The sequence below is a fragment of the Psychrobacter fozii genome (genome assembly GCF_003217155.1).
GTDB classification, from domain to species: domain Bacteria; phylum Pseudomonadota; class Gammaproteobacteria; order Pseudomonadales; family Moraxellaceae; genus Psychrobacter; species Psychrobacter fozii.
This window is the reverse complement of record NZ_QJSU01000006.1, coordinates 173015-230685: the sequence shown is the minus strand read 5'-3', so window position 1 is coordinate 230685 and position 57671 is coordinate 173015. Positions and strand designations below refer to the sequence as shown.

Genomic DNA, 57671 nt, shown 5'->3' with positions numbered 1-57671 from the left:
AGCCGATTTAGTGATAGTGTTGAAAAGCTAACGAAACCAGGTGGTTTCATTGAGCAACAATTTGCAGCGTACTTGCAAGAAGATACGACCAGCCTGATGCAGGAAGACCTGTCTAATAGCGATGCTGCGTTGTTTGCTATGCTACCTTATCATGTGGATGCACTCGATGCTGCGCTGTTGGCAGAGCTGTACGAGCGTCCTGTTGATGAGATTGCAACGCTATACTTCGAAGCCTATCATGTCTTGCAGTTAGACTGGATGATGGACAACATCGCCACTTTACCACAGCAAGATTACTGGGATCGTCGTGCACGCCATGCATTGATGAATGAGCTGTCACGTAGCTTGCGTCTGTTGATGGATGCCATATTATCTAAACCGGATGCGAAACAAGCGTTTGGCGAGTGGCGCTCACGTCACTTAGATCATCTGGAATCTGTCACATCAGAGATGAGCAAGCTAGATCAGCTTCATGCTAATGATGCAGACAGTCAAATCAGCCTGTCTACACTATCCGTGTTGATGAGTGAGCTGAGTGGTTTAGTCACTAAGTGATTAACTAAGTAACTAAATGAGCGATTAAATAAGTCGCTGACTGAATAAAATACTGTTTCAAAAAAACCACCGTTATTAATTAACGGTGGTTTTTTATTGTCTGATTAAATAAAAACCAGAGTACTTACATCTTGATTACTGAAACTCTATTATTGAAAAATGGATTAACTTACGAGGCTTTTTCACCGACAATTCTCTGACAGCCTTGACCGCTAATTTGGCTAAAGCCGCCAGAGATTTTTTCAACCTTAATTTGGGTTAAGATACGGTCTTTTAGTGCCTGCACGTGGGAGATAATACCAATTAACTTACCTTCCTGTTGTAAGCTCGTTAATGTATCGAGGGCAATATCAAGTGACTCTTCATCCAGTGTGCCGAAGCCTTCATCCAAAAATAGCGAATCTACGCGAATATTGTGACTGGCCATTTGCGATAGCCCCAATGCGAGTGCCAAACTAATAATAAAGCCTTCGCCACCAGAAAGATTTTTAGTACTACGAACATCGCCACCCTGATAGTTATCAATCACATTAAGCTCAAGCGGATTGTGGTCGTCATGGATGAGTAGGTAACGGTCACTCATCTGTTGCAATTGCGTATTGGCATGACTAATCATAACTTCAAACGTCAACCCTTGAGCAAAGGTACGATATTTTTTACCATCAGCTGACCCAATTAGCGTATGTAGCTGCTGCCAAACTTGTAGCTTCTGTTTTTGCTCATCGATAGCCACGAGTTGTGCTACTTGTTCGCCTTTTTGATTGTCGTTATCTTTGAGTTTTTGGTCAATTGCACCTATCTGCTGACTGAGTTGATCAATATCTGTCTGTATTTGATGATACTCGCCAGCAAGCGTTTCTCTATCCTTATCTGTCATAGGAGCAGCAAGTTTTTTTGCTAATAATTGCTGAGTACTATCTAGCTGTGACTGCATCTGTTGCAAGGCATTGTCGATAGTCGATTTACGTATGTGTAGTGCTTCGCGCGCTTCTTTAGGTAGGCGTGCACTGACAAAAGCAGCTTCGTCGGCGAACTGTGATTCTGATAGTAAATCAGAAAACTCACTTTGTTGCGTATTGAGCGTACCAGTTGCAGATTGTAGCTCTGTTGCTAGCTGTTGCTGTCTAACCTTTAATTGTTCTAATGTCTGCTGAATGGTATCTAGCTGCCTTTGTGCCGTTACCTTACTGGTTTGAGCTTTATCGACCGCACTTCGTAATTGAGTCTCCTCAGCATCTACCTCTTTATCTGCAAAAATCTCTTTTCTGTCTTTCTTTAATTGCTCGATAGTATTGGTTTTATTAGTAGTTAAGCGCTCTAATTCTTCGAGCGATTTTTCGTCATTGGTAAGCTGTGCTTGTTTGGCTTCAATCTGTGCTGTTAAGCCGCTTATCGTATTGGTTAGCTGCTGTTGTTTATTTTTTTGCTCATGGTAATGTTGCTTTAACTGACTTAGGGCGCCACGCTGTTGACGGAGTCTTTCGATATGAAGGTCATAGTCTGAGTTGTCTATTATGGTCTGCTCAGTAACCCCAACATTCAGTTGTTTGAGTGCACCATTGATGTCTGCTGCATTAACAGCTATTGATAAATACTCTTTATGGTTCTCTATAGGGTATTTATGCGCTAGAGATGTAACAGTGGTCATAATAGGTGCTAATTCAGAGAAGTTGGCAGCGATACTTTCTTCAATACTCTCAATTTTCTGTGCATTAAGCTTAATATCAGTTGCCAAATTACTGATGTCGCGAATAAGTACTTGTTGATGCTTTTCATCGGTTTCGATTGTGGTACTCATATGTGCCATACGTTGTGTCAGCACATCGTATTGGCCCATCATGGTTTGTAGAGACTGCTTATAATCAATCAGATTGTGTTTGGCGGCATCCAATAAAGATAGAGAGTTGTCTACGTCAATCGAACCATTGACGTTATCCGTAATTTGAGTAAGCGGATGAATGAGTGCCACAATGGATTCAGAGTAACTATTTTTATCATCAAATAATGAGGCCAGATAAACCTGAATATCAGTAGATAAGGTATCTGTCTCTTGCTGTAACGGCGCTAATTGCTGCTGTTGGTTATTAAGCGTTTCTTTCTTTGTGGCATGCTCAAGACGGTGTTTTGATAATGTCTGCTCAAGATTGTCTATAACAGTTTCTAGTGCCGAAATTTCCTGCTGAATCTTTTGTGTTTTAGACAGTTGGCTTTGGTCGGCATTGTCGTCGATATGATTGTCTAATAACGGATGGTGTTTATGTTTACCATAAGGATGTTCGTGAGCACCACAAAGTGGGCAGGGCGATCCGTCTTGTAGTTCTGTTATATAGTCTTCAAGCTTAGCGACTTTCTGTAATAGATTTAGATGTTCTTGTTTATCTTGTCGTTTGAGCTTAACATTTTGAATGTCTGATTGATGACTGGTAATCAGTTCTTCTAAATTCGTTAACGCTTGGCTAAGTGTTGGTAGCGAAAGCGTGGTTGTTTTTATTTGGCTAGTAAGTTCAGACAGTCGTTGTAACTTGAAGCGAGCCTGCTCAGTTTGGTTATTAATTTGATCAACATGTTCTTGATCACGACGCATACTAGCCAGCGATTGTTTTTGGATGAGTGCTGCTTGCTGCTGTCGTACGCTGGCAAGTTGCTCACGCTGTTGTGTTATTAATGACGTATCAGCGTTTTGCTGCTTAGACAGTTGATCGAAACTTGCTTGTAGTTGGCTGGCTTGATGGTCATGTGTTCGTTTATTGGCAGCTAAGCGCACATTGTCTTCTAGCAATGCCTTTAATCGGCTACAGCTGCTATCAAAGGTTGCCGTATCTGTATCGAGATCGTTTACCTCTGGATAGTCATTAAAATATTTTTCGATACTGTCAAATTGAGTCTTAGTATCCTGCTTTGTTTGTTTATGGCTAGCTATTTCTTGACGTAATTGTTGAGTATTATTAACCAGTACGCCTTTACGTTGATTGTCATGTGATAAAACATGAGCTTGCTGTTGTATATCAGCATCTAATTCACGCACCTTCTTAATAATGGGTAAAGCGGTTTGTAAGTTATCTATGGCGTTTTTTTCAAAAGTATTCGCCTCATTTAGATGAATAGAAGCTTGCCCGAGCGCTTCTTGCTGTGCCGGAATCTTATTAAGCAATTCCTGTTGTTCAGCATCCAATCTACTGACCATCTCTCGGCTATAGCACAGCGCACGAAACTGGCTGTCAATCTCTAAGGCTTTAGTCGCAATATTTAAGCGTTGTGCTTCTGGGATAAAGTCTTTCTGTGCCTGTTGCGCTGTTGCGAACTCAGTCTGATAAACCGAGAGGTTTTGTTGTAGTTGATAGACGCTATCCAGCCACTGTAGTTGTTCACTCAGGGTTTTGAATGTTTGTCGTTGTTTGATTTGCTGTTGATTCAGAGTGTCTAACTCTGTAGCCAGTCGTTTTTCATCTTCAATATTTAATAGGGATAAGCTATTAACGCCTGCTTGTAAATTGCCAAGCACTTCTTCCTCGGAGCGTTTTTTCTCGTGCACGTTTAACGATATTTTGGCATAGATGGCCGTACCCGTTATTTTTTCTAAAATAGCGGCTCTATCACCAATATCAGACTTCAAAAATGCGGCAAAACTGCCTTGTGCCAACATAATGGAACGGGTAAATTGATTAAAATCCATGCCGATTAGGTCTTGGATATAAGCGGATGTTTTAGATTTCTTTTCTTCTAAAATAGCGCCTGTTTCAACATCAGTAATCTCATGCTTAATGGGTAATAAGTTACCCTTAGCTTTTTTGTGGGCACGATGTTGATACCAATAGCATAGATAGCGTTTGGAATTTATCTCGATGATAACTTCTGCTGAGCATTCGCCCGTACCTTGGGTCATTATCTCATTCGTTGAACCCGTAATATCACCCAATCTTGGCGTTTGACTGTATAGCGCTAAGCAAACGGCATCTAATATGGTGGTCTTGCCAGCACCTGTTTGCCCAGTAATAGCAAAAATCCCTTCATTGAGAAAAGCGGGATCGCTAAAATCAATGTGCCATTCGCCTTTCAATGAATTTAAATTTTTGAGTCGCAGTTCAATCAGTCGCATGGGCAGGTCTTATTTTGATATAGGGCAATGTTAAAAGGTGAAAAAGCTAAAGGCATCAGTTATTAGTAATTAAAAGTTAGAAGCTATGTATGTTGAATAACTTATATTATTCGGCATGGCTATCTGCATGACGCAGGTTGTAGACGATTTGATCGTAGGCATCACGCAAGGTTAACTTTTGCTCATCAGGAATACTATGTGCAGTTAAGCAACGCTCAAATACTTCTTCTTCATTTAAGTCTTGTAACGTCTCAGAGGTTTTCTGTTGGTTAAGGACTTTATTATAAGTTTGAGTATTCTTAATTTTTAATACCTCACATGGCAAGCCTTCTACCATGGCCTGAATATGCTCACGTAATTCACTAACAATATCATCACCGGTATAAATAATTTCTAGCCAAACGGACTCTTTTGAACCAAGTGATTGAATGGCTTTATCAATAGCCTGATGAATAGACACTAAGTCACCTGAAACTTGTGCCAATTTTTGAAATTTTGGAATGGGTAAAGAGACTACTTGCATTTGATTCAAATTATCGCGATGCAGTATTTTATCGGTAGTGGCAGCATAAGTAGGCACTGATTGATTATCTAGGTCTTGCTGAGCAGGAGGGTTCTCTGTAACAGTAGTTTTTACAATCTCATCATCATCATTCTCATTGGCCGATGGCTCATCAAAACCAAACAAGTCATCCATAAAAGGCGTTGCCTGAATAGCCACTTTTTTAACGGTTTTTTCTACTGACTTTTCAATCTTGGTCGTTTTAACATTAGAGGTTGTATTGATAAGCTGAGAGGTATTACTATCAGGCGTAACGTTTACCCCTAAGACTTCATTATCGAAGTTATCTGTGGTACCAAACTTTACTAGCAATACTTGTTTTTGTTGCTTGGCCTCTCCAAAACCCATGGCAATAGGGGAGCCTGAATAGCGAATATGCTCACGACCACCGACCCGCTGCGGCACGTGCAAATGACCAAGCGCAACATAATCAAAGCTTTCATCGAACATCTCGGCAGAGATTTTACCCAATGAGCCGACATAAAGCTCGCGTACGCCGTCATCATCAGTTGTGGTGCCGCCAGCTGCAAATAGATGCCCTGTCGCAATGATAGGAATATGCCGCTGATACATTTCAACAAGCTCAGATTGCTTGGATTTTACAATGCTAGCCACTTCATCATAGTGTGCACGAATACCTTTTATGACATTGGCATCTTTGCTATCCGCGGACTCGCCAGCGCTACTACTACGCACATCGCGGTCACGCAAGTAAGGAACGGCTGCGATAATACAATGCGGCGTACCATCTACATTGTCCAAAACCAATACTTCGTTGGTCAAATCGTCACAAGCAGTGCCAATCACATGAACGTTTAAGAACTTAAGCACCTGACTGGGGGCATCTAAAAAAGTAGGGGAGTCGTGATTGCCTGCGACTATCACCACGTGCTGACAGCATGATTTTGACACTCTACCTAAAAACTCAAAATACAACGCTTGAGCTCTGTTACTTGGCGTCATGGTATCAAATATATCACCAGCAACGATTAATACATCGACTTTTTGCGTGCTAATTGTCTCTTCAAGCCAGCTCAAAAACGCCTCGAATTCCTCATAGCGCATGCGACCATAGAGCCTACGACCCAAATGCCAATCTGAGGTGTGTAGGATGGTTAATGGTCGAGCGGGCATTGAATTGGAAGTGGCAGGTGTAGACATAATTGCACTTAAGGACAGTTAATGGGAAGCTGTCATTCTAGCAAGATTTGTTGTGGTTTGCGCTGTTGGAATGCGTTAAAAAAAGAGCCCTACCAATATATTATTATCGATAGAGCTCTTTATTGTTGAAAGTTAATACTAAAAATTAATCAATAATCAGTTGCTCTAAACCTTCCTCTTGCTGCGTAGCCAAACTGGATATCATAGAGAGCGCATGTGCTTGTTGGTCTATTGGTTGTTTTTCTACTTTACCTCTTGACCCTTCGCGCAACCAGTTCTTCGCTAGATCGTCACTACTTTGACTGTGCTGCTGATTTTGTAAGTTGTACCAAGCCAAATTATCATGCAGGGCGACGACATCTCCCATGATAAGTAGCGCAGGCGTTGGTAGTTGGTGTTGCTCTTGCAACTCAACGATATTGGCAAGTGTGCCGGTTAATACTTGCTGATTGGGCATACTGGCATTGGATACGATGGCAATAGGAGTACTATCAGCTCGTCCAGCATCAATTAAGCCTTCGGTCAAACGAGGCAAAGAGTGCAGACCCATATAGAAAACAACCGTCTCATCAGTATTCAAAAAGCTCTTAAAGTTACTGTTTGGTGCACCAGCCTTTAAAAATCCAGTGACGAAGCGTACCGATTGCGAGTGATCACGGTGGGTAAGCGGAATACCTGCGTAGCTAGCAGCTGCGTTGGCAGCAGTAATGCCTGGTACAACTTGATAAGGGATATCATGTGCCCGTAAGCTTTCAATCTCTTCACCACCGCGCCCAAAGATAAACGGATCACCACCTTTTAAACGAACCACACGGCGACCTTCTTTGGCGCTATTCACCAACAGCTCATTGATACCAAGCTGAGCAACTGCATGATTGCTGCGTTTTTTACCTACAAACACTTTGTCCGCATCACGGCGGCACAAATCTAGGACTTGTGGCGAGACCAAGGCATCATAATAGACAATGTCTGCTTGCTGCATTAGGCGTAGCGCTTTGAATGTTAACAATTCTGGATCACCAGGGCCTGCACCGACTATATATACCTCGCCAACTGGCGTGTTCGCTTCAACAGAATTTTCATTGTCGACTATAGGCTCGGCTACCACAGTTGTATGGGTTGGTGATTCATTGGCACTGGCAATATTCGCAGCAGTGCTATCTAAGTCGGCTTGTAGCTGCTCAGTGGCTTGAACTTCATTACCAGCAAACATGAGCTCACTGACTTTGCCTTCAAAAGCTCGCTCCCAAAACTGGCGACGCCCCGTTAAGGTAGGAATTTTGGCTTTTACTTCAGTACGGAACTCGCCTGCTAATTTGGCCAGTTTGCCATAACCTTGTGGAATCAATGTCTCAAGGCGGGCACGTAGCAAACGTGCTAGCACTGGTGCCTTACCGTTAGATGAGATACCAATCACAATAGGGTTGCGATCAACAATGGCTGGGAATATAAAGTCGCATAAATGCGGCGTATCAACCACATTGACTGGAATGTTTAGGGCAGTAGCGTCAGCATGAATCTGATGATTCAGCGTTTCGTCATCAGTAGCCGCAATAATGACGCGTGCGCCTGACATATAGGTGTTATTGTAATTTTCATAGATGAGCTGATGCTTACTATCATTGAGCAAGGCTTGTATTTCATCACTAATGACGGGTGCAAGAATGGTAATTGCCGCGCCAGCACGACTCAGCAGATCCGCTTTGCGTAGCGCCACGTCTCCGCCACCAACGATAAGCACTTTGCGGTCTTCTAATTTAAAAAATAATGGAAAAGTGTTCATAGCATTACCAGCAATTCATTCAATGTAAAATATACCACTATTATGAGGTATCGTGCGCGACGTCTCACGCAGTGAATTGGCATTAGTATATTCGTTTTTGATATGAGCGGTGTGATTTTTGATAGGAAAAGGAATAGGTGTCTCAAAAGTAGATATATAGCAAAATACTTACTCTACAAGACTATGAAGCCGTTATAGGCGATAACTTTAAAAAATCTAGTCCCAAAGTATGGTAGAAACAAGTAATTTTTACTGTATTGAAACTTCTACCGATATCATCAAAAGGATTTGAGATGCTTATAGATAATCTAAAGATTTATTTTAACCATCTATTGAAGCCATTTGTATTTTGTCTTGTGCTAACTACTGGTTTAGCATTGATAATTAGCACCTCTGGCTGCCATAAAAATCCTCATCATTCTTCTGCAATAGAAGGCGATATTGAAATATCAACCAATGATGAGGGTGATTTGTGTTTTGAACCCTTGTTTGCAACAACGGCTCTAAATGATCAACCTATACAAATAGAATATATAAAAATGAGCAACTTAGAGATATTTAATTTGTATGTTCCTAAGGACGAAAGTCGTACAATATTAACAATAGATCCTGTAGATAATGAATATTCTATTATAGAAAAAGGAGAAAAAATCTGTTTAGATACTGACGATCCAAAATTAAAGCAAAATATCTATAAACCTCTAGAGCAAAAATTTTCAATAGTTTCAATTAGTGGTATAGACGATAAAGAAGAGGAATACGTATATTTTTCTCATGATTTCAACTACCCTTATATTGCTGAATAATCAAACATATCTAGAATAAATTGAGAGATTGCCCCTAATTCTGTATAACTGATATATATTAGCTCTCTTGCAAAAGTAGCAGTTTATTGGCTCCCACTAACGGAGTCACAAAGGCTAGCGACAACTTACTTATGCAAGAGGTCTATTAACTGTTTTTAGCTGTATTCTAAAACCTACTCAAACTCACTGAGCATTTTAGTCATACGTGCATCTTTTTGTTGCCAGATATCTTCTAACCAATCAAACATCATCTTTTTCGTGGCTTCATCACGGTCGTAACCACCATCCATAATCGCGGCAAACAGCTCGTCAGGTATCTTTATGCGAGTCACATCGACGCCCAGACGACGGATATTACCTTTCCATAAATCATCATAGTCAGGGGTGCCATCTGGATACACGATAGTGACATCTAAAATCGAATCTAACTGATCGCCTAACGCATTGATTGCCAATGACAGACCACCAGCCCGTGGTTTTAATAGATGCTGGTAAGGTGAGTCTTGCTTGTCATGTTTTTCTTTGGTAAAGCGCGTACCTTCTAGATAATTAAGTAACGCAAAAGGCTTATCTTTTAATTGACGACATGCACGCTTGGCTTCTATTAAGTTTTGTTTTTTAAGTTCTGGATTTTTTGCCATCGCTTTAGAAGAAAAGCGCTTCATCATTGGAAAGTCTAAGAAGTAAAAAGCTTGACCGATAACAGGAATATAGATCAAATTAAACTTGGTAAAGAACCGCGTCAAAGGTAATCTATCTTGGCTGATGTATTGCACGATACTGGTATCAACCCAAGACTGATGGTTGCTCACGAGTAGGTATTGTTTATCCTCGCTCAGATCATCAGGCATATTAATACGCCAGTCTTTATGAGGCAACGCATGATTGATCACAGCGTTATTACTATTAATCCAGTACTTAGTAATCGCAATGAGTGCATCGTCAGCGTATTTTGATTTTGTTAATACTTTCGCAGCACCCAAAGTCCAAATAGGTAAACCAACGAAGATGCTATTGGCGGTGAGGACGCTGGCACCAGTCAGAAAAGATGCGGCTTTACCGACAGGAGGCAATTTATCGTGGAGCTTTTCGTAGAGTGAGTCATTTTTTTGTATAGAGGGCATAACAAATATCCATATTGATGAGTGCGGTAAAACTATTACCAATCTTGAGTGACACGATGCGCGTGATTATCTACAAAGATGGCAATTTCGTTCGTAATTGGGTTTAAAAGGGTTGGCTTAGTGAAGTGATGGCGCACAGCCCTCAAAGGTAAGCCATAGAATAACGTAATGTTATACCATAAGACGTTAAAAAAACGTTATTTATTCAATTGAATGCATTGTAGAGTTGCATTTTCTTATTAGCTTGCATACTAGAAACAGAAGAAGCTATGATACTAAAAAATCCAAGAAGAGTAATACTCCTAGATAAATATAAAACAACAGAAAATTAATTTTCTAGCGTTTGTTTAAAACTTAAGTAATTCGTAATATAGCAATGAATTTTTCACGCGAATTGGTAGTCGACATGATTGTAGTGCTAATTTAAGGTGTTGAATATTATTTTACGTAGCGGTGCGCTGAGTTTGGCGTCTGCGGTATTTGGCATTCTTTTATTATTGGCTTTTGTGCTGACTCATCAAATGAGCTGGTCAATTTCTGGTATCTATCGCTACGATGTGTTGTTGGCATATGCTTTGGTTATTCAGGTTTTCTTAGTTTATTTTAAATTAGAAACGCCACGTGAAGTATGGGTTATTGCCATTTTCCATATTATGGCCATGGCCCTAGAGCTTTTTTTAACCCATCCCAAAATTGGCTCTTGGTATTATCCCGAACAAGCAATTTTTAGAATTGCCAATGTCCCGCTTTTCGCTGGTTTTATGTATTCGGCAGTGGGTAGTTTTTTGGCACGTGGCCTAAGACTGTTTAATGCATCCTTTGCTCATTTGCCAAATTTAATATGGGTGAGTTTATTGGTTGTTTCTTCTTATGTTAACTTCTTTACCAAATTTTTTGTACCCGATATTCGCAATGTGCTGTTCATAGCTTCAATAATTTTGTTCTGGAAAACTAGAGTATTCTTTCAAATTAATCACGAAACCAATTTGCAATTACGAGATGCCAAACAATATCAATTATTTTTTTTACCATTACTATTGTTTCTAGCTTTTTTGGTTTGGTTAGCAGAAAATATTGCTACTTTTGCAAATATTTGGCGCTATCCGTCACAAGAAAATCTATGGCATATGGTAGGTTGGGGGAAGCTAGGCTCTTGGTACCTGTTGCTGATATTGAGTCTGGTGTTGGTTTTGGCAGTAATGGGAAAAAGAGATGCTAGAGGGAGTTGGCAGTTAATTTGATACTAGGGTGTGTCCTCAGTTTGAACAAGAACGACTAAACGAGCAAAAAGTGGCTAGATAATAATTGAATCGGCTATAAAAATTAAAAAGCCCTCTCTTAAATTTAAGAGAGGGCTTTTGACATTCAGAAAACGCTACAATTACAACTGAGTATGCAAACCACACTCACGGCTTTCTTCTACTTTCGTTGGATCAAAGTAGTCAAACTCATTTGGCAGGTTATGCTCTTCAAGATACACGTCTAGATCAGCATCCGTTTTTTCAAATAATGGCGCTACTTTTAACACGCCATCTTTTGATAGGCTAAGCACATCAAGACCTTGACGGAATTCTGTTTGATCTTTACGGATAGCATTGAACCAAACATCAGGCTTCAATTCATCTAATGCACGGCGGAATGGCTCAAGTTTTACTTGGTCAGTAAACTCATCATGCTGTGGATTATCAATACCAGGGATGCCATTCATAGTTGCGTCACGATGCGCAGCAGTTTGCTTAGGGATATAAGTAACGACATTTAGATTGAGGTCACGAATGACTTTATTAGCGAATTGATACGTCGCATCCGTGTTATAGCCTGAATCTACCCACAATACAGTGATGTCTGGACGCTGCTTGGCAACTAGATGTAAAATCGCTGATTCATAAGGACGAAAGTTAGTAGTAATGATTGGGTTTTTAGCTTGGCCTAGTGCCCATGAAACGATCTCTTCTGGCGACTTACCGTTTAGCTCTTGATTGGCTTGATCGATATCTAGGTTTGGGTGTAATTGACTCATGATACATTCCTTACAATGGGATTGGTTTAACAATAAATTTGGTAAAAGTTCAATAAATAACGGGTGGTAAATTAAGCGTTAGCAAACATCGGTAATGCAGCAGCGTTTCGACCATCGTAGCTACTGGCAAGCGCGTTGAATGCTTGACCAATATCAGAAATTGATTGCATGTCGTGCTCACTGAGCACAAAGCTATCTGCACCAGAACGTAATAGATAAGCGATTTGGTCACGGCCAAACTTGCCAGCCATACGAATCTCGCCTTCGTAACCCATTTGGCGTAATGTCTGTACAAAACTAAAGCCGCGACCATCGACAAATAACGGCACATGAATGACAATCAAGTCTTGCTGTAATAAAAACTCTGATAAGCCAACTAATACATCCGTGTCACTGTCCGATGTCACCCAAACGCCTATACGGCTAGTGTGTTGGGACAGCAACTCACGTACTTGCTGTAATAGTCCGCCAGCAATCTTGCCTGTAGCGTCTAACAAATCATCAAGCGGCAACAGCACATCTGTTTTTTCTGACTTATGCAATAGCTCAAGTAGTGATGTGTGGGTTAGGGCAATACCTTCTGGTAGCTCATTAGTGGTGAGCGCTAACCAAGTGTCGGTCTGACTAATATCGATACCATCGCTATTTAATACATGATGATTACCCATAGACCTTCTCCTTAAAAGGTGCCACGCCAACGCGATTGACCAAGTCACTAAAGGCTTCTACGTCGTTCTCATTGCTCACGCGCTGCTCTAAATAGACGTCCAGTATTTTTTGTAGGGTAATCGCCACATCTTCGGCTGGTACTGCTTTACCCAATATTTTACCGACTTTGGCATCGTTGCTAGAGTTGCCGCCTAGGCTGATTTGATACCAATGCTCACCCTTTTTATCAACACCCAAGATACCGATATCACCTGTATGGTGATGAGCACAGGCGTTCATGCAGCCAGACATATTTAGGCGGATTTCACCCAAGTCATAAAGGTAGTCGAGATCATCAAATTGCTTTTCGATTTGCTCAGCGATATTGTGAGTCGTGGCATTGGCGAGTGAGCAATAATCCCAACCTGGGCAAACAATCATATCGGTTAGCGTGTTTATGTTGGCACGTGCTAAATGCAGTTCAGACAGCTGTTCCCATAGCTCATATAGCTGATTGGTTTGCACATCAGAGAATACGAGATTTTGCTGATAAGTACCGCGCAATTCACCAAAGCTATATTTGTCTGACAGATCAGCGAGAGCATCCATTTGTGACTCGCTAACATCACCAGATGGTACGTAGGTTCCGTCGACCAAGCCTGCTTTTAGAGAAATAACGACGGCGCGATAGCCTGCTATTTTATGCGCGACTGTATTTTGGTTATACCAATCGGCAAAATCTTTATTCGCATTGAGTTGCTGTTGCAAGTCAGACTGTACTTGTAGCGCATCAAAACCAACATAATCAGGCTCACTAAAGAAGCCAATAGCCGTGTCAAAGTTTGCATCGCTCAAGGTCAGTGGACCATCTTTGGTATGGGCTTCCCACTCAGCGTCGACCAATTTAGCAAAGGCAGGACCGCCCATGCTCTCGACCAATATCTTGATGCGGGCTTTGTATTTATTGTCACGGCGACCATGTAGGTTATAAACGCGCAAAATAGCGTCTAGATAGCTAAGTAGATGCTGACGTGGCAAGAATTCGTTAATTACCTTACCAATCACTGGCGTACGGCCAAGACCGCCACCCACCAATACTTCAAAACCAATCTCGCCTTCGTCATTGGTTTTTACATGTAATCCAACATCATGTACTTGCGTCGCCGCGCGGTCATTGGCAGTACCAACGACAGCAATCTTAAATTTACGCGGTAAAAAAGCAAATTCAGGATGAAAGGTAGACCACTGACGGATAATCTCGCAATAAGGGCGTGGATCCGCAATCTCTTCTTGATGAATACCCGCATAAGGATCGGTAGTCGTGTTACGAATACAGTTGCCCGAGGTTTGAATGGCATGCATCTGTACTGATGCCAGCTCCGCCAATATGTCTGGCACTTCTTCAAGTTTTGGCCAATTCAACTGGATATTGGTACGGGTCGTGAAGTGCCCGTAACCCTTATCGTACTTACGGGTAATCTCTGCCAATTTACGCAGTTGATAGCTGGCTAGTAGACCGTAAGGAATAGCAATACGTAACATCGGCGCATAACGCTGAATATAAAGGCCATTCTGCAAACGCAGTGGCAAAAACTGTTCTTCTGGCAGCTCACCCGCCAAAAACCGTTCAGTTTGGTCGCGAAACTGGGCGACTCGTTCCTCTACTAAGTTTTGGTCAGCGTAGTTATATTGATACATGACGTAATCTCAAATTTGTTTTTAGACTTAAAAGCAGCGACGAAAATGATTTGCGTGTGTAATATATTTTGTTGTCGATCGCAATGTGTACCGTTCAGCTTTACATCATATAAGCTTGTGCTTCAAAACATAAATTCCTTTAAGACATATACATATCCAAACACAGCATAAATTTTCATAACGAAAGTTAGGTAGCCTATGCTTATCAAATTTAACCCCTAAAATTTAATATCTGGTAATGCATGATTTTGACTGACGATCGTTAGCGTCTTATTCGTAAAGTTACCTTTTAAGCCATTCACTTGCTGTTATTCAACTCTTTTTTCTATACATTGAGGTTTTAAAATTACTATGACATCTACTATCTCTAATCAAAAGCCATCACAACTCGTTCCTCCACATGGCAGCGATGTACTCAAACCACTATTATTAAATGGTGACGCTCGCAGCGAAGCGCTGACACTTGCCAGCACATTACCGACGATTACCTTGAGCTCTCGTGAGCGTGGTGATTTGATTATGTTTGGTATTGGTGGCTTTACACCTTTGAACGGCTTTATGAATCAAGCGGATTGGCAAGGTGTGGTTGACAACATGCGCTTGCAAAGTGGTGATAACGCAGGCTTGTTTTGGCCGATTCCTATTACCTTGTCAGCACCTAAAGCCACTGCCGATAGTTTAAGTCAAGGTGACAAAGTTGCATTGGTCGCACAAGATGGTGAAGTCATGGGCATCTTAACGGTAGAAGAAACCTATACCATCGATAAAAACCATGAGTGCCAGCAAGTCTTTACAACGACTGATAGCGAGCATCCAGGCGTACAGCAAGTATTGAGCCAAGATGACGTCAATATCGCAGGTAGTGTAGAAGTATTGAGCGAAGGCGAGTTCCCAGCGCTGTATCCTGAGATTTATAAAACGCCCGCTGAAACGCGTGAAATATTGGATGCCAAAGGCTGGAAAACTGTTGCGGCATTCCAAACGCGCAACCCAATGCATCGCTCACACGAATATCTTGCCAAGATTGCCATCGAGATTTGTGATGGCGTATTGATTCACTCATTATTGGGCGCATTGAAGCCCGGTGATATCCCAGCAGACGTCCGTCAAGAAGCCATCAAAACTTTGATTGATAATTACTTTAGACAAGACACTGTGATCCAAGCCGGTTATCCGCTAGATATGCGCTATGCAGGCCCACGTGAAGCGTTGTTGCATGCGCTATTCCGTCAAAACTATGGCTGTAGCCATCTGATTGTGGGACGTGACCATGCAGGTGTTGGTGATTATTATGGTGCTTTTGATGCGCAGACCATCTTTGATCACGTGGGTAAAGATGACCTCATTACTCAACCATTGAAAATTGGCTGGACGTTCTGGTGTAACGCTTGTAATGCGATGGCATCAGACAAAACTTGCCCGCATGACGCTTCTGAGCATGTCAAAGTATCTGGAACAAAACTACGCAAAGCACTATCAGAAGACGAAGTGGTGCCAGAAAACTTCAGTCGCCCAGAAGTGCTACAAATATTGCGTGATTACTATGCAGGTATCGCAAAAGAGGAGCGTGCTGAAGTTAAGTTAACTGGTGCTTCTGCGGTATAGTCAATCCTCTATAAATTGGATACGGTGTCAGGCTCGCTTAGTCTACGACTTGTAGTACTTTCACTCGCCTTCCTTGTATCCAAATTATATTGAACCGACTATATAACAGCATCTGACTGACCACGATATTTAACGATATCCAAAAGGCTGTGTTTAAAGTAAGGGATCAAGCGATTATCGTTTGATCCCTTTTCTATGAAGTCTTAGCCTAAAAACTCAAACCCTTATAATATTTAATAAAATCAAGTAAAAACAGATAGTTAAAGGCAATCAGAAAATTAGTCAAAAAAATTGCTTATGCCAAGTTCACCACTCGATAAGCGAATTCGTCACTAAGAGTCCGGTACACAAACTGCTAGCATATCTTTTATTATCCATAGGGTGATTTTCGAAATACGTTGGGCTGCAATATTAATAATAAAGTGCCCACTGTTTTGCCAACGCCCAATCATCTATTAAGAAGAAAATCATGCAATCAGCCATACAATCAAAACTGTCTAATATCACCTTAAAAGTGGGTAGCGTACTGGCCGTTACGGTGCTCATAGCAGGTTGTAACTCTAATGAATCTACATCGCAAGACACATCGACAGCGGGAGACTCGCAAGATATTAGCTTATTGAATGTCTCTTATGATGTATCACGCGATTTTTATAAAGACTACAACACTCTATTCAGTGCAAGTTATCAAAAAGAGCATCCAGGTAGCAAGATCAAGGTAAATCAATCACATGGCGGATCAAGTAAGCAAGCACTGTCTATTGCCAATGGTTTGCAAGCAGATGTGGCAACCTTAAATCAAGAAAGCGATATGAACTTGTTGGTAGAAAAAGGGCTAGTAGCTACTGATTGGAAGCAGGCGTTCCCGAATAATGCGGTGCCTTATACCAGCACAATGGTGCTATTGGTACGTAGCGGTAACCCAAAAAATATCAAGGATTGGTCAGACTTGGCACGCAATGATATCGATGTGGTCATACCAAACCCAAAAACCAGTGGCACAGCGCGTTATGCCTTTTTGGGTGCTTATGGCTACGGTCTGCATCAATTCAAAGAAAACGTGGAAACGCCTACCAAAACAGATGACTTTATCAAGAAGTTATTGGCAAACGTGGTCACTTATGACAATGGTGCGCGTGCGGCGACGACCAGCTTTACCCAGCGCGGGTTAGGGGATGTGCTCATTACGACTGAAAATGAAGCACATTTGGCTGCCAAGGAATTTGCCAAAGGCAAAGTCGATATCGTTTATCCAAGCTACTCTATTGTGATTGCTAATCCAGTGGCGGTCGTCACAGCCGTTACGGATAAGAGCGGTAAGACAGATGCCGCAAGTGCTTACCTACAAGGTCTGTGGGATGTACCTGCTCAGGAGCTCATGGCAGAGATGTATATGCGCCCTAGTAATGCAGAAGTGCTTGCTGCTCATAGAGACACATTGCCTGAGATTACGACTTTTGAGCCAGTGGCTGTCTTTGGTGCTTGGACGCAGATTATGGATACGTTCTTTGTCGATGGTGGACGATTCGATCAGCTGGCAAGTGTAAAAAAATAACCTGTAAAGCAATCTATAAAATCATGCATAACTTGCCAGCTATCAGATAAAAGATACCGTCAATCGTATCCGCTTTTGAGTCTCTATAAATGAGGCTCTTCTAGTAGGATTTTGCCAACTGATTGATAAGTTTAACGTTACGCTCTTGTTATTCCGTTTTGGCAATAACATACGCATATTCATCATTAAACATAATAAGATGGCGCTGTTAGCATACTTGCATTACTTAACAGATATCTTTGAGGGATTTATGACATACGCTGTGCGCTATCAACAAAAAAGTAAAACACTGAAGGTCTTAAGTATTGCCGGTGTGGCATTAACTTTAGGTCTGGTCGGCTGTAGCAACAGCGAGCAGACAGATGCAAGTGGTAGCGCAGCAACAGAAACTCAAGATATCGAGTTGTTAAATGTCTCTTATGATGTGGCACGTGACTTTTATAAAGACTACAACCCATTATTCGTTGAGCATTACAAAGCTGAAAACCCAAACAGTAATATTTTAATCAAACAGTCACATGGTGGCTCAAGCAAACAGGCACTGTCTGTTGCTAACGGTCTACAAGCAGACGTTGCCACCATGAACCAAGGGTCTGATATTGAGCTGCTTGAGAAAAAAGGCTTGGTTGAATCAGATTGGGAAAGCAAGTTCCCAGACAACGCCGTGCCTTTTACCAGCACCATCGTATTTTTGGTACGTAAAGGCAATCCAAAAGGTATTAATGATTGGGAAGATTTGACCAAAGACGGTCTTGAGATTGTGATGGCAAATCCGAAAGTCACGGGTAATGGTCGTTATGCATTCTTAGGTGCTTATGGCTATGGTCTGCATGCTTTTAACCAAGATGAAACCAAGGCTAAAGGCTACGTCAAAGACATGCTCAAAAACGTCAAAGTTTATGAGAATGGTGGACGTGCTGCAACGATGACATTCGTTCAGCGTGGTATTGGTGACGTTTTGGTTACTTTTGAAAACGAAGCCAATCTTGCAGCAACTGATTTCGGCGCTGGTCAAGTCGATATCGTTTATCCAAAATACTCGATTAAATCAGAAAGCCCAGTGGCGATTGTCAAATCAGTAACGGATAAAAAAGGCACAACGGACGCAGCAAAAGCTTATTTGGATTACTTATGGAGTGAGCCGGCTCAACAGTTAGCCGCCGATCTTTATCTACGTCCTAGCGTGCAAAGCGTGCTTGATAAAAATGGTGATAAATTACCACCAGTTGAAACGTTCCGTCCGAATGATGCCTTTGGTTCATGGGATGACATCATGGGTACATACTTCAGCGATGGTGGCGTGTTTGACCAACTGGCCATCAATGCACCGCAGTAGCAAATGACTAAGACAAGAATGATCACTGAGTAGCCATTTAGTAAAGGTGATTACTTTGCTATAAATCAGGTGATGTAGTCATTCATAAGAAATTCCATAAAGGACATGGTCGTACGCACTATGTCCTTTATACCGTAAGCATACTAATAATAAGTTCGATATAACATGGTCTTACGATAAGTACCATCAGTTGGGCAACAGGATATCACTATGAGTGCACCCACATCTTCTACCAGCAAACCCCTTCCTAAGAAAGGTTGGCTGACACGCTTGCGTCAACGCAATGTGCTGCCAGGGTTTGGTCTAAGCATGGGCATTACTGTTTTTAGCTTATCGCTATTGGTGGTGCTGCCGTTTGCCATGATGGCCTATACGACCACGCAGATGGGCTGGACGGGGTTTTGGGAAACCATTAGCCAACCGCAAGTGACTGCTGCTATCAAGCTGAGCTTATGGATGTCTTTCTTGGCGATGCTCACCAATATGGTGTTTGGTACATTGGTCGCCTGGGTGTTGGTACGTTATGAGTTTTGGGGCAAGTCCTTGATCAATGCCTTGGTTGATTTACCATTTGCTTTGCCAACGGCTGTCACTGGTATCTCGCTTGCCACGCTCTATGCGCCTAACGGTCTGATGGGGCAGTGGTTTGCCAAATTTGATATTCAAGTGGCCTTTACACCAATAGGTATTTGGTTGGCATTGGTCGTGGTCAGCTTCCCTTTTATCGTCCGTGCCGTGCAGCCAGTACTCGCTGAGCTATCAGTTGAGTTTGAAGAGGCGGCAGCCGTATTGGGTGCCAATCGTTTCACCACCTTCCGTAAAGTAATTTTACCAGAGCTGTTACCCGCATTATTAATGGGTGCAGGTATGATGTTTGCTCGTGCCACTGGTGAGTATGGCTCAGTTATTTTTATCGCGGGCAATATTCCAATGCAGTCTGAGATTTTACCACTGATTATTATCAGTAAGCTTGAGCAGTTTGACATTCAAGGCGCCTCTGCGGTCGCGCTATTTATGCTACTCATCTCATTTGTGATTTTATTAACCATTAATATTGTGCAGTGGAAGCTGTCGCGCCGTGTAGGAGCTCGCTAACATGCAAATATCTAACAGCTACGACTACCAAAGTAACGCGGCAACCAAAGACACGCCATGGATACGCCGTACCTTTATCGGTATCGCTGTGCTATTCATGGTTGTAATGCTAGTGATACCGTTGCTAGCGGTGTTCTATGAAGCCTTTAAAGGTGGCTGGCAGCTATATATCGCATCGCTAGTCGATCCTGAAGCGTTGCAAGCCATTAAGCTGACACTAATTACCGCTGCCATCGTCTTGCCGATTAATATGGTGATGGGCATCGCAATTGCATGGTTGGTCACCCGCTATCAGTTTAAAGGTAAGCAGTTGGTCACCACGTTACTTGATTTACCATTTTCAGTATCACCAGTGGTCGCAGGTTTGATGTTCATATTGCTGTTCGGGCTCAATTCTACGGTTGGTGGCTGGCTCGAAAGCATGGGTTTCCAAGTGATTTATGCCGTTCCCGGTATTGTCTTAGCGACGTTATTTGTCACGTTCCCTTTTGTGGCACGTGAGCTAATACCGCTGATGCAGACTCAAGGCGACAGTGAAGAGCAAGCAGCATTGACGTTGGGCGCGACTGGTTGGCAGACTTTCTGGCATGTGACCTTGCCAAATATCAAATGGGCACTGTTATATGGCTTGATTTTGACCAATGCGCGGGCGATGGGTGAGTTCGGTGCTGTCAGTGTGGTATCTGGTCATATTCGCGGTGAGACCAATACCATGCCGCTATTAGTCGAGATTGCTTATAACGATTATAACTTTACCGCCGCTTTTGCCTTATCTAGCTTACTTGCTGCATTGGCTCTCGTAACGCTACTCATTCAGCAAGTCATGACGAAGCTACAAGAGCGTAAATTTGCTAAATCTGAGCGACTGGCCAACATACCTGAGCTATCAGTGAGTGCCAATGCTACGGTTGCTACGACTAAAAATAGCAGTGATAAATAAGTCACGATACGACAAAAAATATAATAAGAGATACGATTATGAGCATCGAGATTCGCAGCGTTAATAAAAAATTCGGTAATTTTACCGCCTTAGACAATATCAATATCACTGTGCCTACTGGCAAGCTGACGACGTTACTTGGCCCATCAGGCTGTGGTAAAACGACGCTATTGCGTATCATCGCTGGTCTTGAGTATGCTGACTCAGGGCAAATATTGTTTGATGAGCTAGATGTGACCAATACGCCTGTGCAAAAACGTCATATTGGCTTCATGTTTCAGCACTATGCCTTATTTCGTCACAAAAACATCGCTGATAATGTCGCGTTTGGACTGACGTTATTGCCAAAAAAAGACCGTCCTAGCAAGGCTGATATCAATAAGCGCGTGGCAGAGCTATTAGAGCTCGTACAGCTGCCACAAATTGCCAATGCTTATCCACATCAGCTATCAGGCGGTCAGCGTCAGCGAATTGCGCTGGCACGAGCGCTCGCGGTGAAGCCGAAACTATTGTTGCTTGATGAGCCGTTCGGTGCACTGGATGCCAAGGTGCGAAAAGAGCTACGCACTTGGCTGAAAAATATTCATCATGAGCTAGGTATCACCAGTATCATGGTCACACATGATCAAGAAGAAGCACGCGCAGTATCTGATGAGATTGTTGTCATGAACCAAGGGCGAGTGGAGCAGGTAGGAACATCAGAAGAGCTGATACACCAGCCAGCCAGTGCCTTTATCAGTGAGTTTTTAGATCTGACATAATTGAATATGGCATAGCCATATTGCTAAAGCCACGATACTAAAGTTACATTGCTAGAGTTATATTATTACAGTCACATTATCGGCAGACATAAAAAAGACCTATGATAAATAGGTCTTTTTTGCGTTAAACGATGCCTCAGATTTTCTTAATACCAATCACATTTAGCCTGCTTTTGGTAGTGCAATATCATTGGCAGATATTTGCTTATAAGTAATCTCTAAAACCTCTTGGCACCATTCTGGTAAATCATCGGCAACTTCATACCACATCCATGTACCATCACGTACACAGTTCAAAATACCTAATTTTTTCAAATGATTTAAATGACGCGATATCGTTGGTTGAGGTTGATCTAATATTTCTACTAGCTCTCCCACGCAACGTGATTGTTTATTAAAAAGAATTTGAAATATTTTTAAACGCGTTGGATCGGATAGAACTTTAAATAATTCAATTGGTCGTATCGTAAAATTATTATCAGACATAAAATAATCCCTATGGGGTTATTGTTGATAGATGGTCAATATAGCAGTAGTTATCTACAAAATCGATTAAAAAATAAGCTAAATTACAGTTTATCGTAAATTTACTACCATTCATCTATATCATAACATAAATATTTATATTCGCTTACATAGATTAATTGTTGCAATATTCTTGCCAAGTTATACCTTTCCTTTAAAAAAACTTCGCTGTCATTAAAATATATCAAATACTATTGAAAATGATAATAGTTATCGTTATTATAGGTCAAGCAGTAAAAATGATTAGCCAGTAGTTATTGAATAGCGATATTCGTAGGAGTTAGTTCATGTACGTATGCATCTGCAATGACGTAAAAGAAAAGCAAATTAAAGCAGCTATTGCCTCAGGCATTGATACGCTTGATGGTTTAAAAGACACGCTTGATGTAGCGACTTGCTGTGGCTGCTGTGAACCTATGGTCAATGATTACTTAGAAGAGCACCATGCGAAACTTGATGTCTTAGCTTACGCCGTTTAAGCAGCATCAACTTTTAATATTAAAATCAAGAGTACGCTTTAGCATTACACAAAATATCTAACAGACTTCACTTACGCTTTAACTATTATATATAAAGGGTAAGTTGCAAGCGTCCGTATAACTTCGCTAATACACCTATTTTAAGCACCTCTAATAATCGGAATTAACGCTAGCTAATTATTGTTCTCAATTAGCATCTTATTCTTAGTTCCTAACGTTACAAGCGATATCAGAGCCGGTATGCTACTATATATGTCTGACGCTGTAAGGCATTTTGTTGGTTTTGATATCTACTACTCAGTTTGCTAATAACACTATCCTTATATGGGTAATTATGAATGCACTGTGAGTAGTGAAGTATAAATAGGGGAGTATAAGTTATGATAGGTAGCCCAAAAGTCATTGATTATTTGAATTTCTTATTAGGTGGTGAGCTTGCCGCTCGTGATCAGTATTTTATTCATTCAGAAATGTATGCTGAGTGGCATTATGGCAAGTTGTATGATCGTATCCATCATGAGATGGCCGATGAAACACTGCATGCCCAAGCCATCATTCGCCGTATCTTAATGTTAAGTGGCACGCCTAAAATGACGGTTGACGCGATCAATATCGGCGCGACTGTTCCCGAAATGCTTCAGCTTGACCTTAACCTAGAGTATCAAGTACAGCAGCACTTAAAGGATGGCATTGCACTCTGTGAAGCAGAGCATGACTATGTCACACGTGAGATGCTGGTAGAGCAACTAAAAGACACTGAAGAAGACCATGCTCATTGGCTTGAGCAACAACTGCGTCTAATTGATATGATTGGCCTGCCCAATTATCTACAAAGCCAAATGGCTGAAGTCACTCCTAATCTCATCTAACATTATGCTAGGGCGTGTCCTAGATAATTAGATGAATAATGTTTAGCTTAAATAATAAATGAATAGGGAGAGAGATAATGAAAGGGGATAAAGAGGTCATTCGCGCCTTAAACAAAGTACTTGGACAGTCGCTGATTGCTATTAATCAGTACTTTCTGCATGCTCGTATTGCGCGTCATTGGGGATTAGAAGCCCTTAATGAAAGTTTTTATAAGCAATCTATTGCTGAAATGAAATGGTCTGATGATCTGATTGCACGGATTTTATTGCTAGGCGGTTTACCGAATTTGCAAGACTATGGCAAAATGTTCATCGCTGAAGATGTGCCTGAAATGATTGACTGTAATTTGCGTTTAGAAAAACAAAAATTTGCAATTATCACGGACGCTATCACGTTATGTGAGACAAAATCTGACTATGTATCTCGCCAGCTATTGGTTATCTTAAAAGATGGTAACGAAGAGTACGAAGACTGGTTAGACACGCAGGAAGATTTGATTAAGAGTGTCGGGGTGGAACGATACATCCAATCACAAATGAGTGATGACGATGTACCGTAAGATGATGTGATAGATAAATAGATCATATTTTCTAAACTTGCCAGCCTATGATTGGTCATAAACCAAAACATATGCTGGCATTTTTATGTCTGAAATTTGACAGACTCTATTCGGCACACGCCCTACCTAGTACACGCTAGTATAGACCGCGACCATCTTCAGGCTTTAGGCGTAAAAAGTACAATCCTGAGAGAATAGTTAGAATACCAAGTATCCAATAGGTAGTCTGGAATGCAGCCAAGGTATCAAGCTCGAATCTATCACGCAGCAAATTAAGTACTGCTGCACCAAAGGCGATGCCGAAGCTAATGGCCAATTGCTGATTGACCGCCATTAGGCTGTTGCCACTACTGGTCTGTGTGCCATGAAGGTCGCCAATAGTAATGGTATTCATCGCGCTGAACTGCATAGAATTACAAGCACCCATGACAGTCAAGATGGGTATGAACCACAGCCATTGTGATGCGTCATTGAACTGTGCCAATACGATGATAAGCGAACCCATAAAAAAGGTGTTGTAAACCAAAACAGTGCGATAACTGTAACGCTGAATGATTTTACTCACCCATGGCTTGATACCGATGGCACCTACAGCGATAGGGGCCAGTAACCAGCCCGCCTGTGAAGGTGAGTACTCAAACACCACCTGTAATAGTAGCGGTAGTAGGAACGGAACCGCACTGATACCGAGTCGCGTGAATAAGTTACCCGTAATACCAATGCGGAAGGTACGAATGTCAAATAGGCTCAAAGGGAACAGCGGCGCATCCCGCTTTTTGGCATGCCAGATATAAGCACCTATCAGCAGGCCCGCACCCAGACCACAGAATAACCCATAAAGCTCTCGTCCTGCCTGTGAGCCGAACTCTACTGCCAGCGTAAATCCACAAGCGGCTGCCGCAAACAATAAAAACCCTGTCCAATCAAGACGTTTAGTATCCTCAAATAATGCAGGGACGAGTTTCTTTCCCATGATGAAACCGACGATACCCATCGGAATATTAATTAAAAATATCCAATGCCAGCTGGCATATTGTACGATATAACCACCCAATACTGGGCCGACTAACGGCGCGACCAATGCCGGTATCACCGCAAAGTTCATCACAGTCAAGAGCTTGTTGCGAGGATAAGACTTAACCAGTATCAAACGAGCCACAGGCGTCATCATCGCGCCGCCAATACCTTGAACGATGCGTGAGCCAATCAAAAAATCTAGTGTAGGTGAGGCAGCGCAGAGTAAAGAGCCAATACAAAAAATGATGATGGCCGATAGAAATACCCGACGTGTGCCATATTTATCCGCCAAAAAACCACTGATAGGAATGAATATAGCCAAGGTCAAGGCATAACTGATCACTGCCCATTGCATCTTCAGTGGCGACTCACCCAACGCCTGTGCCATTTGCGGTAAGGACGTGTTTAAAATAGTGGCGTCCAAAATCTGCATGAACAGCGCTACCGCTAGCACATAGGGTAAGTATTTATCTTGCGTTGGGGTTAGCGTTACCATGTAAATCTCATTGGATATCTGATTATAAAACAAGCAAAAAGTATATTAACGACTAGAGCGTTATAATAAAAGTGACTCAAGGTAACGGTCCGCTATCAAAGTGGCAAAATAAAAAACCTAACCGCAATTACATTGATTACAAGAGAGGACTTTAATGTAGGGAGTGGTTCTCGTTATAGTAAGCACTCCCTACATTTATAAAAATAAACTGAGGATAAATTATGAGTCAGGATAATAATAAATATGTACCACCAAAAATTTGGACGCAAGATAAAGAAAGTGGTGGTAAGTTCGCTAACATCAATAGCCCGACAGCTGGCGCACGTTTTAATAAAGAGCTACCAGTAGGCAATGCGCCACTACAGTTGTATTCGCTCAATACACCGAATGGCGTCAAGGTAAACATGCTACTAGAAGAGCTGGCCGAAATTGGTGTCAAAGGTGCTGAGTACGATGCGTATAAAGTTGACATCTCTGAGGGCGAGCAATTTGGCTCTGGCTTTGTGACAATAAACCCCAACTCAAAAATCCCAGCTTTGGTCGATCATTCTAACAGAAACGACGGTGAGCCTATTGCGATCTTTGAGTCTGGCGCCATCTTAATGTACTTAGCAGAAAAGTTTGGCAAATTTATCCCTTTATCGGCTAGCAAAGCGCGTGCCGACTGTCTGTCTTGGGTGATGTGGCAGATGGGTAGTGCGCCGTTTCTCGGCGGCGGCTTTGGACATTTCTATGCTTATGCACCCGAACCATTAGAATACCCAATCAACCGCTATACGATGGAAGCCAAACGTCAGCTTGATGTACTTAATATCCATCTAAAAGACAACAAGTACATGTGTGGTAACGATGAAACGGATTACAATATCGCGGATATGCTCATTTGGTCATGGTATGGTCAGCTAGTGCTTGGTAAGCTTTATGACGCAGCAGAGTTTTTACAAGTAGATGATTATACTCACGTAAAACGTTGGGCAGAGGCTATTGCTGAGCGACCAGCGATTAAGCGTGCTGTAGAGTTGCCACTGCAATCAATGGGTTAGCTATAATTAGAGAACGACTAAACTGCTACGGTGTTAGCCTTCCTATATGTACAATCTAAAGTCGGCTGCCTTGTAACGTTTTAGCGTTCTTAGAGCATAGCTGAGCAATACATATATTAATAACCAAAAGGCTGATAAGCGGATTGCTTATCAGCCTTATTTTATAGATATTTCTAACCATTCAACTCGCAGTTATTCTGTATTTATATATGGTTATATTAAAATAATCATATACTTGCCCGTTTACATAATAGTACATTAGTATAACAGACAGAAACATTGATACGTTAAGATAGCAGACACTGCCTTGATGGGTAGGTACTTGTACTGCTTCTATTGATGAGTAATGACTATGAATGACGACAACCGTAAGCTGATGGGTATATCACTACAGACAAGCACTGATCGCTTTGCTGTTTGCTATTCTCAGGTCAAGGCCACGCAGGACCATCGACATATAGACGTCTCTCCATACTTACAACCGAACGATACCACTCGTCTAAGACTTAATTCTAAAAAAACAAAAAAGACACCCTTATTAATGATAAAAAATAAAATACGATTATCTTTATTTTCTGCTATCAGCACCACTTTATTTAGCACAGCAAGTATGGCACATTCAGGCGTTGAGCTGACCAGCCAAGATTGGCAAGTTGCCTGTGATAACACCCGTACGTGCCGGCTGGCAGGCTATCAAGCAGAAAACAATAGCGAATTCCCTATATCTGTATTACTCACACGCCGTGCAGGTGCGAATGCGAGCGTGGATGGCAAAGTAAAAATTGGCGGTGCCAAAGAAAGCTCATCTAAAGCCTTGATGAAACTGGGTAACCGTCACCGTATATCATTGTTTATTAATGACAAAGACTACGGTGAAACTCAGCCGTTTTCGGCCACAGCAGGCAGTGCCGAATTGACTAAAACACAAGTGACCGCACTGTTAGAGGCACTGACCAAATCAAGCAATATCGAACTGGTACTGCGCAACTCACGTTGGCAGCTATCTGATAAAGGCGCGAGTGCCGTTATGCTCAAAGCGGACGAAGCACAGGGGCGAGTAGGGACATCGAGCGCTTTTATTGATCATGCTAGTGCGGTTAAACCTAATAGTGGTGTGTTAGCACCTAAAGCGGCACCCACATTACGTTTTGTCGCGCCTAAACCAAATGCCGCCGTGAATGATAAGAAAAAGTTTGTCATGAAGTCGTCGCAATTGGCCGCACTGATGAAAGGCACTATAAAAGATGTCGATGGTGACTGCCCAAATTTGTCAGATAAGTCACCATGGCGAGTTAGTCGCTTGAACAGCTCGAAATTAATAGCACAGCATGACTGTTGGACGAGTGCTTACAATACAGGGGCGGGTGCCTGGGTCATCAATGACACCAAACCTTACAATCCAACACTGGTAACGACCAACGCGACTGACTACGATAAAGGTATAGTCACTTCAGTACAAAAAGGTCGTGGTATCGGCGACTGCTTAACTAAGACTGATTGGATATGGACAGGAAAATCGTTTGAAAAAAGCCATGAGAGCAGTACTGGGCTGTGCCGCATGATTGAAGCAGGTGGTGCATGGCAGCTGCCGACCTACGTGACAGAAGTTAAAACAAGTAAATAGTATTGAATATAAACGATAACCTGCTGAATCATATCGATATTTAAACATAGAGCTGTTATTGGCTAAGTCTTATTTAATAATTATGTGAAAAAATAGGTACAGTTGTACTTTTATTATGATATACTACGTCGCCACGTTAGCTTATAGCTTTCGTGAATTATGAGATTGATAACATCGCCTGCGATTTTGGGTCTAGGATGACCATAAGTAATTGTTGCCGATGATTTTGTGTACTTAAATAACCTTTTAAAATATCCGTTATTTTTGACTCATATCTTATCTACTGTTCCATAAGTATGGATTAGATTGGTTGCTGTTTGCCTTTATCTGCTTTAGACAAAGCATCGATAATGCGCGTATATCAAGCAAGGATAAGACACTCGGCACTACCACCAAAATACGTCAGACAGCACGAACGCATTTATTGTAGAAACAACAGCTCTATTGGCTGGGTTTCTGATTATCGACACTCCTACAGTGGTCCGGTAATTCTTTAATAAAGGCAGCGTGGTGAACGGTTATCAGTGGTATGCATCAAGTTTGCTGAATTTACAGCAGCTTATACTTACCAAGGATTACTATGACTGACATCTTATCTGCAATCGCCGCTGAAAACGGTATCATCGAAAGCACTGACACCCCAAACACTGAGACTCAAGCGGCTACTACTGACGCTGTTGACGAAAACCAAGTTACTTTTACGGATCTTGGCATCGCTAAGCCTATTCTAACTGCACTTGATCGCAGTGGTTACACCAACCCAACGCCTATCCAAGCACAAGCTATTCCTTTTGCTCTAGAAGGTCGTGATCTTTTATTGTCAGCGCAAACTGGTAGTGGTAAAACTGCCGCATTCGTTATCCCTGTACTTGACCGTTTGAGCCGCGCTACTAGCTTTGACAAATTAACCAAAGCACTTATCCTAACGCCAACGCGTGAACTTGCTCAGCAAGTACATGACAGCGTTCGTACATACTCTAAAGATATGCGCGGTCTGTTCTGTGTACCACTAGTTGGCGGCGCACCGTACAATGGTCAGATCACTGCTTTGAAAAAAGGCGTTCAAGTAATCGTTGCGACTCCTGGTCGTCTACTTGACCATATCAATGCTGGTCGTGTTGATCTATCAAGCCTAGAAGTATTGGTACTTGATGAAGCTGACCGCATGCTAGACATGGGTTTTGCTGATGACATTAGTGACATCTTGCGCGCTGCTCCTACTGATCGTCAAACTATCATGTGTTCTGCAACTTGGGATGGCCCAGTAGGTAAAATCGCTGCCAGCTTCACTAAGAACCCTGAGCGTGTATCAATCAAAGTAGAATCTGCACACATCGAAGAAAAAGTGTACTACTGTGATGATTTTGATCACAAAAACCGTTTACTTGACAAAATCGTTTGCCAGCAAGATATGGAACAGATCATTATCTTTGCTGCTACCAAACGTAGCACTGAAAAACTAGCAAAACAGTTACAAGAAGCTGGTCATAAAGCAAGCTTCCTACATGGTGACTTGCCACAAAGCAAGCGTAACCGTATCGTTCAAGACTTGCGTAATGGTAAAGTTAAAATCCTAGTAGCGACTGACGTTGCTGCTCGTGGTCTAGACATCCCAGCAATCTCGCACGTTATCAACTATGATCTTCCACGCCAAACTGAAGATTACGTCCATCGTATCGGTCGTTGTGGTCGTGCTGGTCGTACTGGTATCGCTATCAGCCTATGTAGCATGGATGATCGTCCACAGCTTAACGCCATCAACCGTTATTTAGATCGCAAAATGGAAGTATGTATCATCGAAGGCATGGAGCCTAAGAAAACTTACGTACCTAGCGAAAACAAAGGTAATGGTCGTGGCCGTGGTCGTGGTCGCTCTAACGGTGGTGGTAATGGTCAAGGCCGTGGTCGTTCAAGCGGTGGCTATCAAGGTAATCCTGCTAATGCTCGTGGTCGTTCAAGCGACAGCTCATCAACTGGCCAACGCGCTAGCAATGACAGCGGTTATCAAGGTAAGCCACGTGACACGTCAGGCAAACCAAATGAGCGTTCAGGTGGCAAGCCTTATCAAGGCAAGCGCACAGGTGGCCCTAGCCGCGGTGATAGCACTGGCGTTCCACGTGGTGAGCGTGCTGCAACGGGTCGCGGTCGTCCAAGCGGCAGCCAAGGTCGTCCAGCTGGTCGTTCTGACAGCCGTGGCCAAGGTCGTCCAAACGGCGGCAACCGTGGTAACAACTCGTAATAACGCTATCGTTAACGGTTAATAACGATTTGAATAAAATCACTTAATTTAACCGTATAACCTAGCATTGAAGAGCCAGATACTTGTTATCTGGCTTTTTTGTGTCTGCTAACTTTGTTTTTGTCCGCCTTAATACTCTTCGAGCATAATTAATAGGATTAACTTAGCTAACAGAGTAAAAATTAGCTTTGTATTCGATAGTGGCTTGCACGTTTTTTTTGCCTTCTCTATACTGACAAGCTTTTATCGTGCGCACTGGAGCCATTGGATGCCCGACATTTCTAATTTAGCCATTGATAGTTTGCCATTGGCCTTTGGCATCATTATGGCCATTATCGGCTCGGTGTTTTATACACAAAGTCTACCCGGTAGGTTTTGGCGACGGTTTTATGCAGTCTTGCCAGGTATTGTGCTGTGTTGCTTTATACCTGCGACGCTGAATAGCTTAGGCGTCTTCGCTGATGGTATTGGCTCACAGATTTACGGATTTACTGCCACTTATCTGCTACCAGCAAGTTTACTACTGATGACCTTGTCGATGGATGTTCCTAAAATATTGGGCTTAGGTTGGAAAGCGATTGCGATGTTTTTCGCGGCTAGTATCGCTATTATCATTAGTGGCCCTATTAGTTTAGGTGTTGCTAAATGGATATCGCCTAGTATGTTCACTGATGACACGCTATGGCGCGGATTTTCAGCGGTGGCGGGTAGTTGGATCGGTGGGGCGGCCAATCAAGCCGCGATGAAAGAGCTGTTTGGGGTGAGTGATGATTTATTTGGCATGATGATTTTGGTCGATACCACCAATGCTTCATTATGGTTATTGGCTATCTTAGTCATGGCTAAACACAGCGAGAAAATAGATCGGTTTTTGCGGGCGGATACTAGCAGTATTGATAAAGTGGTTAAAGCTGTTGAAAATTATGAGCGTGATAATGAGCGACCAGCAACCTTAAACGATTTGATGGTGATGTTTGGTTTGTGCTTTGCCATGGTAGGGGTGGCGCACTTTATAGGTGGTCAAATTGCAGGATTTTTTGCACCATACAAATGGGCAGTCCAGTATAGCTTTGCCAGCTCATTCTTTTGGATGGTGGTGATTATCACCTTAATAGGCGTCATCTTTTCGTTTACTAAGATTCGTCGGCTTGACCATGTGGGTGCATCAAAAATCGGCACGGTATTTATCTTTGTATTAATCGCCGCGATCGGTATGCAAATCAATCTGGCTGGTATCGTCTCGCAATGGCGGTTACTACTAATTGGCTTCTTATGGATGAGCATCCATGTCGTGATTATTTTTGCTGTCGCCAGACTCATTCGTGCGCCATTTTTCTTTTTGGCAGTTGGCTCTAATGCCAATACTGGCGGGGCATCTTCCGCCCCAATTGTCGCAACAGCGTTTCACCCATCACTGGCTCCTGTCGGGGTATTTTTGGGTATTTTAGGTTATGCGGTAGGGACGTTTGGCGGTTATATCAGCACCCAATTGATGCGTTTGGTGGTGTCTTAATACCTAAGTTGTCAGCCTCTTAGCAACTTAATAGTATTTTTGCTAAACAAAACCCGCGTCGATGCGGGTTTTTTATTATTAATGATTGGGTGACTTGAGTTATCGTTTTGTCTATCTATGCTATTGATACGTAAGCCTAGCCATGGCCACGCATGAGTACGTGTTAACCTTTCTGCTAATTGAATAAAGACAACTAATTAAATAAATAAAACTAAGCACGTTAGGAATAAACAACGATTCGATAGGAACAATAACGCTATGGCGAACCCAAAAAAACTAGAAGAAAAAACAAATAAAAAAACCGCAGTAAAGAACGCCCTTTATAATCCTGATCAAGACAATATTCAGGTTAGAGGCGCGCGTGTACACAACTTGAAGAACGTTGATGTTGATTTACCTCGCAATGCACTAGTAGTTTTCACCGGCATATCAGGCTCAGGCAAGTCGTCATTAGCATTTGGTACGTTGTTTGCCGAGTCACAACGCCGCTATCTCGATTCGGTATCGCCTTATGCGAGACGGCTGATCGATCAGGTTGAAGAGCCAGATGTTGATTCTATAGAAGGGTTGCCGCCAGCAGTCGCCTTACAGCAAAAAAGAGGTACACCTTCAGTGCGCTCGTCTGTGGGTAGCGTGACGACGATATCCAATGGTCTACGCATGCTGTACTCACGAGCAGGAGAATATCCGGCAGATCAGGAGATACTATACGCTGATGCATTCTCTCCCAATACGCCTGATGGTGCTTGCCCAACTTGTTCAGGTATTGGCTGCGTATTTGAGGTCACTGAAGAGCTGCTGGTGCCAGATAACACCAAGACCATCCGTGAGCGTGCGATTGCAGCATGGCCACCAGCGTGGCAAGGTCAAAACCTCAGTCGTATATTGACCACATTGGGCTATGATATTGATAAACCATGGCACACACTGCCGAAAAAAACACGCGACTGGATTTTGTTTACGGATGATACGCCGACAGTGCCTGTCTATCCTGAATACAACATTGAGCAAACGCGCGATGCGATTGAAAAGGGCGAAAAGCCAAACTATATGGGTACTTTTACCAGTGCCAAAAATTTTATTTTGCACTCTTTTGCCACTACTCAAAGCCCACGTACCAAAAAGCGCGTCTCACAGTTTATGCAGATATCTGAGTGCCCAGAATGTCATGGTAAAAAACTAAAGAAAGAATCGCTATCGGTTAAGTTTTCAGGATTGGATATAGGTGAGCTATCACAACTAACGTTAACAGAAATGGCGGAAAAATTAGAAGTAACCGCTCGTACCAAGGTGGCCGATAACACACCAAACCGCGAAAAAGCCATCGTCGCCCAGCGTATCGCCAGTGATATTCTCTCTCGTGTTGAAGCGCTGACAAGGTTAGGGTTGGGCTATCTCTCGCTTGAGCGTACCACACCGACACTCTCTCCTGGTGAGTTACAGCGGTTAAGATTAGCCACTCAAATTCGCTCGCAGTTGTTTGGCGTGGTATATGTCCTTGATGAGCCATCAGCTGGTTTGCATCCCGCTGATACTCAAGCATTGCTAGGGGCGTTGGATGAGCTAATCGCGGCTGGTAACTCGGTGTTTGTCGTTGAGCATGACGTTAGTGTTATTAGACATGCTGATTGGGTAGTCGATGTCGGGCCAAAGGCGGGCACGCATGGTGGCGAGATTGTCTATAGTGGTCCTGTAGATGGTCTTCGTGAGGTTGAACAGTCGCATACTGGCCAATATCTCTTTGCCAATGCTACGTCTAACGCACAGTCAAAATCTAGCACAAGGCAGCCAACAGATTGGCTCAAGCTTGCCAACATTGAGCGAAATAACATCACAGGATTAGACGTTGATTTTCCGCTTGGGGTGATGACCAGCGTCACAGGGGTCTCGGGCTCAGGCAAATCAAGCCTCGTCAGCCAAGCGTTGGTAGAGCTTATCAATGAAGCATTGGGTCAAAAGACAGTCACAGAAGCGCCTGTCGGTGAGGCGGACTTACTTGAGCAGGAGCTTGAGTCAGTAACTGGTGGTGAAATCGTCGCTGGCATGGAGCACGTCCGTCGGCTTATTAATATCAATCAAAAAGCAATTGGGCGTACACCGCGCTCCAATTTGGCAACCTATACGGGTTTGTTTGACGATGTGCGTAAGATTTTTGCGGCGACTAAGCAAGCAAAATCTCATGGCTATGATGCTGGCCGGTTCTCATTTAATACGACCAAAGGTCGTTGCCCAAATTGCGAAGGTTTAGGGTTTGTCAGTGTTGAGCTGTTGTTTTTGCCAAGTGTCTATGCGCCTTGTCAGGTTTGTCATGGTCAACGCTATGACGAGGATACGCTGGCAATCACTTATCGAGACAAAAACATCGCTGAAGTATTAAACTTAACAGTTGAAGCGGCATACGAATTTTTCGTTGATGAAGCGCCTATTTTGCGTGCATTAGAAGCATTACTACAGGTTGGACTTGGCTACTTACGTTTGGGTCAGCCTGCCACCGAATTATCAGGCGGCGAAGCGCAACGGATTAAGCTTGCCACTGAGCTGCAGCGTGTGCAACGAGGCGACACGCTATACATATTGGATGAGCCAACCACAGGTCTACATCCTGCTGATGTGTCTATGCTCATGACACAGTTAAATGGTCTCGTCGATGCGGGCAATACCGTCATCATGGTTGAACACGATATGCAAGTGGCGAGCAACAGCGACTGGATTATAGATATCGGGCCAGAGGCTGGAGATGCGGGCGGAATGATTGTTGCTCAAGGTACGCCATATGACGTTGCTCAGTCAAAAGACAGCCGTACTGCACCGTTTTTATTGGTGTAATGGTACTATATTTATATCAGTGTCTTTACATCCGTACATGTTACTGATGTAAAAATGAGTATTAGAAATAGAATTCTTTTAGGGCGTGTCCTCATTTTAAAAATGGTGATAAAAATGAGATAAATTGCAGTCAAACAAGGAAAATGGCGCAGATAATATCGAGATATTAGTCAGCTATTTGACGCCGTTTGGCAAAATTTAGCCATTTTTAACCCATTTAGATAACTATCGATTGAATTGAGGACACGCCCTAATACTCATTTTTTGTAAATACAAATAAATATCTATGCAGGTGTCTCTTGTTGCACTTGCAAACGTTCAATTCTAGCTAGATAACTGTGTCCTAGCTCTGGCTCTGCCGAGGCTATCCAAGCAGCATATCCTGATAGCGTATTTAAAGTCTCATCAGAGCGTAATGTGCCGCCTGACTCTAGGTTATGGACAGCTGCTCGTAACATGCGCTTAATCTGACGAGATACCCTAGGTACGCCTTGTCCATTGACCACCATGCCAGTAACGTTATGCTGGTTGCCTTTACGAATCACGCGCGTTTTATCATTATTTAATGCAAAACCTTCTTCACGTAATATCTTATGGACTGAGCCGAGCAGTTGCCCGATCAGCTTGTTGTGCTGCGTATCGGCTTGTTTTTTTGCGGTGCTGGTCGTGGCTTTAATCGTTGTTTTAGCCTTCGATTTGGGTGTGGTGTCTTCAATAGCGGGCACACTAAAGGTCAAGTCATCGGCATAACGGCTATAACGTAGGCCCAACTTTTCTGCCAATCCTGTCAAGCGTCGATCCAGATTTAAGCAAACAATGTTCGTTAATGCAGGACTGGTCGGCGCGCCTTGTGGCAAGGCTCTATCGCCTAATGCCACATAGTAGGTAACGCCATCTTGCTGCACCACTTGTCGGGGCGACTCCGTACACAATAATGCCAATAATGTGGCAATTTGCTCTGGGTAGCCAGTATGACGAAACACACCTTTGACACGGCGCCAGCTCACGCTAGGAAAGAAATCTTTGACATCCAACTTGATGAGCAGCTCGCTATTGCTATGAACTGCTGCATTGGTCACGATGGATTTGCCACGTACAAACCCATGCGCGGCACCATGGGTCATTAAATTGTTCAAAATATTGTGCAAAATCCAGCGCTGTACAAACTTCAAACGTGGTATCGGCGACCATATTTGACGCGCTGTGCCATTGCGTTTGGCAATAGTGAAATGCGAATAAGACAGATTGGTGGCGACCTCTCTTTGATAGCACAACCCTTTTAATTGCGGGATGCTAAGGTTCACCGCTTCTGCTAGTTCACTGTGTTTGCTCAATAGCGGTAGTTTGTTTTCAATCAGTCGATTGGCTGCATTTTTTACGTCCCACTTGTCAGTACTGGTATCATCCGACCAATATACATGGCGGCCAAGATAAACCATGTGATGCGCTTTGTATGCTTGCCATGCTGATTTTTTGAGGATTCTTTCTTCTGTCGCCTCTTTTTTTAAGGCTTTTTTATAGCGATCCCGTTCTTTTGGGCTCATGTTATCGACAGGCTGACGATCGACCATAAATCCTTGGCTGACCAGCTGTTGCTGAACGTATTGATAGCGTCCGCCTGCCAGCTCAATCTCTTGCCATAATTGTTGCCACTGACGCTCAAAAGGAGTGGGTGCTGGCTCAGGACTGATGTAATCGTTATGGTTGGCTGTTTGTGTGGTCATACATTACATCCCTTGGTTTTCGATAAAGCCTTTGGCTTCAAATCTGGCAATATGTTGTAAAAAAGCGGCTTTGGCTTGAGCTGGTTGATTAAACACCAGTTGCTGGCGTGTATCCTCATTACCTGTAGTTTGTTCAATAGTGATTTTTTTATGGGCAATGGTGATGTAGACATACGCAATAGAGGTTTCTTGCGCTGCTAACGTCTGTGGTTTGTTGTTTGCAGTCTCATGTGAGTGGGTCGCTTGTTGAGTTAAGGCTGTCAAATCAAGCGTCATTTCAGAAGGTAATGCCTTCAACGAGTTGTTGGCTGCTTTTGTTGGCACGCTTTCTTGATTACTCACCGTCCTATTAACGCGTTTACTCAAGACACGAGTGTCATGCCAGCTGTCATTACTGGTGTTATTCGGGTCGTATTGATTGTACCTAAGACGCAGCGCGATAAGATGCGCGCACACACCATGAGTGAGACGATGCTGTAGATACTGCGGGCAGCTACATTCTGCTTTGGTCACCAGTCCTTCGTCGCCCAATTGCAGCTGACTGTGGTAAGTACGTCTATCTTCTTCGACATGGATATCTGCACGGATGGTAATGCCTTTGACAGCAACAGTCTCAACCGAAAAATTCTGTACACCATCGGCACGACTTAATAAATCAAAGGCCTGTTTTTCTGCCTCATTGTGATAAGCAAACTGCGCCATCTCAAGCGGTGCTTGGGTCAATGGTCTGTAATGATACAGCTGCGTCGCCACATCATAGCGAATCAAGCCCTGCTGAGTACCTGACAGTAGCCATTGCTGCACTTGCTGATTAGACACTGATGCAGGATCTAATGACGTATCTGCTGATAGCGACTTTACCAAGTCTTCTAGATTGCTGGGGGTATTTGCCAGCGTGGTCATCAATACAGACAGGCCATTATTGTCATCGCTATTATCATTATTGCGAGCGTTTAAGGTTGCTTTACCACTGCCTGATAACCCTTCACTAGCAGCTAATGTATTATGCAATGGACGCTTGGGCAATAATAAGTCAAAGTTTAATGACTGTGACCAGTTGGCTTGGCTAAAGCCTGTCATGGCAAAGGTGAAGTGAAATCCTTTGCCCGTCACGGTCCAATAGCTTGGCATGCCTTGACCCAATAAAGAGACGGAAACACTATCAGCATGCGGCAACAGTCGTTTTAGTAGGCTGAGACGATGACGACCCCATAAGCGAATCAGTTTGGCCTGTTGGCCTTGATAAGGTGTCTGCTGTTGGCTGACTTGGCTGGTGACAGTGATATCAAATGGCTCAAGTACAATAATCGGTAATTGCTGTGGTCTGAGTTCAATCAGCAGTCCGCGGCGCTTGCCTTTGATATCAGCATGCATGCGCAGCTCAAACAGCACGTTATAGAGCGCAATAGGATCGAGATGGATGGTGTCTTGTGGCAATTGATGTGCAGACTGTACTTGTAGCAGTGCTCTGATCCAGCTTTTGGGCACATTGATGCGTTTTTCTATGATTTGTTTTTTTACGGTGGGTGCGGTGAATGCACTATCAGTACCTGTACTGTTTGCCTCGTCATTATCAGCCTCTGGCATGGTTTCGAGTAACTGTAAGCCGACCGCTTCATGACCAATGTCTAATACCGTCTGTTGATGGTCTCGAATTTGCTGAATACCGTCAAACAAGGCCGTACTATAATCAATACTCGTGGTACCAAGGGTAGGTTTAGCACTTTGCTCAAAAATCTCATTGGTCAATGTCAATTGAGCATAGCAGCCTTCATCACGGCTAAATACCTCAAAGCTGACACCTTGCTCATGCACCTGAATAATCGGGTCCAAAATACAAAAGGCGAGTGGGTCGTTATCGAATAGCCATGTGAAGTAATCACGCTGCGCAGTAAATAGGTTTTTATTGCTGCTGGCACGGCGCATCTGCATAAATACCGTGTACGCTGAGCGGTCTTTTGGCACATAGCGGTAATCGCTACTGACCACATCAAATAAGGCTAGCAAACTGTCACGAAAGACAAGGGGAGATTTGACCTTACCATGGAAGTTAACCTCCGATCGATTCAGCTGAGCAAATAGTGCCACATGCTGAGTGTGTTCGGTCGTTTGCGCCTCCGACAATGAATCTGACGATTCGTTAACTTGACTAATCTGGCTAGGTGCGGCGTAGTCCAACTGCATCATCAGGCCATCAGTGTTTGCCACTACTTCTGACTCTGTTTCTGATTCTTGGTCTAATTGATTGTCTATAGTCATTGACTGTCTCCTTCACCCTGATTGCTTTTTTGACTGCTGTCCTGACTATATGCCAACGGACGCTTTTGCTGTGCTCGTATCATGGCACGTTGCCAGCGGCGTATTACTTTATAAGCAAGCTTCTGAATGTCTGAATTTTCATGTGCCATGAGCGTCGTCAGCCATTGTTCAATATTTGGATCATGTAGCTGTCCAAGCGCTTCGATGGCACGGATACGAACCGTCAGATCCATGTTGTCATTACTCGCACAATGATAGAGTGCATCAGCGTCTTTGGCTCTGATCCACTGTAGCAGCTGTTGATTGATTGGTATCTCGGTAGACGAGCCCTTATGTTTCAGCGCATTCTTTACTACAGTTATTATGGATTTTTGGGTAGATGTACCGCTTTGTTCAATACGACTTAGTAGCGTTGATAGTAAGGTTTGGTTGTCATAAGTGAGCGGCGATTGAACCGTAGTTGATACGCTGCTCAATGTTGGCACTATATTTGATAACACCTTATCGTCAGCGACTGGTCTGGCCAGTAATGCCAACAGCGCTTGCTGCCACCAATCACTAACAGTAGTAGAGAGTAATGGAACGGAAGTGATGGTCAATGGTTGACGAGCATCATTGAGCCAATCAAGCATTGTCGCGATTTGCTTAGTAGCCGCTTTATCGACAGTTCCTTTGGCAGTTGTAATGGACACATGACGCATGATTAGCCAAACCAGTTGTCTGATGGTGCCACCCACTTGCTCAACCATGCTAATCCACTGACTATTGCTGATAGTAGTTGGACTGCGGCTGATGGTGTCGATAAGCGTATGCCATTGCTCGCTTGCAGTGTCAAAACGCTGCTGCAACGTCGCAACCATCTCTTTATCAAGATAGTTGGTCGGATATTGGGTCAGATAGCACAGTCCAATATGCTGTGTCAGTGTGTTGTTACTGGTAATCAACGCGGTAAGCTGTGATGTTGGCATGTCTTGCTTGGCCATAATGGCATTTTGCAGTGCCATCAAGGTGTCAGCTGGCAAGTGCGCGCCATGCTGGGTGATAAATGCTGCCAGCTCATCGATGCTGCTATTATCAATGATACGCTTTAGACTCAAGCGCTCCGTCTCTTTTATAAAGTCATTACTATGGCTTTGAATGGCTGCCCAATCATAAGGGTAAACCTGCGATGCGAGACTGCCCCAAGTTTTCTGTGCCGCAGTGTAAGCCGCCATAAGCACAGCACAGTCTAAGTTGCTCGTCTTTAAGATATCTAACATTAATGCTTGATTGGCATCGCTATCATTCATCTGTAGTAGCCATACCGCTTGCCTTTGTGGACGGAAAAATATGGCTTTATCAAGATGAATGCGTATATAGTGGCGTATTTCTTCCCAAGCAGGCGTTGTGTTGAGCCAGCGCAGTCCATTTAACCAATGGACAATGCCGGGATTGGTGAAATGGATTGCGGGGTCTGACAAGTGCGATTTTAGTAGCTCAAAGATATGCGGACTGTGCTCAAAGTCACCACCTTGTGCAAGGCGACCTAAGGCTTCGCTAGCCACGTCTTGCAGGTAATGCTCATCGTCTTCGGCCAGTTTGATTAACTTATCATAGGCTTTATATAAGGTATGAACCTGTAAGTTTTTATCAGCGTTGTCCGCAGGCGAGTTGGCGTTTTGGTTGTTACTGTTGCCTAGCAACTCGCCAATGGCTAACACACTGCAACTGCGGAATTCAGCATCAGGGTTATAATCTATCGTTGCCATCAAGATATTGACCCCATCAGCATGACCGCATTTAGCGAGTCCTTCAGCCGCAGCAAATTGCACATCGGCGTCTTTATTACGCAGGGCGTTTTGTAATGAGGCAATGCTGCTATGTCGTCTTTTGGCTCGATATGCCAGTGCCTCGACCAATTTAAAGGTATAGTTAGCTGGCATCTGCTCGTAGGCGAGCGCCAAAGCAGTATCAATGCGCGAGGATAAATCGCTGTCGCCCGATTGTACCCATGCCAGTGACGGTAATAGCTGCGCGGCAAGCGCATAATCACTATGATTCATAAGCGTAGTAAACAGTGACAGCAAGACTTGCGAGTCTCTAGGGTGCTGACGTTGTAACCAGCGCGTGTCTTCACGCTCCTCCAAATAATCCTCAATTTTTTGATCGTAACCACTGATTTTTACTAAGGTATCAAATAAATATTTACGCTCTTCTTTATTTTTTTGCGGCGTGTGCTCAAACAGATTTTCTAAACGCTGTAGTAGTGGCGCGACGAGATTCGTGTTACGTAGGTCAGCGATATCCCAATAAATAAACTGCTTAGGTTTGTTGATATGTGGATCATCAAGTAAGGCTAATAATCGTAAGTGCGCTTCATTGGCGACCTGTTCAGCAGTCGCAGTATCAAAGCTACTCTTTAAATGACCCTCTAAAGTGTTCTTATTGATGAATTGGTACGACGTGAGTGCCTCAGTAAGTAATTTCCAGCTACGATATCTCTCATTACTGGACTGAGCGTCTTCAGCAAAATCAAATAAGCTATCAAATAGCGTGCTGTCCGCAAAGAGTACGTCATGAAACTCGATCAGTTGACTCAGTGCTTGATATTTTGCATTCCAATCATCACTCTTCACAGCGTGCAGCAAAAACGTCAGCTTGTCTTGGCGCTGCACTGACGGCGATTGACTGTTTGCAAAGGGCGTGACGATGACTTGTTTCCATTCAGCAACGATCTGAGGCAGTAACGACTGACAATAAGTCTGTAGCCCAAGCAAGCTGGCTTGCAGATGGCCTAGTCGGCCTTTTAGCAGCTGATAGGTCTCTTCTGCTAAGGTGTGATTATTGGTTTTTAATAAATCAATGAGTTGTTGATCAGCGCTACTACTGACAGTAGCTGTATCCGATGGTTTGCTTTGCTGCTGTACGGCATTGTTATTTGAGGTATCTAGCAATAGATCCAAGCCGCGTTTGACCATATCACGGTAGGGTGTGCTCATGGCATAGTCTGCCAGTTTTTTGGCAGGCATGTCCAGCTTATACAAGCATGCCCAAGCCAACTCACGAGTGTCAAAACTACTGTGGTTGAGTAGTGGCAACAACACGCGACTGGTACTATCTCGCCAGTCCTCATCGTTATTAGTGTTGTTATTGGTGTTAAGCTGCGATGATTGAGTAGCAAGCCACATTAGCCCTCGAATGGCTTGGTCTGTGGTGCTGCTATTAGCATAATAATCATCGCCTGCGCGTATGACACCAATCCAAGCGCCAAAGGCAAGAGACTGGTATGGATAATGCACCTCAGAACTGTCTTGTTTGTCAGTAGGAGAATCACCTACTGTTCGCGCATCGCCTACTACCTCAACGATGGCCGTAACGGGGTGAGCACTTAACAATGCCTGCAAACTGCGTTGCCATTTTTGTAATGTCTCAAAAACATTGTCCTCATCGTCATAATAATCATGAGCGAGTAATTCAGATAAGTGGCAGATAACATCGATAGTTTGGGCGCGTACCAATGGCTGCTGATGGCGACTGAGGTTGGCGAGCTGTTGTAAGTTTTCGGTACTGACGGTTGTCAGGATACTTGCTCGGATAGAGGCCGTATTATGCGATTGTCCTTTAACACCACCTTTATCTGCCGCGTTTGGTACAGCATCCATTATCATCGTGATGACTTCAGAGTGAGCGGATAAAATACCACCTAATTGACGTGATAAGTAGTCACTCAAATATTGCCATGTTGACGATAGGGCTTGCTGGTTATTAGGGCGTTGTACGTCATTCGGGTAACGAGCGAGTATATTAGCGTAGACTACTGCCGTGTCATTATCGGCAAAGCTTAGGGCTTCTATCAGCTGGTTAGGTCGACCAGTGCTAGTAGTGTCTGTTTTAGTAGCTTGCAGGCTATCTTGCAAGCCATTCTGTAAGTCATTAAATATCAATAACAGTCTGGCTGCTACTGCATAGGACTCTGACTCAAACAAAGGCTGTAATTGCCGTGCATGTGTAATACCTAAACCGTGCTGCGCTTGTAGCCAATGCGTAGGCGTCATCGGTGCAACAAGCGTACTAAGATTGTCTGTTTCGTCTCTTATGTTATGAGTAAGGAAGTACTGCCCGCGAGCATCACCCAAAATAGCCAAACACAAACTGGCTGATTGACTGATAATGTCGCGCTCATCTTTTTGCCATTTCACCAGTAGATCAATGTCCTCAAAAGAAGCTATCTGCGTAATCTTTGGTGCAAGAGGTTTAAAATCAGCATCAGGGTGGTGTAGATATTTAGCATACCAACCTAGCGCATCATGCTTTGATGGGTATGCCAGTTTAGACAAGCCAGACAGTGCTTGGCTAACATGACTGTGCCACTGAGTATAGCTATCACTTTTCTTACCTTGAGAAGGCATAGGCAGTTCTAAATAGTGTTTAAAGACTTGGTACGCTTGCTCATCACTCCGCTGTGCCTGTTCTTCGTCAGCATATAAGCGAGACTGACTGGCCAGTAGTTGAGCGACTGTCAGCTGGATGTCAGGGTAAGGGCTGCTTAGAGCTGCGATAGTCAATGCTTCATGATGATTTGATTGATCATCGGTGCTACTATCATCTAGGCTACTGTGATCTGCTAAAATAGTAGGCTGTAAGTCTGTCAGCGCCAAAGCGACCGTCAAGGCTTGCTTGCGCAGCTCAATACTGTCATCAGCGAACATAGCTACTAGAGCTGGCATCAGTTGTGTCAGCTGAGTCGTATTCGCTCTGGCTTGCACTGTCGTAAAGGCCAGTTGCTTGGTATCAGCATAAGGGCTGGCAAGCGCGCTCAACATGACGTCAGCAAACCCTAAATGCTTGTTTTGCTTAAGTGCGATGTCAAAGGCTTGCTGACGGATAGCGGCAAACGTATCTGCAAAGAACAGGGTCAGGACAGCTTGATTGGTCTTTTGGTGATTCGTTTCTTCAGTGTTATCGGCTTTATTCGTTTTATGTTTCGAGTTCATCGCTAGCAGCAGTCGTTGCCATTCTTCTATCGCCACTTGATGCACATCTTCAAAGAGGCTTTGCTGCAATAGCTTGATAATGTCAACGATAGCACTGTCAGAAATGTTTTTAGAAATAGTGTCAGATGACTGCTTAAATTGGCGGTTTAATAGAACTTTAACCACTTCTAATCGAATACTGGTAAAAGGGTTGTTCAATGCCTGTAGCAATATGTCTGTCATCTCTGACGACATCTGAGTGCTTTTATCACTGCTATCACCACTATTTGAGCTATCTGGTGCAACATGCTTTAAAAACAGTGCTAAAGACTGCTCGTGAATGTCTTGATGTTTAGAAGCAAAACCCGTCGCTGCCCAAGACAATGCATTGTCTGCCAATTTGCCATAGGCTTGCATAGCCACTTGGCGCACGCCAGCGTCCTTATCATCTAGTAATGTCGGTAGGACTGCTTTGGCGTCTTCTATATTTAAATGACCAAGCGCGGTGGCCACACCAGCACGGATGATGGCGCTGTCATCATGGCTCATTAGACTAATCAGGGTGCCAAACGCTCGTTTGTCTTGTAGACAAGCCAGCGCATAAGCCGCTCGAAAGCTGATATCTTCGTGACTATTGCTTAAGCTTTGTAATAAAGGCTCTAACGTGTCATTGCTTAGCTTTATGGATTCAGTAGCAGGCTTCTTGGATTTTGCCGTTTTAGCCTTATTTTTAGACTTAGATGTTTGGGTGTTATCTGCTTGCGAGATAAAATCTTGCGTGGATAAAGTTAAACGGATCGCCTCATCGGATTCTGATTCTTTAACACTCTTATCATTTGCCGCTGTGCTACTAGCGTTATCTAGTAGCGTGCCACGTAGTAAGCGAAAGTCATCAAAATCAGACAGGGTACGCAATGTTTGTGTGTCACCTTGCTGTTTCAACGCCTCTATCAACTTAGGCTGAGACAGCAATGAGACGTAAAACGCCGTTTGCCTAATCTCTGTATTACGATGATTCTGTAGCAGCATCAATTGACGCGAGACTTCAAGATGGTTTAGCATGCCGCGCTGATACAGACGAATTAACCCTGATTGGACAATGTCTGACTGATTACAGTCTAATGCCATCAAATCTGCTTGAGGACTGTTCTCTGGCAACAGTGTCTCAAGGGAGGCCAGTGCTTGCTTGCGAATATTCGCAAAACTGTGTGACAACGCATCTCTTAAAATAGGTAAAATTCTGCGTTGGCTGGTGGCATCCTTCATCGCGACCTTTAGGTAACCTTGTAACGCAGAAGCTACCACTTCTTCGTAGTAACGGTTTTTAAAGGCTTCTTCTAAATAATGCAGCGGGCGCTTCGCCGTACTTGCGCGGTCGGCCAAGGCATGAAAAGCAGCAAGACGTACTTTTGCACTGTGCGCCGAGCTTAGTTGCTGCTCTAAAACGTGTGCAGTTTTATCAAGATTAGTAGTAGCAACCCACTGTACCAATTGCAATGCTTGGTTGACCGTAAGTGTGTCGCTATCAGCAAGTAATTTTTTGACCAGCTCTAATGTTTGGTTATCTGCTTGCGCCTGTAGCAGCACCAAGCCTTCTTTAAACGACACATCATTATTGTTTGACGTATCTGTCAGTAATTGGCCGATTCTCTGATAGCCGTCTTTGATAATATAAGTGACTGGCAATAGCTTGCTATTTTTTGCCGTACTATTTTGTGACGTACTTTGAGTATGGTCAATAGGTATGAAACGTAGGCTCTGATCGGCACTGACTACGATGAGCGCTGGTTGTTCAGCGTAAGAAGATAAGGCGATCTGTCGAGCCTTGGTTAGATCCTCTTTACAGCTGTTTGGCTGACCTTTATCAAATGCCCATGATTTGACGCTCTTGTCATCGGCGGCAGTGAACAACCGAGTGTCTGAGACACAAAGCGCCGTGATCATTTCGCTGTGTTGGCTAGACTTGGCTCTATCAACAGGATGCAGATCGCCTTGGATATGAGTACGGTATAAGCACTTATCTGCGCCTGCTGAGAAGAAATACTGCCCAACTGGCTCAAAACAAAGCGCGTTTACTTTACCTTGGTGGAGCTGTTTGCGACTACTTAGATTGAGCTGGGCTTTCTCTGAGGTCCATTGATAGCTACTAACAGCTCCTGTTTTATCTGCTACGACTAACCACGAGCCATCATTTGAGGTTGCTAGCGCTGTTAATGCAGACTCCTTACTTGATGCTGCTATAGAAGACGAATAAGACTCAATGATGACAGTACTGCTGGCTTGACTGTCCTGATAAGGCCATATCACAATGTGTTTTGGATATAAGATAGCCAACGCATCTTGTAGTGGTGCCATTGATACAGCACGGCCTATAGCACTGTTGTTATCTTCAGGTGCATCAAGCAAGGATGTAGCACTAGTCTTCTTAACTTTCTTTGCTTGCCAATCCGTTTGGTAAAGATGACCATCATCACCAATCATAACAATAGTGCTGTCATCTATTTTGGTGATGGCTTGCATCGCACAAGGCAGTGCAGTTGTCGATAAACTAAATTGCTCACCTTGTTGATCAAGGATGTATAAGACCGTATTAGATGCTTGCTGCTGGCGAGTAATAAAAAGACTGCGCCCATCTTGCTTGGTTGTCTTTTGAGTTGCCGCTTGGGTGCTGTTGGCCTTACTGACTAAGCCAATAATTTGACCCCAATAGGGGAGTGTTATTGTTTTCATGGTGTTATCTCAGTTGAGGTGACGTCATATTTTTTAAAGTATCTATTTATCTATGTCGGCCAAAGCCGTTAAGCCGATGCCACTGGCTTCAGGTTTTTAGATAGCTCAGGATAGCGATGCAATAATCGTGTGACGGCAACCAAACACGCATGGCGCTCCATCTTGCCTGCCGAGTGCGTAAAGGTGAACAGTGTGGGCATAATGAGCGCCGCAAAGGTGCTGTCAGCCAACGCCACATCACGAAAGGTCTCAATCAATGCCAGTTTGGCACGACTCGCAGATATAGGTTTTAGCGTGATGTTGCTATCTGTCTCTGATGACTGTGGTGATGCTGAGTTTTTATCTGAGTAGCGTTCTTGCTTATGCTTATTACTGTCACTAGTACTTGGCTCTTGTGAACCGCCTAGACGTCCAGGTGGTAGCTCAAAGAGGCCACGGCGTAGCAGCATTAGTAGCTGATCGACCTCTGCAGGCAAGTTTGCCAAACGTCTATCTGACTGCTCTGTTATGACTGGTTGTACGCGGCTGTCATTATCTTTGACAGCAGCATCTTTATCGGTAGTGTTTGGCTGCCAGTTTGGAGACACGTGACGCGCCTTATAGTGTTTCCATAGCATGGTCACAGCGGCATAACGTACTTCTCGGTCTGTGCTTTGGGTCAATCGATATAAAGACTGCACATCTTGGAAATTGGCATGACGCTGCAGCAAGGTGATGCCGATTTGGCGAGCGACTCGCGCTTTGCTTTCAATCAAAGCATTCAGCATGCCAGCGTTCAGTTGTGATGACTGGATGTGATAACGTCGATTGACAACGGATGGCTTATCCAATAGCGCACGCTTTAGCAGTTGAGTGATATCCGTATAGGGAGATTCTGCCATCATCAGCCATAGGGCTGGCGTTGGTTGCCACGTCGCCATCTCATACTCACTCAGTAATAAGCCAAATTCTCGCAGCTGGCTGTTACGGTGTTGCAGTAAAGGAATGACACGCTCCGCATCAAAGAATGAAGAAGGGATAATCGCATCGGGATCGACTGGTCTGTCTGTCAGTGCCATACAGATCTGCTCATGATGATGACTGAGGTAGCTGACCGCAAGCTCACTGATAGGTGCAGTAGCGTCATCTGTTGCCATATACCACAGTGCGTTGGCACCTGCAAAAGTATCGTCTTCAGATATATCTCTCGATTGACCACTCAGCATCTGTAAAAAAGCGGTTTCGGAAATAATCTTTAGCGGCGCACCATCGGCGATTAAGCTTTCGGCTTTAACTTGCTTGCTACCTTTACGGCCATTACCGTATAACGGTGAACCGTCATCACCGATGACCAAGTAATCTAACTTGCCGTTGACAGCACCACTGATGGCACCATTAGCCGCTTTCACAACTTTTTCGGCCTCGCCACGAGTCATGCTTTGCATCTTACCTGTGAATAAATAGCGTTGGCCGGTTAAATCTACTTCAGTAGCAGCATCGCTATTTGAGTCTTTATTATCAGTGCTATTACTGGAAGCGTTGTCAGTGGAGTCGCCTGCATTGCTGTCGAGATATGCGACAAAGTCAGCAGGCAAGAATCCTTTGTTAATGCGTTCAATCGCAAATTCACGATAGAGTGCTTGTTCGCTATGCGCAAGATTCATAAGCCAGTCGAAACCTAAATCTATTGGTGCAAAACGACGCACATCAGATAGCCAGCCCCGCACGTTTTCTGCTAAGTACTCATCAAAGGCCAAGTGCTTTTGCCAGTTTTTAATAGGAGTGTCAGCAGATTTTAATTGTTCAATATATTCACTTACCTGCCAATCAGGATCATAGGCAAGTGCATGCCAATAGCTCATATCAAGCGTTGCTGCTGACAGTACATCTTCATCAAACCAATCTGTAATAGTGGATTGCGACTGTGGATTTAATAACAGTGTTTGCCATACTGCCGCGTTTACTTGACTCAAATCCAAACGTCTGAGCTGGTCCAATGCAAAGTCCATGCAGTCGCTATCATTACAGTAACTGCCATTATGAGCAGAGAAGTCCTGCTGCTCTGGTATATCTAACTGCTGGGCAACGCGTATAAAATATTCAGTCCCTAGCTCTTTGGCACTATAAAGCTCAGGCAGTTTTTTTATGGCAAATTTTACGCTGTGTGTTCTGCCACTAGTCAGTCGTTCAAAAAACCACTCAGGGGTCAAGTTACGTCGCGTAAAGTGTTTGCTAAGTTGTTTGCTCGCGGTTTGATAGTGATGCTCTGTGTCTAACAGCTGACCCCAACCGTTGACACCGATATCAGCAACAGGATCACGACTTAAGATATTGTTGATGGCAAATGCTCTAACAGGCTCATAATCTGACATGGCCAGTAACATCAGCTCAGTGAGTGATAAGTCCTGAGCGTAGCTTTTGGCATAGCCAATCGCATATTGATAGGCGGCAGGATAGTGTGAATGGAGTAGCTGCAGTACGACTTGATGCAAGCCCAATACTTGAAACTTAGACTTTTCAAAATGCGGTGAGTTTTCTAATAGCCAAACAATCATCTCATCACGTGCTTTGCTGTGTGCTTGTCCGGCAGATAAATATTGTAGCGTCTCACCACTCACATCACGTAATTGGGTCTTAAAGTCGTGCTTTAGGCTATCGGTTGCGAACTGTCTGATAGCCTCGTTTTTGGCGATGGCTAGCAACTCAATAAGTGGTTCAGGGTCTCGTTGCCATGCCTCAGCAAACGCGCGACCTTTTGCCTCAAAGAGCTTGCGAGGTGAGCGACTAATGAATCGATTGACGCCATAATCAAGGCTGTTGTGGAAGCAGATGTGATTGAGCACCCAGCTGCTCGTTTGTTCAGGGCTGCCAGCTGTCATGGTTTCGTCATAGCTGGCGAGTACAGAGACAGCAGCATCAATATAGCCAATTGGCATTTGCTGACCCAACTGCCGCAGATAACGCCATGCTCTGAGGCTCATATAGGTTTTGGTAGCTAGGCTGACCGTAGAATCAGCGGTTTGATTGAAGCGTTGTAAATCAATCTTGGCGGCAATTTGTCCAAATATCTCATAATCTTGAGAAAATTCAGCTTGCTTATAAATGCGCTTCAATCCTTTCCACACACCATAGCTGACTGGCAAAGCTGTAATGGCTTGTTTTAAAATGGTTCTAGAATACGCGCTGCCATCTTCCCAAAGTGCGGTCAATATTAAATGGATTTTGTAACGATCAGGAAGAGGGTAAACGCCTTCGTCTGCCTCAAGCTTGGCAATCATTGCCACACGCTCTGCAAACTGTACTTCGGGGTTTTGCTCCCGAAACTGATGACTTAAAATTTTGTCCAAAAATCGCTCAAATGTCAGTTCGTGCTCGGGGATGGGCGACTCAGGAACATCATCAACTTGTGTTGCTAATAAACATAACTTATCAACCAAGCTAGGGTCTTGAGCGTGCCAAGCTTGCTGGATTTGTGCGAAGGACAGACTCATAGAAATTTGCCTTAATTTTTATTTTGTCAGCTTACAATGAATGTTTCGGTAAAATTTTGATTACTATGTAACCGCGTTTTACAAAAAACATCAAGGACTTTTGTCACAAAATAAATAGGTGGCGACAACAGATGTCGCAAGCAAAGAAAGTGGTCAATTATGTATTGACAGTACTAACTGTTATGAGGCACACTTAACGTGTTGTGAGATTTAGCGTTTCACCGTTTACGGTGAGGGGCGACGTTGCGTCGTCCACGAGTCAAGCCATTACATTTTACCCAAGGAAGACTGTTTCAGTCCTGCTAATACCTAGATAAAGGCCCTAGTGTCATTAGCTCGCTGGCGCAATCACGCAATCGTGATTGAGCTAATGCACTAGGGCCTTTATCTAGGTGCAGTCCAGTGAGTCTTCCATGTACCAGGTCATGAGGTAGATTACACAACAATTGAGTGCGACATCATTATGATGGCATTCAAGGCCTTTAAAGCAAGACCGGAGTAGGGCTGTTTATTCAGCGTTACTCCGGTTTTTTATTGCCTGATTATTAGTTGATAATAAAAAAGCCTTTTGCATTAGACAAAGGGCTTTTTATTGCAAAAGATATATAAATGGCGTGTTCTTATACTGAGCTATTTATTCCAATAATTATCAGGATACTCAGGCAGCTCAACCAATATATTGCGTAGCGCCTTTGACCACTGCCGACGAATGGTATTGAAATACTCATCATTCTCATCAATACGACGACCTTCAGGTGTCTCTAAACTGTCACTTTTATAAATGACAAAATCTATCGGCATGCCTACTGATAGGTTGGAGTGAATGGTGGAATCAAATGACAGCATTAATGCACGCGCAGCATGCTGAATATCGGTGTCGTATGTGACTGACCGATCCAGAATTGGCTTGCCATATTTACTTTCACCCAGTTGAAAAAAAGGCGTGTCTTTGGTGGCCCTAATACAATTGCCCTCGGGATAAATCATATATAACTCGGGCGGCTGACCTTTTATTTGTCCACCCAACATAAATGAGCTGGTAAATTGACTACCGTTATCATCGTTAGCCACCGTTTTGGCATGGTTCATGACGTTACGCATGCATTCGCCCACCATTTGCGCGGCATCAAACAGTGTGAGTACAGTATTGAGATTGCTTTCATAGCGTTGGTCAATATCATGCTGCAACTTGGTAAATACCGCTTGTGATGTGGCCAGACTACCAGCAGTTTGTAGCACCATCACGCGTTCACCCTCAATACCATACTGATACAGCTTTCTAAAGGTTGAGATATGATCGACACCTGCATTGGTGCGAGTATCACTAGCGAAAACCATACCATCTTTTAGGCGAATGGCAGCACAATAAGTCATAAAACATCCTTGGTAGTGAACATAAAAGGTATCAGGCTATGATAGTCGCGTGACCAATACTTGACTGTAAAGATTCTCATAGCCGCCGCCCATACGTACACCGCGTACAGGGGCAGTATCTAAGTAGTCTCTACCAATAGCGACGTAGACGTGAGAGCTTGGTTGAAACAGCTGATTTGATATATCAAAAGTATACCAGTAGCCATCTAACCACACTTCTGCCCACGCATGACTTGCCATGTGGTTTTCGGTATCGTCATACAGATAGCCTGATACATAGCGGGCTGGAATATGCTGATCACGTAAGCAGCCTAAAAACACATGAGTGTGATCTTGGCACACGCCAGCGCTCGTCGCAAAAGACTCAGCAGCTGTCGTACCTACATGGGTCACGTCCTTTACGAATGGCATTTTCATGATGAGGGCATTGGCCATCGCCTTTAGGCTGTCATGGGTGGGTTTCTTTAGATAAGGCGCTGCAAACTCACGCATCTCTTGTGAACATTTGGTCAAAGGCGTTTGTACGGTAAACAGCAGATAGGGGACATGAGCCATATCCTCTAGACGTTGGGTCTCTGTATCAATCTCCACGATACCTGACGCTTGCATTTGCAAATTGTTATGCGCCTCATTACGGCTTAGCGTGAGCCAGTCATTACCAAAGCCATCCTTTTGATTGGTCGCCACTTTAGGGAGCATTACCTCCCATTCATGAATAATTTGATGCGGCATCTGCATGGGAGTCATGCGTATATACTGGACACTGCGCTGTGCAAGCTCGCCGTAGTAGTAATTGGTTTGATGGCTGATTTGAAGTTTCATGATAGCTTCCTATGTTTCTGTTTATTTCATATGTATAGTCAATCCCATATAAATCGAATACAGTGTCAGGCTCGCTTAGTTTGCTATTGTTCGTGCCTTTACGCGCCTTCCTTGCTTTCAAACCCTATCGAATTGACTGTATCATTAGCGCTTGTCGTTATTTTTCGGCTAGACACCTTGACGCAAGATGATATTAAACTCTTTGCTAATCAGCTCAAAATCACTAAATTTCTTCGATCTAATCATCTGATTGGCCAGACGTGTCAGCTCACGCCAGCGCGTGTTCTCTGGTAGCTCATTGATCCAGTACTTAAATTCAAGACTGACCTCTATTGAGTCCTCTTCCAGTAGCACAGCCCGCTCAAGCTGCTCAAAATGACGCCCTAATTGCCAGAAACAAGTCACTGTCGGATGCTCTTGTTTCATAGCGGCATTACATGCATGTAGCTGTAAGGTCGCAGCACGATAAGTACCAGCGCTTGAAAGCCGCTTAATCAAATTATATAACTCAGCAGTATCTTTACCAATGACGCCTTTGGCCTCCTGTACATTGTCATCTATCGATTGAACGATGTTGGGTATGATATTTCGTTCCAAATCAGACAGCATCTGCGCTTTCATGGTCTTAAACGATTCATCCGCATCCGCGTCAAAACCTAAATGGCCGATTAAGTGCTTCAGCTGTGATTTTTTGAGATCGTCTTTGACCAGTTTTTTCATGACATCATCATAGTAATACAGGCGCTCACTGTATCGACCTAGCCATATTAGATAACTGGCAGTGGAGAGTAGCAGGATCATGGGTGCGTCATCTAGCATCTCATAGCCCGCTTCTAGAGGCTGTACACGATCATAGTAGTTGGCGTGATCTGAGGTATTGGTCTCTGATGATAAAGGCGAGCATTTGCCAGCTTGACCATTGCAGTTTGGTTTTTTGGTCGAAGACTGCAAGTGACTGTCATCAACGACCCACGTGTCCTTGATACCGCCCCCTTGAGATGAATTGACGACTAAGGAGCCCTCAACCATGGCCACACGAGTCAAACCACCTGGCACAATATCTACCGAACCATCGCCGTGACTTAGGATAAAGGGACGCAAATCAATGTGGCGCGGTGCGATGCCATCGCTGACAGCAGTAGGATTGGTAGATAGTGAGATAGTCGGCTGGGCAATGAAACCAGCTGGATTTTCAAGTAGACGCAGGCGATACTCTTCAATCTCCTTTTTGGTGGAGGTTGGACCAATGAGCATGCCGTAGCCACCTGAACCTTGGGTTTCTTTTACGACCAGCTTATCCAAATTATCAAGCACGTATTTGAGCTCATCAGGCTTACGGCATTGATAGGTTTCTATATTGGGTAAAATAGGCTCTTCATTTAAATAGAATTTAATCATATCTGGTACAAAGGGATATAAGCTCTTGTCATCAGCCACACCTGTGCCTGGCGCATTCACTATAACGACATTACCAGCACGATAGGCGCTCATTAGCCCTGAGACACCCAATATCGAGTCAGATTGAAAGGCTAGCGGATCGATATAAGGGTCGTCAATGCGTCGGTAGATAACATCGACTTGCACCTTACCTCGAATACCTTGCATGTAGACCTTACTATCCTCAACCACCAAATCATAACCATGTACTAAGGGTACATTCATCTCGTGTGCTAAAAAAGCATGTTCATAATAGGCACTATTGAAGCGACCAGGCGTCAAGATGACGATTTGTGGATCGTATTTGGACGTTGAGCTGGCAAGACAGGCTTTGAGACGATTGGGGTAATCGCTGATGCCCATAATAGGAGTGTCAGAAAACATATCAGACAAGAGTGTCTCTGATATTTTACGGCTCTCAAGCATGTATGAGACGCCAGACGGGGTACGCAAATTATCCTCTAATACACAGAACTTACCAGACTCATCACGGATCAGATCGATACCACTGATGTGTGAGTAGATGGGTTTGTCCAGTTCAATACCCATCATCCAAGGCTCATAGCAGCCGCTGGCATAGACATAGCTAGCAGGCACGATGTCGGCCTTCATTATGGCTTGGTCATGATAGATATCGTGTAAGAATGCATTGAGAGCGGTGATGCGCTGCTTACAACCAGCTTCTATCTGTCGCCACTCACTGGCAGCGATAATGCGGGGGATAATGTCAAACGGTATCATTCGCTCGATGTTTTTGGCATCGCTATAGACGGTAAAGGTGACGCCTTTACGATAAAAGATATTTTCGGCTTGTTCGTTGAGGTAGTTGAGGGCATCCATGTTGATGTTATCAAGCCAATTGCCAACGGCCTTTGCTACTGGGCGATACTGCCCTTTGCTTATCTGTAGCTCGTCGAAGCTTTGTGTTTTTTTCTCAGATTTTTCTAAAGTGTCTTTTACTGTTTTTGAAGTAGGATTTTTGGTATTGGAGTCGGATGTTTTTATGGATTGACTCTGGGTTTGATTTTCAGAGCTTTCTTTGTTTTGGGTGTTATCGGTAGACTGACTTTGAGATGCTGTTTTATTCATAAAAACCTCACGTATTCTTGGTAAAGTTATACTTTATGATGAATACACTGTCTATGCTAAGCCGCGTAGCAATGGTATTGCGCTGAACAGGTAATCTATCTCCTTTATTAACTATACAACGTATACTGATTGATATACAACAAAAGTTAAATAATAGATTTTAAGCAAGTTTGACCTATTTATTCAAACAAATTTAGCTCAATTATTGACAATATAGGAGTGGAACAGGTATGAGTCTAGGTGGTAGATTTTTAGCGCTGGCAAGCATAGGACTTGCTGCAACTATTGGCATGACAGGCTGTGGTAATGAGCCAACACAAACGGTCTTGCCTGCAGGCAGTACAGTGGTCGCACTTGGTGACTCTTTGACCTATGGATATGGGGCAAATACTGAAACCGCGTATCCCATGGTACTGGCAGAGCTAAGCAAATGGAGGATTATCAATGCGGGTGTCAATGGTGACACTTCTGCAGATGTGCTGACTCGAGTGAATGAGATCACTGAGCAAAGTCCTGATTTGGTATTACTGGGTGTGGGCGGCAATGATGTATTGCAGCGCATTGCACCTGATACGACGCGGGCTAATATCATCGCGACTATCGATACTTTGCAATCTAAAAATATTGATGTTGTTCTAATCGCTGAGCCGCATCTCAGTACCAGCGCCTTGTTTGGAAAAGCCAGTGATAACCCACTGTATGAAGATATTGCGGAAGCTGAAGACATACCGCTATACTCTGATGGCTGGTCGACTATTCTGTCAGATGACGCATTAAAATCTGATAGAATTCATGCCAATGCGGCGGGCTACAGACAGTTCGCCGAAGGATTACATGGTTATTTAAAAGAGGAAGGTTGGGTACATTAAGCCGCGAATATTAACCTTGAAACTGTAAGTAGGGCGTATATGTTTGGCATCTAGAATACAATACGGAAAAAGCAGAGTGCCTAGTTAATAGACGCTCTGCTTTTTTATTAATGACGAATAAACAAACTTTATAGTCAGGCCTTTATAGCCCTGTCATTTTATTCATTGTCACCCATGACGACTACCAAACCTTCATCAGCGGCTATTTTACCTTCGCAGATATCTTTATAAACCTCTAGCAAGCCATGAACCCCGTCAAGCTCTTGAATTTTTAGCCATGCATTGGTTTTCGCGGTGCTGTGCATGACGTAACGCATCGAGCGTTTATTGAATGCTTCAGTACCCCATTCTTTCATGCATTGCTGTACATGACTGGGTGCAAAAAACTGCTGGCTACGTTCTTGAATGATACCGTCTACATGGCGCGGTTCGTCCCAATGCGTGATACCGACATTGCTGGTGTAGCGCATGTTATCGCCTAAGTGTCTATGTAGACGGCTAAGCACATCGGTATTGGCTGACATATCTACAATGACCGTCGGTTTGGTCGCATCAATCTGCTCAAGCGTGTCATAGCTCAGCACACTGTCATAAGCATCGATGGAATTAACAAAATCTATATGACGGTTTGAGGTGAGGCCGATAACGTGCGGTGCGTCTTTATCATCAGTGAGGCCATAGGCTAGGCCAATACTGGTTTTACTAGAGGCACTGATAATCACCACTTGTTCTGCGCCAAACCAGTCATTGCGCTTCAGCAAATCATGCAAGCAGAATGAGGTCAAATGTAATACAAACAATAGCATGCGCTGATTGTCATGGGCGCGGTCATAGTTTGGTTCGTGGTTAACGCGCTGATACATATTGTAGCCAGGCGGCAGCTCGGCACGATGGGCACTACCATCGAGCAAGCTAGTTTGTGTGACTCGCTTAGGGGTAATAACCAATTCGCTGGCTGGCGGGAAGTAACCAAATAAGCGTTCACCGACGGGCAGCGCATCACTATTGGACTCAACAACATCGGCAAAGCCCCAGACTGGAATAATGCCCCATTTTTCGGGTTCATCACCATTTGGCGGAAAAAACTGCCAATAGCGTAATTGGTCACCCATGACTGCATAAGTAATGTTGTTGGCGGTAAAGGCAAAGCGATCAACTTTGACGCGTACTTCGCCATCACCGAGAGTGTGTATAGGCGTCTCTTGTAGGCGAGCTTGGGTTAGGTTTGTCTTGTTGGTCTGAAATTCTTGCATAGTCGCTTCCTTGATAGTTATTATTAAATAGTTACTTTTTAGGTATTAGCGGTGGTGGCTTGACGTGCTGCCGTAATTTGCATGACTTCACCCATCAGTTTGGGCATATTAGCAGCGGCTTTTGGTCCTGCTGCTTTTAGACGCTTAAGGATTGATAGCTCTTCAGGTGTTGTGTCTTCGCTGGCTTGTACCAGTTTAGTAAAACCATCTAAGCGATTGCCCATCATCCATTCACGTAGCTCAGGCTCTTTTGACCAGCGCATTTGGTTTTGCATTTGTGCCACCACACCAACCAACCAATCTGTATCATGGTTTGGTATAGGCACCACGCGGCATAACTCATTTTTTATCGTCTCGTCATCATAGTTGGCCTCGATATGAGCGGTAAACGCAGCACTAAATATAGGCTGATAGGTGCGCACCGTTTGAATGACCACCGTATTGCCTTTGAACACGTCATACGTCTCGGTCACTGGAACCGCGCGTGCAGAACAGTCGATATGCATGGTATTGGTGGTAGTAGCAACACTGTCATCACCAAAATAGATTCTATCAGTATCTAGACGGGTTACACGGCCTTTACGCACAATGTTTTTAACACGGCGTAACTGTGTCAGCTCATCACTACTAATGGTAGCACCATGGAACATTTGAGGGCGTACATTTGGATCAATACGCATTAGCACGCCACCTTTTTCTAAACGATTAAAAAGGTCTTCGATGTTTTCAGCTTCAGCAATCGCTTCTGCCTGAGTA

At 43.6% G+C, this 57671-nt stretch carries 36 protein-coding genes (2 of these 36 running past the window's edge); 18 read left to right on the top strand and 18 right to left on the bottom strand.

Translation table 11 applies throughout. From position 1 onward, the window contains the following. A protein-coding gene (locus DFP82_RS09570; protein WP_110923507.1) for an NAD-glutamate dehydrogenase crosses the window boundary here: on the top strand, positions 1-555 show its 3' end. 4293 nt of this gene lie to the left of the window's left edge; 555 of the gene's 4848 nt are visible here — the last part of the coding sequence; its start codon lies beyond the left edge, outside the window; it ends in the stop codon at positions 553-555. Positions 556-724: 169 nt separating this feature from the next. Here DFP82_RS09570 and DFP82_RS09565 read toward each other — a convergent pair whose 3' ends face one another. From DFP82_RS09565 to cysG, 3 genes are all read right to left on the bottom strand, one after another. Beyond that, on the bottom strand, positions 725-4651 hold the full coding sequence (locus tag DFP82_RS09565; protein ID WP_110923506.1) for an AAA family ATPase: 3927 nt from the start codon (positions 4649-4651) through the stop codon (positions 725-727). 106 nt (positions 4652-4757) lie between these two features. Continuing rightward, a complete protein-coding gene (locus DFP82_RS09560) occupies positions 4758-6374 on the bottom strand; it encodes an exonuclease SbcCD subunit D C-terminal domain-containing protein (protein WP_245905695.1) in 1617 nt (538 codons plus the stop codon). A 145-nt stretch (positions 6375-6519) separates the two neighbouring features. Further along, positions 6520-8157: a siroheme synthase CysG gene (gene cysG, locus DFP82_RS09555; RefSeq protein WP_110923505.1), complete on the bottom strand. Its 1638-nt coding sequence runs from the start codon at positions 8155-8157 to the stop codon at positions 6520-6522. A 293-nt stretch (positions 8158-8450) separates the two neighbouring features. On the opposite strand from cysG, the gene DFP82_RS09550 reads away from it, so the two are divergent. Further along, on the top strand, positions 8451-8963 hold the full coding sequence (locus DFP82_RS09550; protein ID WP_110923504.1) for a hypothetical protein: 513 nt from the start codon (positions 8451-8453) through the stop codon (positions 8961-8963). 173 nt (positions 8964-9136) lie between these two features. Here the strand turns inward: DFP82_RS09550 and DFP82_RS09545 are convergent, their stop codons facing one another. Further along, the gene (locus DFP82_RS09545; RefSeq protein WP_110923503.1) at positions 9137-10087 is read right to left on the bottom strand and encodes an acetyltransferase; all 951 of its coding nucleotides are present in this window, start codon (positions 10085-10087) and stop codon (positions 9137-9139) included. 428 nt (positions 10088-10515) lie between these two features. Between DFP82_RS09545 and DFP82_RS09540 the strand changes: the two genes are divergently transcribed. Next, positions 10516-11328, top strand: coding sequence for a DUF817 family protein (locus DFP82_RS09540; protein WP_110923502.1), 813 nt, complete (start codon positions 10516-10518; stop codon positions 11326-11328). 140 nt (positions 11329-11468) lie between these two features. Here DFP82_RS09540 and DFP82_RS09535 read toward each other — a convergent pair whose 3' ends face one another. The 3 genes from DFP82_RS09535 to DFP82_RS09525 form a co-directional block, all read right to left on the bottom strand. Next, a complete protein-coding gene (locus DFP82_RS09535) occupies positions 11469-12107 on the bottom strand; it encodes a phosphoadenosine phosphosulfate reductase domain-containing protein (protein WP_110923501.1) in 639 nt (212 codons plus the stop codon). Between the two features lie 71 nt (positions 12108-12178). Next, the gene (locus tag DFP82_RS09530; protein WP_110923500.1) at positions 12179-12775 is read right to left on the bottom strand and encodes a DUF934 domain-containing protein; all 597 of its coding nucleotides are present in this window, start codon (positions 12773-12775) and stop codon (positions 12179-12181) included. Then, positions 12768-14453 (bottom strand): nitrite/sulfite reductase, encoded by a 1686-nt coding sequence (locus tag DFP82_RS09525; RefSeq protein WP_110923499.1) that lies wholly within the window; start codon positions 14451-14453, stop codon positions 12768-12770. Before DFP82_RS09525 ends, DFP82_RS09530 begins: the two co-directional genes overlap by 8 nt. 351 nt (positions 14454-14804) lie before the next feature. Here DFP82_RS09525 and sat point away from each other — a divergent pair, with 351 nt between their 5' ends. The 6 genes from sat to DFP82_RS09495 all read left to right on the top strand — a co-directional run bounded on the left by sat (position 14805) and on the right by DFP82_RS09495 (position 21745). Next, on the top strand, positions 14805-16058 hold the full coding sequence (gene sat / locus DFP82_RS09520; protein ID WP_110923498.1) for a sulfate adenylyltransferase: 1254 nt from the start codon (positions 14805-14807) through the stop codon (positions 16056-16058). Between the two features lie 469 nt (positions 16059-16527). Continuing rightward, entirely contained in the window at positions 16528-17613 is a 1086-nt protein-coding gene (locus DFP82_RS09515) for a sulfate ABC transporter substrate-binding protein (protein ID WP_110923497.1), read from the top strand. Between the two features lie 250 nt (positions 17614-17863). Further along, positions 17864-18949, top strand: coding sequence for a sulfate ABC transporter substrate-binding protein (locus DFP82_RS09510; protein ID WP_110923537.1), 1086 nt, complete (start codon positions 17864-17866; stop codon positions 18947-18949). A 210-nt stretch (positions 18950-19159) separates the two neighbouring features. After that, positions 19160-20044 carry a sulfate ABC transporter permease subunit CysT gene (gene cysT / locus DFP82_RS09505; RefSeq protein ID WP_110923496.1) on the top strand — a complete coding sequence of 295 codons (885 nt, stop codon included), beginning with the start codon at positions 19160-19162 and terminating at the stop codon, positions 20042-20044. 1 nt (position 20045) lies between these two features. Further along, a complete protein-coding gene (cysW, locus tag DFP82_RS09500; RefSeq protein WP_110923495.1) occupies positions 20046-20984 on the top strand; it encodes a sulfate ABC transporter permease subunit CysW in 939 nt (312 codons plus the stop codon). Positions 20985-21022: 38 nt separating this feature from the next. Next, entirely contained in the window at positions 21023-21745 is a 723-nt protein-coding gene (locus DFP82_RS09495) for a sulfate/molybdate ABC transporter ATP-binding protein (RefSeq protein WP_110923494.1), read from the top strand. Positions 21746-21907: 162 nt separating this feature from the next. Here the strand turns inward: DFP82_RS09495 and DFP82_RS09490 are convergent, their stop codons facing one another. Then, positions 21908-22231, bottom strand: coding sequence for an ArsR/SmtB family transcription factor (locus DFP82_RS09490; protein ID WP_110923493.1), 324 nt, complete (start codon positions 22229-22231; stop codon positions 21908-21910). 326 nt (positions 22232-22557) lie between these two features. On the opposite strand from DFP82_RS09490, the gene DFP82_RS09485 reads away from it, so the two are divergent. The 3 genes from DFP82_RS09485 to bfr (DFP82_RS09475) all read left to right on the top strand — a co-directional run bounded on the left by DFP82_RS09485 (position 22558) and on the right by bfr (DFP82_RS09475) (position 24178). Then, positions 22558-22749: a (2Fe-2S)-binding protein gene (locus tag DFP82_RS09485; RefSeq protein ID WP_110923492.1), complete on the top strand. Its 192-nt coding sequence runs from the start codon at positions 22558-22560 to the stop codon at positions 22747-22749. A gap of 380 nt (positions 22750-23129) precedes the next feature. Continuing rightward, on the top strand, positions 23130-23618 hold the full coding sequence (bfr, locus tag DFP82_RS09480; protein WP_110923491.1) for a bacterioferritin: 489 nt from the start codon (positions 23130-23132) through the stop codon (positions 23616-23618). A 77-nt stretch (positions 23619-23695) separates the two neighbouring features. Further along, positions 23696-24178: a bacterioferritin gene (gene bfr, locus DFP82_RS09475; protein WP_110923490.1), complete on the top strand. Its 483-nt coding sequence runs from the start codon at positions 23696-23698 to the stop codon at positions 24176-24178. Positions 24179-24314: 136 nt separating this feature from the next. On the opposite strand, the gene DFP82_RS09470 is transcribed toward bfr (DFP82_RS09475), so the two are convergent. Continuing rightward, a complete protein-coding gene (locus DFP82_RS09470; RefSeq protein WP_110923489.1) occupies positions 24315-25691 on the bottom strand; it encodes a DHA2 family efflux MFS transporter permease subunit in 1377 nt (458 codons plus the stop codon). A gap of 221 nt (positions 25692-25912) precedes the next feature. On the opposite strand from DFP82_RS09470, the gene yghU reads away from it, so the two are divergent. From yghU to uvrA, 5 genes are all read left to right on the top strand, one after another. Then, positions 25913-26734: a glutathione-dependent disulfide-bond oxidoreductase gene (yghU, locus tag DFP82_RS09465; protein ID WP_110923488.1), complete on the top strand. Its 822-nt coding sequence runs from the start codon at positions 25913-25915 to the stop codon at positions 26732-26734. Between the two features lie 352 nt (positions 26735-27086). Beyond that, the gene (locus DFP82_RS09460) at positions 27087-28358 is read left to right on the top strand and encodes a DUF1176 domain-containing protein (RefSeq protein ID WP_245905694.1); all 1272 of its coding nucleotides are present in this window, start codon (positions 27087-27089) and stop codon (positions 28356-28358) included. Between the two features lie 580 nt (positions 28359-28938). After that, positions 28939-30597 carry a DEAD/DEAH box helicase CsdA gene (csdA, locus tag DFP82_RS09455; protein WP_110923487.1) on the top strand — a complete coding sequence of 553 codons (1659 nt, stop codon included), beginning with the start codon at positions 28939-28941 and terminating at the stop codon, positions 30595-30597. Between the two features lie 268 nt (positions 30598-30865). Next, positions 30866-32110 carry a DUF819 family protein gene (locus DFP82_RS09450; protein ID WP_110923486.1) on the top strand — a complete coding sequence of 415 codons (1245 nt, stop codon included), beginning with the start codon at positions 30866-30868 and terminating at the stop codon, positions 32108-32110. A gap of 258 nt (positions 32111-32368) precedes the next feature. Further along, complete coding sequence (gene uvrA, locus DFP82_RS09445; RefSeq protein ID WP_110923485.1) at positions 32369-34936, top strand: excinuclease ABC subunit UvrA; 2568 nt, start codon at positions 32369-32371, stop codon at positions 34934-34936. A 284-nt stretch (positions 34937-35220) separates the two neighbouring features. Here uvrA and DFP82_RS09440 read toward each other — a convergent pair whose 3' ends face one another. The 7 genes from DFP82_RS09440 to DFP82_RS09410 all read right to left on the bottom strand — a co-directional run bounded on the left by DFP82_RS09440 (position 35221) and on the right by DFP82_RS09410 (position 54793). Next, the gene (locus DFP82_RS09440; RefSeq protein ID WP_110923484.1) at positions 35221-36660 is read right to left on the bottom strand and encodes a reverse transcriptase family protein; all 1440 of its coding nucleotides are present in this window, start codon (positions 36658-36660) and stop codon (positions 35221-35223) included. 3 nt (positions 36661-36663) lie between these two features. Then, a complete protein-coding gene (locus DFP82_RS09435; RefSeq protein ID WP_110923483.1) occupies positions 36664-38919 on the bottom strand; it encodes a hypothetical protein in 2256 nt (751 codons plus the stop codon). Continuing rightward, positions 38916-46601 carry a HEAT repeat domain-containing protein gene (locus DFP82_RS09430; RefSeq protein WP_110923482.1) on the bottom strand — a complete coding sequence of 2562 codons (7686 nt, stop codon included), beginning with the start codon at positions 46599-46601 and terminating at the stop codon, positions 38916-38918. Before DFP82_RS09430 ends, DFP82_RS09435 begins: the two co-directional genes overlap by 4 nt. 68 nt (positions 46602-46669) lie before the next feature. Beyond that, positions 46670-50071 carry a BRCT domain-containing protein gene (locus tag DFP82_RS09425; protein ID WP_110923481.1) on the bottom strand — a complete coding sequence of 1134 codons (3402 nt, stop codon included), beginning with the start codon at positions 50069-50071 and terminating at the stop codon, positions 46670-46672. Between the two features lie 630 nt (positions 50072-50701). Continuing rightward, positions 50702-51445: a proteasome-type protease gene (locus tag DFP82_RS09420; protein ID WP_110923480.1), complete on the bottom strand. Its 744-nt coding sequence runs from the start codon at positions 51443-51445 to the stop codon at positions 50702-50704. Between the two features lie 36 nt (positions 51446-51481). Next, positions 51482-52267, bottom strand: a complete 786-nt coding sequence (locus tag DFP82_RS09415) for a transglutaminase family protein (protein WP_110923479.1) — start codon at positions 52265-52267, stop codon at positions 51482-51484. 168 nt (positions 52268-52435) lie between these two features. Continuing rightward, positions 52436-54793, bottom strand: coding sequence for a circularly permuted type 2 ATP-grasp protein (locus tag DFP82_RS09410; protein ID WP_181416287.1), 2358 nt, complete (start codon positions 54791-54793; stop codon positions 52436-52438). Between the two features lie 230 nt (positions 54794-55023). Here DFP82_RS09410 and DFP82_RS09405 point away from each other — a divergent pair, with 230 nt between their 5' ends. Further along, positions 55024-55662 (top strand): GDSL-type esterase/lipase family protein, encoded by a 639-nt coding sequence (locus DFP82_RS09405; protein WP_110923478.1) that lies wholly within the window; start codon positions 55024-55026, stop codon positions 55660-55662. A 158-nt stretch (positions 55663-55820) separates the two neighbouring features. Here the strand turns inward: DFP82_RS09405 and DFP82_RS09400 are convergent, their stop codons facing one another. Both DFP82_RS09400 and DFP82_RS09395 read right to left on the bottom strand, forming a co-directional pair. Beyond that, a complete protein-coding gene (locus DFP82_RS09400; RefSeq protein ID WP_110923477.1) occupies positions 55821-56915 on the bottom strand; it encodes a DUF2855 family protein in 1095 nt (364 codons plus the stop codon). A gap of 38 nt (positions 56916-56953) precedes the next feature. Further along, a protein-coding gene (locus tag DFP82_RS09395; protein ID WP_110923476.1) for an NAD(P)-binding protein crosses the window boundary here: on the bottom strand, positions 56954-57671 show its 3' end. Its footprint extends 722 nt past the window's final position; only the last 718 of its 1440 coding nucleotides appear in the window; the start codon falls outside the window, past its right edge; it ends in the stop codon at positions 56954-56956.

What these genes read in the sequence shown, in the direction of transcription:
- DFP82_RS09450 (WP_110923486.1), top strand. Translation starts at nt 30,866, where the DNA reads ATGCCCGACATTTCTAATTTAGCCATTGATAGTTTGCCATTGGCCTTT.
- bfr (WP_110923491.1), top strand. Translation starts at nt 23,130, where the DNA reads ATGATAGGTAGCCCAAAAGTCATTGATTATTTGAATTTCTTATTAGGT.
- cysG (WP_110923505.1), bottom strand. Translation starts at nt 8,157, where the DNA reads ATGAACACTTTTCCATTATTTTTTAAATTAGAAGACCGCAAAGTGCTT.
- yghU (WP_110923488.1), top strand. Translation starts at nt 25,913, where the DNA reads ATGAGTCAGGATAATAATAAATATGTACCACCAAAAATTTGGACGCAA.
- DFP82_RS09435 (WP_110923483.1), bottom strand. Translation starts at nt 38,919, where the DNA reads ATGACTATAGACAATCAATTAGACCAAGAATCAGAAACAGAGTCAGAA.
- DFP82_RS09410 (WP_181416287.1), bottom strand. Translation starts at nt 54,793, where the DNA reads ATGAATAAAACAGCATCTCAAAGTCAGTCTACCGATAACACCCAAAAC.
- DFP82_RS09460 (WP_245905694.1), top strand. Translation starts at nt 27,087, where the DNA reads ATGAATGACGACAACCGTAAGCTGATGGGTATATCACTACAGACAAGC.
- DFP82_RS09405 (WP_110923478.1), top strand. Translation starts at nt 55,024, where the DNA reads ATGAGTCTAGGTGGTAGATTTTTAGCGCTGGCAAGCATAGGACTTGCT.
- DFP82_RS09515 (WP_110923497.1), top strand. Translation starts at nt 16,528, where the DNA reads ATGCAATCAGCCATACAATCAAAACTGTCTAATATCACCTTAAAAGTG.
- DFP82_RS09485 (WP_110923492.1), top strand. Translation starts at nt 22,558, where the DNA reads ATGTACGTATGCATCTGCAATGACGTAAAAGAAAAGCAAATTAAAGCA.
- bfr (WP_110923490.1), top strand. Translation starts at nt 23,696, where the DNA reads ATGAAAGGGGATAAAGAGGTCATTCGCGCCTTAAACAAAGTACTTGGA.
- DFP82_RS09400 (WP_110923477.1), bottom strand. Translation starts at nt 56,915, where the DNA reads ATGCAAGAATTTCAGACCAACAAGACAAACCTAACCCAAGCTCGCCTA.
- csdA (WP_110923487.1), top strand. Translation starts at nt 28,939, where the DNA reads ATGACTGACATCTTATCTGCAATCGCCGCTGAAAACGGTATCATCGAA.
- DFP82_RS09550 (WP_110923504.1), top strand. Translation starts at nt 8,451, where the DNA reads ATGCTTATAGATAATCTAAAGATTTATTTTAACCATCTATTGAAGCCA.
- DFP82_RS09490 (WP_110923493.1), bottom strand. Translation starts at nt 22,231, where the DNA reads ATGTCTGATAATAATTTTACGATACGACCAATTGAATTATTTAAAGTT.
- cysW (WP_110923495.1), top strand. Translation starts at nt 20,046, where the DNA reads ATGCAAATATCTAACAGCTACGACTACCAAAGTAACGCGGCAACCAAA.
- DFP82_RS09415 (WP_110923479.1), bottom strand. Translation starts at nt 52,267, where the DNA reads ATGAAACTTCAAATCAGCCATCAAACCAATTACTACTACGGCGAGCTT.
- DFP82_RS09525 (WP_110923499.1), bottom strand. Translation starts at nt 14,453, where the DNA reads ATGTATCAATATAACTACGCTGACCAAAACTTAGTAGAGGAACGAGTC.
- DFP82_RS09535 (WP_110923501.1), bottom strand. Translation starts at nt 12,107, where the DNA reads ATGAGTCAATTACACCCAAACCTAGATATCGATCAAGCCAATCAAGAG.
- DFP82_RS09495 (WP_110923494.1), top strand. Translation starts at nt 21,023, where the DNA reads ATGAGCATCGAGATTCGCAGCGTTAATAAAAAATTCGGTAATTTTACC.
- uvrA (WP_110923485.1), top strand. Translation starts at nt 32,369, where the DNA reads ATGGCGAACCCAAAAAAACTAGAAGAAAAAACAAATAAAAAAACCGCA.
- DFP82_RS09440 (WP_110923484.1), bottom strand. Translation starts at nt 36,660, where the DNA reads ATGACCACACAAACAGCCAACCATAACGATTACATCAGTCCTGAGCCA.
- cysT (WP_110923496.1), top strand. Translation starts at nt 19,160, where the DNA reads ATGAGTGCACCCACATCTTCTACCAGCAAACCCCTTCCTAAGAAAGGT.
- DFP82_RS09530 (WP_110923500.1), bottom strand. Translation starts at nt 12,775, where the DNA reads ATGGGTAATCATCATGTATTAAATAGCGATGGTATCGATATTAGTCAG.
- DFP82_RS09565 (WP_110923506.1), bottom strand. Translation starts at nt 4,651, where the DNA reads ATGCGACTGATTGAACTGCGACTCAAAAATTTAAATTCATTGAAAGGC.
- DFP82_RS09545 (WP_110923503.1), bottom strand. Translation starts at nt 10,087, where the DNA reads ATGCCCTCTATACAAAAAAATGACTCACTCTACGAAAAGCTCCACGAT.
- DFP82_RS09420 (WP_110923480.1), bottom strand. Translation starts at nt 51,445, where the DNA reads ATGACTTATTGTGCTGCCATTCGCCTAAAAGATGGTATGGTTTTCGCT.
- DFP82_RS09425 (WP_110923481.1), bottom strand. Translation starts at nt 50,071, where the DNA reads ATGAGTCTGTCCTTCGCACAAATCCAGCAAGCTTGGCACGCTCAAGAC.
- DFP82_RS09560 (WP_245905695.1), bottom strand. Translation starts at nt 6,374, where the DNA reads ATGTCTACACCTGCCACTTCCAATTCAATGCCCGCTCGACCATTAACC.
- DFP82_RS09470 (WP_110923489.1), bottom strand. Translation starts at nt 25,691, where the DNA reads ATGGTAACGCTAACCCCAACGCAAGATAAATACTTACCCTATGTGCTA.
- DFP82_RS09510 (WP_110923537.1), top strand. Translation starts at nt 17,864, where the DNA reads ATGACATACGCTGTGCGCTATCAACAAAAAAGTAAAACACTGAAGGTC.
- sat (WP_110923498.1), top strand. Translation starts at nt 14,805, where the DNA reads ATGACATCTACTATCTCTAATCAAAAGCCATCACAACTCGTTCCTCCA.
- DFP82_RS09430 (WP_110923482.1), bottom strand. Translation starts at nt 46,601, where the DNA reads ATGAAAACAATAACACTCCCCTATTGGGGTCAAATTATTGGCTTAGTC.